Consider the following 55,739-nt stretch of genomic DNA (forward strand, 5'->3'; position numbering starts at 1 on the left):
GACGCTTACAACTTCGGGCGCCGGCTTAAGACACTGACGGGGCTAACCCCCTACGAATACATCTGCAAATGCTGGACAAAGGACCCTGAACGCTTCAGGCTCGATCCAATCCATCAAATGCCGGGACCAAACACCTAGGATCCATTCCGTGACCTCGATCGAAGGATTCAGCGGAGCAGAATCTGCACCGTTGCAACGCCTTGACGTCATGGCATGGATCCTCTGGTCTGCGCTGCGTCGCTTCGCTCCTTGCTCCGCCCGTGGATGACGAAGTACGGACGTTTCGGCTAATCTCCACGCTGATCGCGAGACCGATTCACCCTTGCACCGGCAGCAGATCGGCCACGGGCAACACGGTCTCCTCCTTCACCGTCTTGGTGACGATGTAGGTGAAGTAACGGTCGATGCCGATCTCGCGTTCCAGCAGGCTGTCGACCAGCCGCTGATAGGCGTCGATGTCGCGTGCCATGACTTTCAGCACGTAGTCGACGCCGCCGCCGACCGACCAGCAGGCGACGATCTCGGCTATGTCGCGGATGACCCGCTCGAAGCGATCGAAATCGGCCTGGCGGTGGCTGGCCAGAGTCACCTCCATGAGCACCGTCGCCACCGGCGCTATGCTGCGCATGGCGATCGAAGCGTGATAGCCGGAAACGATGCCGGCCTTCTCCAGCTTGCGCAACCGCATCCAGCAGGGCGTCGGCGACAGGCCGACCTTCTCGGCCAGCGCCAGCTTCGTGATGCGCCCGTCGTGCTGGATGGCGTCCAGGATCTTGAGGTCGATCGGGTCGAGTTTCGCTGCCGCCATGCCGGCTCCGTTTCTTTGCCCGGGACACCATGACGATGCATTATTTCGATTGTCAATTGCACTGATTTCGATCTCTAATAAGTCATGACATTATGGCGACCAGATCCCGCGCTCATCCGCAGGCCGGCCTACCTTTCGCTGGCCGACCAGTTCGCCCGCGCGATCCATGACGGGCGGCTCGCCAATGGCGCGCGGCTGCCGACGCACCGCCACCTCGCGGATGAGCTGAAACTTTCGGTGCAGACCGTCAGCCGCGCCTATGAGGAGCTGATCCGCCGCGGCCTGATTTCCGGCGAGGTCGGACGCGGCAGCTTCGTGCAGACGCAGCGCCGCGAGCCGGAACCGCCCTATCTTCCGGAGCGGCTGGGCGAGGTCATCGACCTCTCCATCCTGAAACCGGTGTGCGAGCCGATGCATCTGGAGAGACTGAAGCAGGCGCTCTCCTGGCTGGCCGAGAACCTGTCGTCGAGCTCGGCGCTGTCGTTCCGGCCGAACATGGTGTTTCCGCGCCACCGCGCAGTGGCGGTCGAGTGGCTGAAGCTCTGCGGCCTCGAAGTCTCGCCGCAGAATGTCTGCCTCACCAACGGCGCGACCGCCGGGATGACGGTGGCGCTGATGAGCGTCGCGCCGCCCGGCTCGACCGTCGCCACCGAAGCGATCGGCCACCACACGCTGGTGCCGCTGGCCCGCTATCTCGGCTTCAATCTCGAAGGGCTGCCGATCGACGGCAACGGGCTGATCCCCGAGGCGCTCGACGAGGCCTGCCGTCTTTCGGACATCCGCGCGGTCTTCGTCCAGCCTTCGGTGATCAACCCGACGGCGACCCTGATGGACGCCGCGCGGCGCGAGCAGATTGCCGCCATCGCGCGCAAGCACGACATCGCCATCATCGAGAACGATGTGCTGGGTCCGCTCGTCGAAGGCCGGCCGCCGCCGGTCGCCGCCTTCGCGCCAGAGCGCACGCTCTATGTCACCTCCTTCACCAAGATCACCGTGCCCGGCCTGCGCATCGGTTATCTCGCGGTGCCGGATCGCTATGTCGCGGCGGTGGCCAACCGCCACCTGGTCTCGAACTGGATGGCGACGCCGATGGTGGCAGAGATCGCCACGCGCTGGGTGAACGACGGCACGGCGATGGAATTGGTCAATTGGCAGCGCGGGGCGTTGCGGCAGCGCCAGGAGATCGCTGCCGAGATGCTGGCAGGGGTCGACTACCGCGTCCATCGCGACGGGCTGCATCTATGGCTCGAACTGCCAGGCGACCGCGCCGAGGAGAGCTTCGTCGCGCAGGCGCGCCTGCGCGGGGTGGCGATCGCGCCTGGTACCTCCTTCCGCATCGCCGATACGCCCTGGCATCCGGCCGTCCGCATTTCACTCGGTTCGACCACCGAAGGGGAACTGCGCGCCGGCTTGAGCGTTGTCGCCAAGCTCCTGCTGGGCGATCCGGAGCATCTCCTGCTCGCCATCTGATGCCATCGATTGCCCTGAAATTGTGCGGCGCTCGAAATATTGTCATGATATTATTTTCCCAATTGACATGATTTGGCGCGTTTCGCATCGTTAAGGGCACCGGCTGCTCCAGAACGGGGAAAAATATTGCCCGCGCCCATCATCAAGGTCGACGCCATTTCGAAGAGCTTCGGCACCTTCAAGGTGCTGGACGGCCTGTCGATGCAGGTCATGCCGGGCGAGAAGCTGGCGCTGATCGGCCCGTCCGGATCGGGCAAGACGACGATCCTGCGCATCCTGATGACGCTGGAGAAGATCGACGGCGGCCATATCCAGATCGAGGGCGAGCAGCTCTATCACATGGAGCGCAACGGCCAGCTGCTGCCGGCCGACGAGCGGCACCTCGCCAAGATGCGCCAGAAGATCGGCATGGTCTTCCAGCTCTTCAATCTGTTCCCGCACAAATGCGTTATGGACAACGTCACGCTGGCGCCGATGCTGACCAAGGGTGTTTCGCGCGCCGCCGCCGAAAAGCGGGCGATGGAACTGCTCGACATGGTGGGGCTGGCCGACAAGGCCAAGAGCATGCCGGCGCAGCTTTCCGGCGGCCAGAAGCAGCGCGTCGCGATCGCCCGGGCGCTGGCGCTGTCGCCCAAGATCATGCTGTTCGATGAGGTCACGTCGGCGCTCGATCCCGAACTGGTCGAGGAGGTGCTCAACGTCATGCGCAAGCTCGCCGCCGAGACCGACATGACGATGCTTCTGGTCACCCACGAGATGGGCTTTGCCCACGACTTCGCCGACCGTGTGCTGTTCTTCGACCGGGGCAGGATCGTCGAGGAAGGCAAGCCCGATGAGATTTTTCGCCATCCCAAGCAGGAGCGCACGCAGGGCTTCCTGAAGAAGATCATCGCGGCCGGACATCGCGTCTGACCGCCATGCACGGGCGACGAAGTGGTCCCGAGGCGACGAAAGTCGTCCGGGGCCTGAATGCCCGGAACTGAGCAAGCAGAAGAGAAACAAGGAGTTGGGAACGATGAAGAAACTTGTCATTCTGGCTGGCGTCGCCGGTCTCGCAGCGAGCACGATGCTGCTTGCCTCCGGTGCGCGTTCGGCGGACGACGCAAAGCTCGAGCAGCTCAAGGGGCAGGGCTTCGCCCGCGTGGCCATTGCCAATGAGCCGCCCTATACGGCGGTGGCCGCCGACGGCAAGGTCTCAGGCGCGGCGCCGGACGTGGCGCGCGAGATCTTCAAGCGCCTCGGCGTCAACGACATCGTCGCCTCGATCTCCGAATATGGCGCCATGATCCCCGGCCTGCAGGCCGGCCGCTTCGACGTCGTCACCGCCGGCCTGTTCATGAAGCCAGAGCGCTGCGCGGCGGTCGCCTATTCCGAGCCGGTGCTGTGCGATGCGGAAGCGATGCTGGTGAAGAAGGGCAATCCGAAAGGCTTCAAGAGCTACGAGGACATCGCCAAGGATACGTCCGCCACCGTCGGCGCGCCGGGCGGCGGCACCGAGGAGAAGCTGGCGCTCAATGCCGGCGTGCCACGCGATCGCGTCATCGTGGTGCCGGACGGCCAGAGCGGCCTGAAGATGGTGCAGGACGGTCGCATCGACGCCTATTCGCTGCCGGTTCTGTCGATCAACGACCTCATCAAGAAGGCCAACGATCCGAACCTCGAAGTGATCGCGCCGGTGCAGGGCGCGCCGGTCTATTGCGATGGCGCCGCCTTCAAGAAAGGCGACGAGGCGCTGCGCGATGCCTATGACGTCGAGCTCGCCAAGATGAAGAAGTCCGGCGAGTTCGCCAAGATCATCGAACCCTATGGCTTCTCCGCCAAGGCGGCGATGTCGACGACGCGCGAGAAGCTCTGCGCGGCGAAGTAAGCGCGAGTTCTGCCTTCTCCCCGTTCACGGGGAGAAGGTGTCACCTGATGCATGTCGCCCAAAAGTGCGCAGCGGTTTTGGGACAACGACATGCACAGATAAGTGACGGATGAGGGGCGGCGTCAGCATTTCAAGGTTAGCGCTGCCCCTCATCTGCCTGCCGGCATCTTCTCCCCGTGAACGGGGAGAAGGAGCTAACAACCAACGTTGGAACCCCATGGCCCAGTGGTCCGGCTATCTCGGCCTGATATTGCAGGGAGCGCTTGTCACCATCGAGCTGACGCTGATGGGGTCTGTGCTCGCACTTGTCATGGCCTTCCTCGCCGGCATGGGCCGCGTGTCGCGCTTCTTCATTTTCCGGGCGCTGGCCACGACCTACATCGAGTTCTTCCGCGGCACCTCGATCTTCGTGCAGCTGTTCTGGGCCTATTTCGTGCTGCCCTTCGCCGGCCTGTCGCTGACACCCTTGCAGGCAGGCGTGCTGGCGCTGGGGCTCAATGTCGGCGCCTATGCCGCCGAAGTGGTGCGCGGCGCCATCCTGTCGATCGGCCGCGAGCAGTACGAGGCCTGCACGGCGCTCAACCTCGGCCGCTGGCAAGGCATGCGCCACGTCATCCTGCCGCAGGCGCTGCTGGTCATGCTGCCGACCTTCGGCAACAACGCGATCGAGCTGCTCAAGGCGACGTCGGTCGTGTCGCTGATCTCGCTCGCCGATCTCACCTTCCAGGCGCAGGTGGTGCGCTCGCAGACCGGCAGCACGCTGATGCCCTTCGTCTCCGTGCTGGTCATCTATTTCGTGCTCGCGCTGATCATCTCCTGGGGCGTCCGCTCACTGGAGCGCCGCATGGCACGCGGCCTCGACGGAGTGCGCGTCTGATGGAATGGACCCACTGATGGAATGGGATTGGAACTTCGTCCGCGAGATCATGCCGACCCTGATCCAGGGCGTGAAGATCACGATCCTGGCGACGGTGCTCGGCTCGGCGCTGGCGGCGATCGTCGGCCTGGCGATAGCGCTGGCGCGGCGTTCGCCGAACCGGACCGTGTCACGCAGCGTCGGCTGGTTCGCCGAATTCATCCGCGGCACGCCGCTTCTGGTGCAGCTCTATTTCATCTTCTACGTGCTGCCCGACATCGGCATTCTTTTGCCGCCCCTGGTGGCGGGCGTCATCGGGCTTGGCCTGCACTACGGCACCTACACGGCCGAGGTTTATCGCGCCGGCATCGACAATGTCCCGCGCGGCCAGTGGGAGGCCGCCAAGGCCTGCAATCTCAACGGCCGCCACACGTGGGCGCACGTCATCCTGCCGCAGGCGATCCCGCCGATGATCCCGGCTCTGGCCAACTATTTCATCGCCATGTTCAAGGAGACGCCGCTGCTTTCGGCGATTACCGTGCTGGAGCTGATGAACCAGGCCAAAAGCGTCGCCAACACCTACTACCGCTATATCGAGCCGATGACGCTGGTCGGCGCCTTCTTCCTCGTCATCAGCCTCTGCTCCGTCGTGCTTTTGCGCTGGCTGGAGCATCGTTACGGCAGGATCGAGAGATGAAAGTCATGAAACCGCTGCCCGAAATCCGGCTGGCGCCGAGCCGGCCCGCCCTTGATGCGCGTCCGCTCGAAAAACGCATCGGCCTGATCACCCTTGCCACCGACCATACCAGCGAAGTCGACTTCCACCGCATGGTGGCGAGCGAGCGGATCGGCGTCTATGTCGCGCGCATTCCCTATGCCAATCCGACGACGCCGGAAAACCTGCGCAAGATGCAGCCGTCGCTTTCGGCGGGCGCTGCGCTCATCCTGCCGGACGAGTCGCTCGACGCCGTCTGCTATTCCTGCACCTCGGCGTCCGTGGTGATCGGCGATGCCGAGATCGAAGCGGCGATCCAGGCGGCCAGACCCGGCGTTCCCGTGGTCACGCCGCCCATGGCCGGTGTGCGCGGGCTGAACGCTTTTGGGATAAAGCGGATCAGCATCCTCACGCCTTACACCGTCGAGACCAGCCGGCCGATGGCAACCTATTTCGCCGCGCACGGTTTCGATATCGAGAGCTTCACTTGCCTAGGCTTCGAGGACGACCGTGAGATGGCGCGGATTGCGCCGGCCTCCCTCGTCGAGCTGGCGCGCAAGGCCATGCATGCCCAGGCTGACGCTCTGTTCGTCTCGTGCACGGCGCTGCGCGCCGCGCTTGCCGTTCTAGGCATGGAAGAAGCGATCGGGCGCCCGGTCGTCACCAGCAACCAGGCCAGCGCGTGGAACTGCCTGCGGCTCTGCGGCGACGAGGCACCGCGGCCGGAGTTCGGCCGGCTGATGACAAAGCCGCTGGCCCAGTGATCGGAATGCCAGTGAACGAAATGCCAGTCACGCTTCAGCATATTCGCGCCGCGCGCGAAAATATTGCCGGCAAGGTCGAGCGGACGCCCGCCGTTCAGTCGCAAAGCCTCTCGGATCGCGCGGGTCATCCCGTCCACCTCAAGCTGGAACATCACCAGACCACCGGCGCGTTCAAGCTGCGCGGCGCCTCCAACGCCATCGCCGCGCTGAGCCCGCAGGAAAGATCGCGCGGCGTGGTCGCGGCGTCGACCGGCAATCACGGCCGCGCGCTCGCGCATGCCGCCAAGCTCGAAGGCATGCGCGCGGTGATCTGCATGTCCAGGCTGGTGCCGGAAAACAAGCTCGGGGCCATCCGCCGCCTTGGCGCGGAGATTCGCATCGTCGGCAACAGCCAGGACGATGCCCAGCAGGAGGTCGACAGGCTGGTCGCGGAGGAAGGGCTGGTCATGCTGCCGCCCTTCGACCATCCCGACATCATCGCCGGGCAGGGCACGCTGGGGCTGGAGATCATGGAGCAGGTTCCGGACGCGGCAAATGTGCTGGTGCCGCTCTCCGGCGGCGGCCTGGCGGCGGGCGTTGCCGCGGCCGTCAAGGGAATGAGTCCGGCTACCAAAGTCATCGGCATCTCGATGGCGCGCGGCGCCGCGATGAAAGCGAGCCTCGATGCCGGCCGGCCCGTGCAGGTCGAGGAACTGCCGACGCTGGCGGACTCGCTCGGCGGCGGCATCGGCCTCGACAACCGGCTGACCTTTGCCATGTGCCGCGGCCTGCTCGACGACGTGATCCTGCTCTCCGAGGACGAGATCGCCGCCGGCATCCGGCATGCCTATGCGGAAGAGCGCGAGATCGTCGAGGGCGCGGGCGCCGTCGGCATCGGCGCGCTGCTCGCCGAGAAGGTCAGGGTCAAAGGGCCGACCGTCCCTATTCTCTCCGGCCGCAACATCGACATGACGCTGCACAAGAAGATCGTTTGCGGCGAGGTGCCATCAGCAGCGGAGCGCGCCGCATGAGCCGCATGACAATCCTCACCGAGGCTGAACTGCGCAAGATCGTGACGCTCGATCTCGACGCGGTCGCCTGCGTCGAGAACGCCTTTCGCGCCTTGGCCACGCTGCCGGTGGCGATGCCGCCTATCCTGCGGCTCGACATTCCCGAGCATCGCGGCGAGGTCGACGTGAAGTCCGCCTACGTGTCCGGCATCGACGGCTTCGCCGTCAAGATAAGCTCCGGCTTCTTCGACAATCCGGCGCTCGGTCTGCCCAGCGGCGGCGGCATGATGGTGCTGCTGTCGGCCAACACCGGTGTGGTCGAGGCGCTGCTGCTCGACAACGGCTATCTGACCGATGTCCGCACGGCCGCCGCCGGCGCAGTCGCGGCCAAGCATTTGTCGCGCGAGGACTCCACCGTGGCCGCGATCTTCGGCGCCGGTTTGCAGGCCGGCCTGCAACTGGAAGCCTTGCGCCTCGTGCGGCCGATCGAGGAGGCGCGCATCTGGGCCCGCGATGCAGCCAGGGCCGAGGCAACCGCAGGTCGTTTGCGAGAGAAGCTGGGCATCATGGTGCGGGCCGAGCCGGATGCGGCGAATGCGGCAGCCGGCGCCGACATCATCGTCACCACCACTCCTTCGACGGAGCCGCTGGTCAAGGCCGGCTTCGTTGTTGCCGGCCAGCACATCACCGCCATGGGCTCGGATGCCGAGCACAAGAACGAGATCGCGCCGGCGATCCTGCGCATGGCCGATCTCTATGTCGCCGACAGCGCGAAGCAGACGCGGCGTCTCGGCGAGCTCCACCACGCCATTGCCGCCGGTGTGATGGCCGCCGAGGCAGATGTCACCGAACTCGGCCAGATCATCGCCGGCGAGAGGCACGGACGACGCTCGCAAAGTGACATCACCATCGCCGACCTGACCGGCACCGGCGTGCAGGACACTGCGATCGCCACCTTAGCCCGTGACCGTGCGCGAGCAGCCAATGCCGGAACGATTTTCGAAAGCTGATGCTGGCCGCGAGGCCCAACAAACGAGGATCAACAAAATGCAGCCAAACCTGAAATTCTCGCGGAGCGAATTTGCCGATCGCCTCGCCAAGACGCGGAAAGCCATGGACGCCAAGGGGGTCGATCTGCTGATCGTCAGCGATCCCTCCAACATGGCCTGGCTGACCGGCTATGACGGCTGGTCCTTCTATGTGCACCAGGCGGTCATCGTGCCGCCTTCGGGCGAGCCGGTCTGGTACGGCCGTGGCCAGGACGCCAATGGCGCCAAGCGCACCGCTTATCTCGCACATGACAACATCGTCGGCTACGCCGACCATTATGTGCAGTCGACCGAACGGCATCCGATGGACTACCTCGCCAGCGTGCTTGCGGAGCGCCGCTGGGACAAGCTCGCCATCGGCGTCGAGATGGACAATTACTGGTTCTCCGCCGCCGCTTTCGCCGCGCTGCAGAAGCAGCTGCCCAACGCCCGGTTCGTCGACGCCACCGCGCTGGTCAACTGGCAGCGCGCTGTGAAAAGCCCGACCGAGATCGACTACATGCGCAACGCCGCCCGCATCGTCGAGGCCATGCACAAGCGCATCGTCGACAGAATCGAGGTCGGCATGCGCAAATGCGATCTGGTCGCCGAGATCTACGATGCCGGCACGCGCGGCGTCGAAGGCATCGGCGGCGACTATCCGGCGATCGTGCCGCTGTTGCCGTCGGGCGCCGATGCCTCGGCGCCGCATCTCACCTGGGACGACCAGCCGATGAAGGCGGGCGAGGGCACGTTCTTCGAGATCGCCGGCTGCTACAACCGCTACCATTGCCCGCTGTCGCGCACGGTCTTCCTCGGCAAGCCGACGCAGGCCTTTCTCGACGCCGAGAAGGCGACGCTGGAGGGCATGGAGGCAGGCCTTGCGGCCGCCAAGCCGGGCAATGCCTGCGAGGACATCGCCAATGCCTTCTTCGCCGTCCTGAAGAAGTATGGCATCGTCAAGGACAACCGCACCGGTTACTCGATCGGTCTTTCCTATCCGCCGGACTGGGGCGAGCGCACGATGAGCCTGCGCCCCGGCGACCGCACCGAGCTCAAGCCCGGCATGACCTTCCATTTCATGACCGGCCTGTGGCTGGAGACGATGGGACTTGAGATCACCGAGTCGATCCTGATCACCGAGACCGGCGTCGAATGCCTGGCCAACGTGCCGCGAAAGCTGTTCGTGAAGGACTGAGCCCGATGTCAGCTCTGCGTCCATCGCCGATCACGCCGACCGTTGACTTCGAGCGCGACGGCGTCCAGCACGGCTTCCTGCGCCTGCCTTACAGCCGCGACGATTCCGCCTGGGGTTCGGTGACGATACCGATCTGCGTGATCCGCAACGGCAAGGGGTCGGCGGCGCTGCTCACCGGCGGCAATCACGGCGACGAATATGAGGGGCCGCTGGCGCTCTACGAACTTGCCCGCACGCTCGATCCGAAAGATGTTTCCGGCACGGTCATCATCGTGCCGGCGATGAACTATCCGGCGTTCCGCGCCGGCACGCGCACCTCGCCGATCGACAAGGGCAACATGAACCGCTCTTTCCCCGGCAGGCCCGACGGCACGGTGACGGAAAAGATCGCCGACTATTTCCAGCGCGAACTGCTGCCGCGGGCTGATATCGTGTTCGACTTTCATTCCGGCGGAAAGACGCTGGACTTCCTGCCATTCTGCGCCGCGCACACGCTGCCGGACAAGGCGCAGGAGCAAAACGCCTTCGCCGCTGTCGAGGCTTTCTCGGCGCCGTTCTCGATGCGCATGACCGAGATCGACGCGGTCGGCATGTATGACACGGCGGCCGAGGAGATGGGGAAGGTCTTCGTCACCACCGAGCTCGGCGGCGGCGGCACGTCGCGGGCCGAGACGGTGCGGATTGCCCGACGCGGCGTCCTCAACGTGCTGCGCCATGCCGGCATCGTTTCCGGCGCGGTCGAGAAAGGCAGAACTCGATGGCTGGATATGCCGTCAGGCGATTGCTTCGCCTTCGCCGAGGATGACGGCATGATCGAGACCATGATCGATCTCGGCGAGAAGGTGAAGGAAGGCCAGGTCGTGGCGCGCATCCATGCGACCGGCCGCACCGGCATCGCGCCACAGGAGATCAAGGCCGGGATGTCGGGCCTGCTGGCCGCGCGCCATTTTCCAGGCCTGGTGAAGGCCGGCGATTGCGTCTCGGTGCTGGCCGTCGAGGTCGGTTGACGCCGATCACGGCGCCAGATCAGGCGTCGTGCTGAGCATTGGAGAGGCAAAGCCGCACGCAGGCCTGTTTGTCTGCGTACGGCCCGAGTTCAGCCACGGAATTGGTAGGCGGCAATGGAGTCCGGCTTCATCTCGGTCGAGAAGCCCGGCGCCGCCGGCGGCATGTAGGCGGCGTTCTCGATGACACAGGGCTCGAGGAAATGCTCGTGCAGGTGATCGACATATTCGATCACCCGTCCCTCCTTGGTGCCCGACACCGCGATATAGTCGATCATCGAGAGATGCTGGACGTATTCGCACAGGCCGACGCCGCCGGCATGCGGCCAGACCGGCAGGCCGAACTTGGCGGCGATCAGCAGGACGGCCAGCACCTCGTTGAGGCCGCCCATGCGGCAGGAGTCGATCTGCACGACATCGATCGCGCCGCCGGCGATGAACTGCTTGAACATGATGCGGTTCTGGCACATCTCGCCGGTCGCGACCTTGATCGGCGCGACAGCCTTGCGGATCTTGGCGTGGCCGGCGACATCGTCCGGGCTGGTCGGCTCCTCGATGAAGAAGGGCTTGGCGAAAGCGAGGTCGCCCAGCCAGTCGATCGCCTGGTCGACCTCCCAGACCTGGTTGGCGTCGATCATCAGATAGCGGTCCGGGCCGATCACCTCGCGGGCGATCCTGAGGCGGCGGATGTCGTCGGCGCGGTCGCGACCGACTTTGAGCTTGATGTGATCGAAACCTTGGTCGACCGCCTCCTGGCAGAGGCGCCTGAGCTTGTCGTCGGGATAGCCGAGCCAGCCGGCCGAGGTGGTGTAGCAGGCATAGCCTTCGCTCTCGAGCGTGGCGATGCGCTCGGCCTTGCCGGCCTCGGCCTTCTTCAGGATCTCCAGCGCCTCGGCCGGCGTGAGGGCATCGGTGAGATAGCGGAAGTCGACGATGCGCACGATCTCCTCCGGGCTCATTTCGGCGACCAGGCGCCAGACCGGCTTGCCTGCTTCCTTCGCCCACAGGTCCCAGACCGCATTGACCACCGCGCCGACGGCGAGATGCATGGCGCCCTTGTCCGGGCCGATCCATCGCAACTGGCTGTCGCCGGTCACATGATGCCAGAAGCGGCCGGGATCCTGCTTCACCCAGTCGAGGTCGAGCCCGACGACGAGATGGCGCAACGCCTCGATCGCCGCGCAGCAGATATCGTTGCCGCGGCCGATGGTGAAGGTGAGGCCGTGGCCCTTCAGCGATGCGACGTCGGTGTCGAGGATGACGTAGGCCGCGGAATAGTCCGGGTCGGGGTTCATCGCGTCCGAGCCATCGAGGCTTTGCGACGTTGGAAAACGCAGATCGAAGACGCGAAGATCGGTGATGCGGGTCATGCTCATTGCCTCGTCAGATCGACCAGCCGCCGTCGATATTATAGGCCTGTCCGGTCGTATAGGTGGCGCCGGCGAGATAGACGGCAAGGTCTGCGATCTCCTCCGCCGTGCCCAGCCTTCCCATCGGCTGGCGGGCGATGAAGGCCGCGCGAGCGGCTTCATAGTCGCCCTGGGCGCGCATGCGGTTTTCGAGCGACGGGCTCTCCACCGTGCCGGGACAGATGGCGTTGCAGCGGATGCCCCTGGCGACATAGTCGGCGGCGATCGATTTGGTCAGGCCGATCACGGCCGCCTTGGTCACGCCATAGGCGAAGCGGTTCGGCACGCCCTTCGGCGCGCCGGCGACCGAGGCCATGTTGATGATCGCGCCGTCGCCGCGCTCCAGCATGCCGGGCAGCACGGCGCGGATGGTGCGGATCATGGCGCGCACGTTGAGATTGAAGGCAAAGTCGAGGTCTTCGTCCTTCATCTCGAGAATGGAGCCGGAATGGACGAAGCCGGCGCAGTTGAACAGCACGTCGACAGGGCCGATCTCGGCGAAGGCGGCCGTCACGGCCTCGTTGTTCAGCACATCGAGCTTGTGGGTCTTGACGCCAGGCGTCTTGCCGAGCTCGGCCAGGGCCGCCTCGTTGATGTCGGTGGCGTGGACGATCGCGCCGGCCCTGGCGAAAGCCAATGCGCTTGCCCGACCAATGCCCTGCGCCGCTGCGGTAACGACAACGACCTTGCCTGTCAGATCAGCCATGTTGTTTCTGTCTCCGTCTTTCAGCCGAGCCGGGGGCGCCGCTCGACGATGTAGATGTGGTCCGCGGCCAGCACGACCTCGTCGCGCTGGTTCAAAACTTCGACGCGTTCGACGACGCGACCGGAGTCCGGCCGTTTCGGGTCATCCTCCTTCACGGCGATGGTCGTGCGCGTGCGGATCGTGTCACCGATGAACACCGGCTTGATGAAGCGCAGCCTGTCATAGCCGTAGGAGAAGGCCACTGGGTTGACGACGCTCGCCGTCAGGCCGACGCCGACCGAGAACACCAGCGTGCCATGCGCGATGCGCTGGCCGAAGGGCGTCGTCTTCATGAACTCGGCATCCATGTGATGCGGGAAGAAGTCGCCGGTGTGGCCGGCATGGACGACGAAGTCGGTCTCGGTGATCGTGCGGCCGCTGGTCAGCCGCGACGAACCGATCTCGTAGTCCTCGAAATAAGTGACCTGTTCCATGCCGTTCCCTACGGTTTTTCGGCCAGCGGCGTCGCCGGCGCGGCGCTCGATCGATAAGCGGCTTCCACGAGCGCCATCGTGTTCCAGGCATCCTCGACGGAGCTGATCAGCTCGGCGTCCTCGCCGCAAGCAAAGCGCTGGACATTGGCCATGCGCCCGACAAAGGCGTCGGGGAACCACTCGCCGGCCAGCGGCACGCTGACCCAGTCCGATCCGCCCTTGGGGTAGATCTCCAGCACATCAGGCTCGCCGCGCGGATAGTCGAGATTGAGGCCGAGCTTGACGTAGGCGGCACCCTTGGTGCCGCAGACGCGGAAGTCGCAAGCCTGATGCCGGCGGCCAAATTTGTGGTCGTGGTTGATCGAGAGCGCGCAGCGCACCGTGTCGCCATAGTCGAGGATGGCGCTGGTGCGCGTCTGCGCGACCTGGTGATTGGGATGGCCGAGGGTTTTCGCGTGAACGCCCTTGGGGTCGCCCAGAAGCTGGCGGATCAGGTCGAGATAGTGGATCGAGTGCATGGCGATCTCGACGCGCGGCGCCTTGAGCAAAAACTCCCAGAGCTGCCAGGGCGTGGCGAGCGCCAGCCAGGCGTCGAAGTCGACGACCTCGCCCAGCCAGCCGTTGGCGATCGCGTCCTTCAGCGCCAGCATCATCGGCGCGAAGCGGAGCTGGAAGTTCACCGCCGCCATGAGATTTTTGGCGCGGCAGATTTCGAGGATCTCGGTCGCCTCGCCGAGGTAGTTTCCCATTGGCTTCTGGATCAAAGCGACCGCGCCGTCGGGCATGGCCTTCAGCACCTCGGCGTGTCGGCCGGGCGGCGTCGCCAGATCGAAGATCGCGTCCTTGACGGCGGCTGCCTCGTCCACCGAGCGGAACGCCGCAACGCCCCACTTCTCGGCGAGTGCCTGCGCCTTGGTCTGGTCAGGATCGTAGAGGCCCGCAATCGGAAAACCGGCCTTGCGGTAGGCCGGGAAATGCGCATCGCCAACGATCGAACCGGCGCCGAAGGTGACGATCGGGCGCGGCTTTGCAGGAACTGGCCAGGACTGCGCCAGCGAGGCGGGATCGAAGGCGTCAGTCATGGTGGAAAACTTCGTCCATCATCGCCCACCATTCGCCTTCCTGCCTGGTCGGCAAAGGCTCCTGGCACGGCATGCAGACCGCCCACCATTCCTGGGTCTTCGGGTCGGCGGCCATCTTGGCCGCGTCGGCTGCGTAATCGGTGCCGTGATACTCGAAATAGGAGAACAGCAGGTTCTCCGGCCGCTTGAGATAGATCGAGTAGTTCTTAATGTTGCAGGCAGAGATCATCTTCAGCACATCTGGCCAGACGGCCGCATGCAGGCGCACATATTCCTCGACCTTCTCCGGCTTCAGGCCGAGCACCATGCCCATTCGCTGCATCTCTCAATCCCTCCGTTCGGTGATGGTGACGTTGAATTCGGCGATGCTGCGCGCCTTGATCGCATCGAAATCCCAATCGATACCGAGGCCCGGCTCGCCCGGCGCCAGCGCATGGCCGTTCTCAATCACCATCTTCCTGCCCGTCAACTCATCCAACTGCGGAATGTACTCGACATATTTGCCGTTCGGCACCGCACAGGCCAGGCTGACATGCAGTTCCATCAGGAAATGCGGGCAGACGGGCATGTCGAAGGCCTCCGCCATATGCGCCACCTTCAGCCACGGCGTGATGCCGCCGATGCGGCCGACGTCGACCTGGACGATGTTGCAGCCGCCCTTCTGCATATATTCGCGGAAATGGCGGATCGAATAAAGCGACTCGCCGATGGCAATCGGCGTCGCGGTCGAATTCGACAGCCGCACATGGCCGTCGATGTCGTCGGCCGGCAGCGGCTCCTCGATCCACGCGAGATCGAGATCGCGCAAGCGCTCGGCGCGCCGGATGGCTTCATCGACGGAAAAACCCTGGTTGCAGTCGGTCATGATCTCGTAGCCGTCGCCGACCGCCTTGCGCACCGCCGACAGCCGCGCAAAATCCTCCGAGCCATGCGGCCTTCCGATCTTCACCTTGGAGCCGGTGAAGCCGTTAGCCTTGGCGGCCATGGCATCCTCGACAAGGGCCGCCGTCTCGATGTGCAGCCAGCCGCCTTCGGTGGTGTAGAGCGGACAGCGGTCCTTGGCGCCGCCGGCGAGCTTCCACAGCGGCAGCTTCTGCTTCTTCGCCCGAAGGTCCCAAAGCGCCGTGTCGATCGCGGCGAGCGCGACTGCGGTGATGGCGCCGATCGTGGTGGCGTGGGTGGCGAATTCGAGATCGTGCCAGATGGCCTCGATCCGGTCGGCATCCTTACCGATCAGGCGCGGCGCGAGGTGGTCGGCCAGGAGCCGCATCACCGAGGAGCCGCCGGTGCCGATCGTATAGCTGTAGCCCATGCCGACCGCGCCGTCGGCATTGGTGATGGTGATGATCGGCGTCTCCTGGCTGACAAAACTCTGGATGGCGTCGGTGCGCTTCACCTTCGGCACCAGATCGACCATTGCAAGCTCGACTTTCTCGATCTTCGCCATCGTCAGGCCCTCAAGGATTTGCCGGTTTCCGCGGAAAAGAGATGCGCCTGCGACAGGTCGAAGTGCATTGCCACCCGGTCGCCCGCCTTCAGAGGCCTGGGGTTCAGCATGCGCGAGACCCAGTCGCGGCGGTCGAATTCGGCGAACACCAGCGTTTCGTTGCCGAGCGGCTCGGTCACCGTCACCGGCAGCTCCATCTCATGGACATCGGCGGCATCGCCCGAATGCAAGCCGTGGCCCACGGGGTAAAGATCGTCGGGACGCAGGCCGAACACCACCTTGTCGCCGGCGCTCACCTTGGCCTTGAAGCGGCCGGGCAGCGGCAGGCTCTGGCCGCCGGCGAAGACGACCTTGCCGTCGTCGACGGTCGCTTCCTGCAGGTTCATCGGCGGCGAGCCGATGAAGCCGGCGACGAAACGCGTCGCGGGGCGCTGGAAAACCTCGTCCGGCGTGCCGACCTGCTCGATATAGCCGTCGCGCATGATGACGATGCGGTCGGCGAGTGTCATCGCCTCGACCTGGTCGTGCGTGACATAGATGACGGTGGACTTCACCTTGGCGTGCAGCTTCTTGATCTCGGTGCGCATCTGGGTGCGCAGCTTGGCGTCGAGATTGCTGAGCGGCTCGTCGAAGAGGAAGACGTCGGGATCGCGCACGATGGCGCGGCCCATGGCAACGCGCTGACGCTGGCCGCCGGAAAGCTGTGAGGGACGGCGCTCGAGCAGCGCGTCGAGACCGAGGATGGCCGACGCTTCGGCGACGCGGCGATCCATCTCTTCCTTCGGCGCGCCGGCGATCTTCAGCGAGAAGCCGAGATTCTCGCGCACCGTCATATGCGGGTAGAGCGCGTAGGACTGGAACACCATCGAGATGTTGCGCGAGCGCGGCGGCAGGTCGTTGACGATGCGGTCGCCGATCTCGATCGTGCCGCCGGAAATGTCCTCGAGCCCCGCGATCATGCGCAGTGTCGTGGACTTGCCGCAGCCGGACGGCCCAACCAGCGCGATGAATTCGCGGTCGGCGACATCGAGGTCGATGCCGTGGACGATCTCCATGTTGCCGTAACGCTTGGTCAGTTTCTTGAGCGAGACAATCGCCATCGGATCAACCTTTCACCGCGCCGGAGGTGAGGCCGCCGACGAGGTGCTTTTGCACGATGAAAGTGAGGATAAGCGCCGGGATGATCATCACCACCGCCAGCGCGCACATGCCGCGCCAGTCGATGGTGAATTCGGCCGTGTAGTCGAGCAGCCCGACGGGCAGCGTCTTCGAATTGATCGAGCGCGTCAGCTGCGAAGCCAGCGCGAATTCGTTCCAGGAGGTGAGGAAGGCGAATATCCCCGCGGATGCGATGCCCGGTCCGGCGAGCGGAAACTCGACCTGCCAGAAGGCCTGCCAGCGCGTGCAGCCGTCGATCTGCGCCGCTTCGGCGAGGTCCTTCGGCACCTGGCGGAAGAAGCCGTCGATGAGCCAGATGGTGAAGGGCACATTGAGCGCGACATAGACCAGGATCAGGCCGAAATGCGTGTCGATTATGTCGAGGCGTGCGTAGACGAAAAACAGCGGCAGCGAGAGCGCGATGCCTGGCACGGTGCGGGTCAGCATCAGGCCGAGGAACATCGCCGACTTGCCGCGGAAGCGATAGCGCGCGAAGGCGTAGCCGCCGGCCATGCCGATGGCGATGGCAATGACGGTCGAGGTGACCGAGATGATCAGCGAATTGCGGAAATAGTCGAGGACGGGAATGCCGCCTTTGCCGACGCCGCTGAACATCGCGACATAGGCATCGAGCGAGACTTCTTGAGGAATCCAGACCGGTGGCTTGGCGAGGATCTCGACTGTTGGGCGCAGCGACGACAGCACGATCCAGATGCCGGGCAGGCAGATGAAAAGCATGGCGAGGAACAGACCGATGCGATGCGCGATCGTGGCCGCGCGGCGCTTCAGGCGGGCGGATGAGTTGGCGTCCATTCTCACCACTCCGCGCCGATCTGGGTGCGCGCCGCGGCGAGCTTCTTGAAGAAATAGACGGTGAAGGCGATCGACAGCAGGATCGAGAAATAGGCCATCGCGTTGGCGACGCCCATGCGCGCGTCGCTGTAGGCGGTGCGCGCCACCAGCGTCCATAACAGCTCGGTGCGGCCGGCCGGGCCGCCATCGGTCATGATCTTGACGATGTCATAGGCGCGCGCGACGTCGAGCGAGCGGATGGTCATGGCGATGTAGGCGAAGGGCATGATGAAGGGCCAGGTCACATAGCGGAAGGTCTGCCAGGGCGTGCAGCCATCGACGCGCGCTGCCTCGACCGGCTCCTTCGGCATGGCGAGCAGGCCGGCAAGGATCAGGATCGCGAAGATCGAGGTCGACGACCAAATCTCGGCGATCGAAATGGCGATGAAGGCGAGATGACCTTCGATCAGCCAGGGGATAGCGTCCTGCGTGATGCCCAGCGATTGCAGCGCGTTGTTCACCAGGCCGATATTGTCGTTGAACATGAACTTGAACTGGAAGCCGACCAGGATCGGCGAGAACATCATCGGGAACATCATGACGGTGCGCAGCAGCCGCTGGCCGCGGCTGGCCTTCTCGACCAGCAGTGCGAGGCCGAGCCCAAGCAGCATCTCGAGATTGAGCGCGACGGTAAGCAGAAGCACGGTGCGGCCGAAGGCCCACCAGAAATTCACGTCTGAGAGGATGTTGCGATAGTTGCGCAGGCCGATGAAGGTGAAGAAGGTCTCCGGCCGCGTCAGCCTGAACGGCGTGAAGCTGGAATAGAAGGACAGGCAGAGCGGCACCACCACCACCGCCGCCAGCACGAGCACGGCCGGCAGCAGAAGAAGGGTTGGCGCGGAAAGCCGCTTGGCCGTCATGCAAATGTTCCAAAGATATCAGCGCGGCCGGCGATCCAATCGCAGGGCGGCCGCATCGGTCAAAGCGGCGCCAGCCACGAGGGCCGGCGCCGCGGGGAGGCTAATCCTTAGAGCTTGCCCGCGTCCTCGAGGATCTGCGTCGCCTTGGCGGCAGCGTCGTCCAGCGCCTGCTTGGAGGTCTTGTCGCCGAGGATAGCGGCCTGCAGTTCCGGATAGACGGCGTTGGAGATCTCGATCCACTCCGGCGTCTGCGGCACCGGGAAGGCGTTTTTGGCGGCCTCCTGGAAGGCCTGCAGCACTTCGGTCTTGTAAGGATCTGATTTTGCCTGCTCGAGGTCCCATTCCCACACCTTGGTGCGCGTGGGCAGCGGGCCGGCGGCGGCTTCCAGCTTCTGGCTGTCCTCGTTGGTCAGCCACCAGACAAGCGAAGCGGCGGCCTCCTTGTTGGCGCAGTTCTCGGTCACCGAGAAGCCGTGCGCGCCGGACCAGCCCGAACGCTTGCCGGACGAGCCCTTGGGCTGAACCTTGACGCCGACATTGCCGGCGACCTTGGACGACTTCGGGTCGTTGAAGAAACCGGCCCAGCCCGGCCAGTCGAGGTTGATCGCCACGGTGCCGGAGGCGAAGCCCTGGCCGAGATCATCCCACAGATAGTTGGTCGTGCCGGCGGGCACCGCCTTGGCCTTGTAGAGCTTGACGAACCAGTCGAGCGCCTTGGCGCCGGCTTCCGAGTTGAAGGCGGGCTTGCCGTCCTTGTCGAGATATTCGCCGCCGTCGGCGACCAGCATCTCGTAGAAGCGGCCGTTGATCGCCTCTTCCTTGCCGGCATATTGCGTGCCGTAGAAGTCAGGCGGGCTGGCGAAGAACTCCGCCTGCTGGGCCATCTCGTCGAACGTGTCCGGCGGGGCGAGATCTTCGCCGTACTTCTCCTTGTAGGCCTTCTTCTTGGCTTCGTCCTGATAGAGGCTCTTCTGGTAGTAGAGCGCCGAGACGTCGAACTGCGCGCGCGGCAGCATGACTAGCTTGCCGTCGAGCGTGCCGGCCGCAATGTTGGCCGGAACGAAGGCGTCGACCTCCTCCTTCGGCAGGAGTTTCGAAAGATCGGTGTAGATGCCCGGATATTGCGGCGCGAACGAGGTGTGGTTGGAGCCGACGCACCAGGTGATCGAGTTGGAGGCGATATCCGACTTGATCTCCTTGTCGAGGTCGAAGTGGTTCTTCTTGGAGATGACGTTGACCTTGGCGCCGGTCGCCTTCTCCCACTCGCCGATCCGCTCGTAGAGCTTTTCGTATTGCTGGCCGCCGATCAGCTTGGCGTCGATGGTGACGCCGGGAAACTTGCCCGGCAGGTCGGCCGCGAATGCGGCGCCCGATGCCATGAGCAATGCGCCGGCGGCGACGCCGGAAAGCAGTCTGTTCATGAATTCCTCCCTGGACGGCCGGTGGCCGTCGTGACCTGAAGCTCAGCCGCTTCATTCATATGCAAACAAAATATTCATAAGTCGTCAAGCCGAAACTTCTTCCCAATGAAGGCGCTCTTGCGTATATGAAGATGGAAATTCACCAGAGGGGCATCCGGTGCAGGACGACGAGGAAGACCGCTACCGCGCGCCGGCGCTGGACAAGGGGCTGGACATCCTGGAGCTGCTCGCCAGCGTCGATGGCGGCCTGACCCAGGCCGAGATCGCCAAGCGGCTCGATCGCAGCCCGAACGAATTCTACCGGATGCTCGACCGTCTGGTGAAACGTGGCTACGTCACACGCCCCGACGGCGACCGCTATTCGCTGACGCTGAAGCTCTTCGGGCTCGGCCAATTGCACGCGCCGGTGCGCAGGCTGGTTTCCTACGCCACTTCGATCATGCGCGAATTGGCCGAGATCTCGTGGCAGGCGAACCAACTCGTGGTGTTCGACCGCGGCAGCGCCGTGGTCATCGCCCAGCAGGAAGCGCCGCGATATTGGGGCATTTCGATCCGCGTCGGCTCGCATATCAGCCTGTTCGACACCGGGTCGGGACATGTGCTGCTGGCCTTCCGCTCACCGGAAGAACGCGAGATGATGATCGCCGAGCATCTGCGCAGCAACGAGGAGATGAAGGTGTCGCCCGACTTCTTCGCCCGCCTCGACCAGGTGCGCGACCGCGGCTACGAGATGATGGCTTCGCTGCAGACGGCCGGCGTCTACAACCTGTCGGCACCGGTGCTCGGTCCCGACGGACGCGGCATCGCCGCGCTCACCATACCCTATATCACCCTGGTCAATTCGCCGGCCGCGCCCGATATCACCAGGACCATCACGTTGCTCCAAGCCGCCGCGGCCCGTCTGTCGCAACTTGCCGGATCGGATGTGAGGCCAAAGGAGTAATTCTTATTTGAATGATCAATTCTCCCGTGAGATGATCGTCCATGTTTGATGCGTGACAGTTTTGGGCGGCATGCATAAGCGACTAGGGAGGAAGCCATGATTGTCGACACCCACCTGCATATCATCGACAAGGCGGCGCTGCGCTACCCGTGGCTGTCCGGAGTGCCCGCGCTCGACCGCGGTTTTTCCCACGATGAATATGCCACCGAGGCACGCCGGGCCGGCATAGAGCTGGCGCTGCATATGGAAGTCGACGTCGACCCGGCCGATATCGCGGCCGAAACGGCCCATGTCGAAGGATTGTCGAAGAAACCGGGCAGCCTGGTGCGGGGCGCGATCGTCTCCTGCCGGCCGGAAGAGCCGGGCTTCGCCGCCTGGCTGGACAAGGCGAAGGCCGATCCTTTCGTGAAAGGTTTCCGCCGCGTGCTGCATGTCGTGCCCGACGACGTTTCCGAGGGCGCGCTGTTTCGCGAGAACATCCGGCGCATCGCCGGCAGCGGGCTGACCTTCGATCTCTGCGTCCTGCCGCGGCAGATGAGCCAGGCGATCGCGCTCGTCGATCTGGCGCCGGACGTCCAGTTCGTGCTCGATCATTGCGGCGTGCCCGACATCAAGGGCAGGGCCGAGCACCCATGGCGCGAGCAGATCGCCGCGATCGCGCGGCGCCCCAATGTCGTCGGCAAGATTTCCGGCGTCGTCGCCTATGCCGATCCAGCAACCTGGACCGCCGAGACCCTGCGGCCCTATGTCGAGCACACGATCGGCAGCTTCGACTGGGACCGCGTCGTGTGGGGCAGCGACTGGCCGGTCTGCACCTTGGGCGGCGGGCTGCTCGGATGGGTGGCGGCGACGCACGCGCTCATTGCCGGCGCGAGCGAGAGCGAGCGCGCGAAGCTCTTGTCCGGCAATGCGAAGAAGCTCTGGCGGCTCTAATGTCAACTAAAGCGAGTCGCGATCTTTCAGATTCGCTCCATGCGCTTTAGGGTTTTGACTATTCGCATGTCTTTGTCCCGAAACCGGTTCCCTCTTTCGACATGCGTTAGCCGGCGGCGGCCGGCGCGAAGCTCTGTCGGAAAAGGCGGTTGATGTCGGCGACGACGCGGCGGGCGTGCTGCCTGCCGGCCAGCCCCTCGTTGAGGCGGTCGGACGCGGCTTGCTGAAACGGCATGTAGCCGTCGTGACGCGGGCGCACCCACGCCCCCTCCAGTGTTGCCCGCGTGGCGCGATAGAAGTCGCCGGTCGCGGCGTTGACGGCTTCGTCTTCCCAGGCAGCTGCATGGCCGGGCTGGCCGCCAGCGGCTGCGTAGGGGCCGCGCTGCACATCGCCGCTGGCGATCCAATAGGCGAAGTCGGTCGCTTCCTTGCCGGCGGCGGAGAAGGCCGAGACGGCGATGCCGGTGCCGCCGAGGGCGGAGCCGACCGGACGGTTGCCGCCTACGGACGGCATGTCGCAAAAGAAAAGCCGGTTCGGACGGAATCCGGCTGTCGCATAGGGCACGTAGCCATAGATCAGCGGCGCGCAGGCGATGCACGATCCGGCCTCGGCCATCTTTTCGAACACTGCGATCGGGTCCATCGTCAGGCATTCTGGGTCGACGATCGCCGCGATCTCACGCAGCATTTCGACGACGGTCTCGCCGGTCTCGGCATCGATCAGATCGCCCGGTCCTTCGACGGCGCATGGCCGGCCGAGATCGGCGGCCAAAGTGTAGAAGCACATCAGCGAATGCGGCGGCCTGAGCGGCAGGAGCACGCGGCCCTGCTCAGCAAGCTCAAGCACTTCGGTCCAGATCGTCGGCGCGGCCGCGATCAGGTTCGGCTGCCAGGTCTGCACCTGGGTCGCGGCATCGATCGGGAAGGCCCATTGCCGCCCCCGCCAGGTGTAGCTTGGGTAGGATCGGCCGACGCTTGCCTTCGCAAGCGCTTCGCGCTCCCTCTCGCGGCCCGGCACGTCGAGCGGCGCCAGACATTTTTCGGCGGTGATCTGGCCGACATGCGGATGATCGATGACGATCAGGTCATAGGCGCGGGCGAGTTCTTCCACCGGGAAGGATTCGAAATCCTGCAGCGAGCGCTTCTCCCATTCGATCGAAACGCCGGTCTTTTCCCGCCAGATCCTGGAGCAGGCGACCATCGGGTCGTAGCCGCGCGGATGGCTCCAGGTCAGGCCCTTGAGCGCGGTCACAGACCGAACTCCGCACGGATTTTCGCACTGTGCTCGCCGACGCGCGGCGCTGCCCGGTCGACCTTGGCGCGCAGGCCGTCGACCCTCAGCGGCGAGCAGGTGGTGTCGATCGCAACGCCGTCCTCGCGGGTCACGGTCTGCAGCAGGTCGAGCGCCTTGAAGCCGTCGCTCTCCAGCATTTCCTTCCAGTTCAGCACCTTCGCGCACCAGATGTCGGCGGGCTCGAGGATCGCCAGCCATTCGTCCACGGACTTCTGAGCGACGCGTTGCGCGATGATCGCCTTGATCTCGTCGCGCGCCGTGAACCAGGTCGCCGGCTGGTCGCGGTAGGGCGCCAGCGCCTCGACCTCGAGCAGGTCGGCCAGTTTCGGGATCGGCGTCATGGCGATCGCCAGGAAACCGTCCTTCGCCGGGTAGACGCCGTAGGGCGCCGCCAGATAGGCATGGGCGCTGCGGAAGGACGAGCGGCGCGGCAGGCGCCTTCCATCGTTGAGGTGGGTTGTCAGGACCTCGAACTGGAAGTCGATCAGCGCCTCGAACAAGCTGGTCTCGACGTGACCGCCTTGGCCGGTGATGCCGCGCCGGACCAGTGCTGCGAGGATGCCCTGCGCACAGGCCGCACCCGCCAGCATATCGGCGATCGCCAGCCCGAACGGCACCGGACCCTGATCCTCGTCGCCGTTCAGCCACATGACGCCGGAGCGCGCCTGGGCGAGCAGATCCTGGCCGGGACGCTTCACCCACGGGCCTGCCTCGCCATAGCCGCTGATCGAGGCATAGACCAGGCGCGGGTTGATCGCGCGGACATGCTCGTAGTCGAGGCCAAGCCGCTCGATGACGCCGGGCCGGAAATTCTGGATCAGCACGTCGGCTTTCGCGAGCAGCCCGCGCAGCGCTTTCAGATCGTCCTCGTTCTTCAAATCGACCGCGAAGCTCTCCTTGGCCCGGTTGATGGCATGGAAGATGGTGGAATCGCCGCCAATCTCGGTGTCGCTGAGATAGAGCCGGCGCGACAGGTCGCCGCCGTCGGGCCGCTCGATCTTGATGACGCGGGCGCCGAGGTCGAGGAGCCTAAGCGAGCAGTAGGGTCCTGACAGGAACTGGCTCATGTCGACAACGACAAGGCCGGACAGCGGCAGGTCGGCGGCCATGATCACTTCTCCGTCTTGCCGGCGAAGTCGGCCGGGTTCTTGTATTTCACGGTCTGCAGGTGCTCGCAGTAGAGCACCAGCTCGCCCTCGCCCTTGAACACTTGGTAGCTGGCGCGGACCAGCCCCATGTCATGATAACGGGGCTTTTTGTCCATGTTGGTGCGGATCGAATAGATGGTGTCGCCGATGAAGACCGGCTTGATGAAGCGGAGCTTGTCGTAGCCGTAGGAAAAGGCGTTGATGCAATTGGTGGCGACGAGGCCGAGCCCGGCGGAGAAGACGAAAGCGCCCGCCACCAGACGCTTGCCGAAAATGCCTTCGCGTTCGGCGAACATCTGATCCTGCACGTAGGGATGGATGTCGAGCACCAGCGTGTTGAAGAGGTGGCTGTCGCCTTCGGCCATGGTGCGCCGGAGCGAGCGGATCTTTTGGGCGACCGGCCAATCTTCATAGAACCAGTTTTCGGCGTTCCACACCGGCAGCTCGGCATGATCGGCCGGCATGTCGGAAGGGCGTGTCGAAGCGACGCCGACGGTGGGCGGGAAGCTGGCCATTGTCCTCTTCGTTCGCTGCTGGAGAACGGGCCGTGTCGCCGGGGCAACACCAGACGCGGTCGATCCTCCCTAATCTTCTCTTGTGAAGATTATATTCACATATGAGATTTTGGTACAAGCGGGGTCGGGGAGAAATTTGCTCGTCGGGTCGAACCGGCTTGCTCCGGCGCGCGAAGCGCAGCCAAGGCCCGATTCCTCCTCGCGGTCTTGCGGCCGAGCTCCAGCGCCAGGGTGCGGGCGTCGCGTCGGCTCATCAAGGTTGGCCGCGGATCTGCCTGGGCAGTCCAGGAAATCGCGTGACGGTTCTGTCCAGAAATCACTCAGGAAGAAACATTAGTTAATTCTACAACTCTTAACTGCCGGAAAGGTTGTAAAGCTATCTTGCTGGTTGCGCGCAAGGAGCACGACATGGCATCGCCGAATACGGCCAGTAAAATTCGTATCGATGGCGGTGTAATTCGTTAGTAATCGATCGTCAGGATAATACGGAGCCGGACCATTTCCGGTGCCTTTTTTCTTGAGTCGACTATGGCGGTTCTCGGTGCATTTCCTCCCGGCGTCGGGTGCCGGCCTTTCGACGAGGGAGATTGGGCTGGCGTGGCGGACTGCCTGCACAGGGGCTTTCCGGAACGCAGCCACGGCTATTGGATAGAGGCGCTGACCCGCCTGTCGCGGCGGCCCGCGGTCGCCGATTTTCCGCGCTATGGATTCGTCCTCGAGAAGTCGGGCCGGATCGTCGGCGCCGTGCTGACGCTCTATGCCAGGCACAGGAGCGTGGACGGCGACGAAATCCGCTGCAATCTATCGAGCTGGTCCGTGGATGCGGAGTTCCGGCCTTATGCCAGCAGGATGATCGCCACGGTCATCATGCGCAAGGACGTGGTCTACACCAATATCTCGCCATCGCCGGGGACGGTGAAGCTCAACAAGGCATTCGGGTTTCGCCTGTTTTCCGGTGGACAGGTCGCCTTCTTTCCCGTCCTGAACGCGATGCAGCGGGCCGACCGCGTGCTGGTTGCGCGCGCGGAGCTCGCTGAAATGGCTGAGTTCACCGACAATGAAAGATACATACTACTCGAACATGCCGCGTTGGGCTGCCTGTCGCTGATCTGCGTGTGCGACGGCCTGGCGTTGCCCTTGGTGCTGAAGCCGCGCCGGATATTGCATGGTCTCATTCCGTGCTGCCAGGTAGTCTACTGCCGTTCCCACGCGGATCTGGCCCGGTGCGCCGGGGCCTTGGGGCGCTTTCTCCTGCGGCGCGGGCAGCTGCTTTGCCTCGTCGATGCGATGGCCCCGGTTCCCGGTCTGTCCGGCAGGTATTTTCCGAAAAAGGGGATCAAGTATTTCAAGGGCCCGAAATCGCCTTCGCCGGGAGACCTGACGTTCACCGAGATGGTGCTGTTCGGGTCCTGAACGAAGGCGCGAAGCCGGCCTTCAATCCAGCGATCCGAAGGTCAGCGCGCTGCTTCGGCTCTTGCCGCCGCGGCCGTGCGCCAGCGCGTTCCCAGCGAGACGCCCACCAGCAAAAGGCAGAAGGCGAGGGCGAGAGGGGAGTAAAACGCCTCCTCCTGCAGTACCGCGTTGGCCGAAATGGTGACGACGCCGACAAAGCCGAAGAGGAAATCCGGGTCGCCGGTCTGGATGAGCTGGCGCCGCAATGCCACGGCCAGCGCCGCCAGGAAGCCGAAGAAGACGAGGCTGCCGACGCCCATCTGGTAAAGCATGACGCCGACCGCGCTTTCGACCGGCACGGAGGCCGCACCCTCGGCCTGGGCACTTTGCCAATTGAGATTGATGCTCGTGCTCGACAGGTTGCCGCCGAGACCCAGTCCTTGGCCTAGCGGGTTAGCCAGGAAGTCGCGCATGCCGGCAATCAGGCCGAGGACGTGATAGTCGCCGTGCGTGGCGCCGTAGGCGATCGCCGCGGTCGTCCAGACCACGGCCAGGGCCATCACGGCCAGGAGCGTCAGGCCGGCGCGGGAAGGGCGGTAGATGAGCCGCGCGGCAATCGCGACGAAGAGCATGAAGGTCGCGCCCTTGGAGCCGATGACGAGCAGCAGCGGCAAGGCGGCGAGAGGCAGCAGCCATCGTCCCTTGAAGAGGAGCCAGGCCGAAATGATGCTCAAGGCGTAAGCATAGCTGATCGGATGGAAGTTCGGTCCGCCGATGCGGAAGACGCTGGGCAGGATGTCGTTGAACAGCGGCGTGTTGAAGAAGGTCGTGGTCATCACGTCCTCGATCCCACGGTAGACGAAACCCGTTTCCTGGAGCGCCTTCTCCCACACGCCGGTCTCGACCTGCCGCGATATGCTGCGCTCGACATACTGGTCACCATGGAAGAGGCCGAGGAAATCCATGGTGAAGGTCAGTTCCGCGTAGCCATAGACGATCGCGCCGGCGCCGAGCCAGAGCATGCTCTTGCGCAGGTCGACGGGATAGAGGCTGGCGGCAAGGACCGCGACGTGGAAGCAGGCGAGCGGCGTGATCGTGTTGCGGAAATAGACGACGGCATCCTTCGGGCCGCCGTGCACGACGCCGAGGGCGAAATAGAAACAGACCGTGCCGCAAAGCACCATGCTCAGCAGCAGCCATGGGCGCAACTCGGTCAGCGCGCGGACGCGGTACTGAAACGAGGCGACCAGGAAAATGCCAAAGGCCGTCATCAGGATGATGAAGTTGGTGCCGCGCAGCGCGTCGAAGGTGTCGTTGTCGGGGATGTAAGGGGTGAACCAGGCGACCACGAGGTTCTGGAAGAGAAAGGCGCAGATGATCAGCACCGGAACGCCCGAAGGCAACGCGTTGGCAACGATCAGCGTCAGCACGAAGGTCGCGGCGATCCCGAACGGCGTCCAAACGGCAAACGAGGAGACGGCCAGCGCAACGACAAGCAAGGCCATGCCGACATGCAGCAAGGTTTCGGGCGTATCGCTGCTCGTCATGCCCAGCCCGACAGGCGGATGTGCCTGTGTCGTGCTCATCCCTGGACTGCTCCTCCGATCATCGCTTGCCGCGGCAAGCCTTGCTGGCGCCCATCGTCCACGTCCTCAATCTCCAAGGAGCGCGGCGATCATCGAGCCGTCGAACCCTTCGACGCTCTGCCTGCTCCTGATAAAGCCGAAACCCTGGTCGAGCTCCCAATAGGTCCATGCCACATGGTTCGCCTCAGCCGCCTTGCGCACGGCGCGCACCCAGGACGCGCGGCTTTCGGCGTCAACGCAGAAATTGAGCACGCCGAATTCGTTCAGCATGACCGGGCAGCCGTGGGTCGTGGACCAGCGCGCCAGACCGGCGAAGTCCTGGGCGATCCGCGCCTCCGTCCAGGGCGCGGACAACTCGTCCTCGACCAGGTTCGCGGCCTCTTCGTCGCCCGCCGCGCGCAATCTGGAAAGCAACTGGTTCACCGATGCCGTTTCCCTGGCCGCGGGAAAGGGCAGGTTCGCGATGCGGGCGAGCGGCGAGGCATCCCAGTTCTCGCACTGATGGGTGAAAGCCATGGGCGCGTAGTAGTGAACGGCGGCAATCTGGTTGTCGTCGGCGAGCGGAGGCGTATCGGCGATTTCCCAGATGCCCTGAAACCGTGCCGGTCCCCAGACCAGCGTGTGGAGCGGACAGCTTGCTCGCAGCGTCGCGGCGATCCGTTCCCGCAACGCCAGCCATGCGCTCCGTTCCATGGGTGGCTCGTTCAATAGCTCCGGATAGACCGATTGCGCCGGCAGGTCGGCGACGACCACACGCAGGGCCGTCCAGGCCTGAAGCACCTTTTCGCCCGCGGCCTCGGGGTCGTTTCGGAAAGCCGCCACGAGCTCGCCCGAGGGATGCATGTCGAGGAGGACCGAAAAGCCGAAGCCGACAAGGTCCCCGATCCCGTTCTGGATCCGACGAAGCGTTGCCGGGTCGCCGCCGGAGAAGAGATCGGCGGTTACCGGCAGCCGGATCGTTTCGAACCCCGATTGGCGCAGCTTTTCAAGCGTGGCGGTGGCGGGAGCGGCTCCCCCCTCACGGTCGAGCCATCCCGGAAGATTGAAGCCGCGCGATGGCACACGGGCATCGGCCGTTGCCAGCGCGGCGGACCGCGGCAGAGGGAAGGTGGCGACAACGGCTCCGGCGGCAAGAACCAGCGCATGCCGACGCGACAGCTTGGGTGGCGATGTCATCGGTCCACCCCGTCCACTGGTTATCCCCGGGCGGCGGCGCTGCGGCGCTGTTCGCCGGCCGCTCGCGGCCCGTCGGTCGCCCCGGCCGGCTTCGCGCTGTCCGGAGCGACGACGAGAGTGGCGCTGCGGCCGATCTGGCCGGCGCCGAATTTCTGCGCGATGAGCCTGGCGGCTTCCGAAGGCTGCTCGGACGGGGCGAGCGCCACAAGCGCAAGGTCGGCTTTGGCGAAAAGGTCCGAATTCCAGCCGTTCTCATTGAACGAAGGCGCGATCACGAGCACGAAATCGAACGCGCTGCCGGCCTCAGCCAGGATGCCGCGGAAGGTGTCGCGATCCGCAACGCCGGGGCCTTTTTCCGCTACTGAGCTGCACACGACCGTCTGCAGGCCGGTCGCGCCGTCGATGAACAATCCTGCTCCCTCCGTCGTCGAGCTGGACAGGTGATCGCCGATCTCCACCATCAGCACATTCTGATCGGCCCGTTGCATGCCGATGCCCAGCATCGCGCCTGCGATCCGTGCCTCGAAACTGCTGCGGATCGAAGACACGAGGATGACAAAGGGTTTGCCATGGTCGTTGAGGTGCAGGATCATCTGCCGCATGATCTTCAGCACGTCGAGCGACAGCGTTTCGTTTCCGGTCTGGAACAACTGCTTCCTGATCGCCTTGATGTTGGAATAGGCGGTCCCGCCGGCGACGCCGGGGAGGCGGTATTCGCCGAGATTGGCCGGCATCGGCAACACCCGGGGGCTGGCAGGCGCGTCGCCCTTGCGGTCCGCGGCCGGTTCGGGCGCGACATCCTTCCGCGCCCGCGGACCCTCTTGCGGCTGCGGGATCGGACCAAGCGCCAGAGCGAGGCCGCATCCGGCGAGGAGCCCCAGAACCGCGCTCACCAGGAGAAGCAGAACCGGCTTCGGCCATGTCGGCTGCACAGGCGGCGAGGCGACGCCGATCTTGCGCGCCTCGGAGGTCTGCACGCCCTGCATCTGCGAGGTTTCCTGCGCGCGCTTGAGGTAATCGTCGAGCACCGCGCGGGCCGCCTGGGCCTTCGATTCCAGCTGCCTGAGCTGCACCTGCGCGACGTTCGAGTTCGTCGACTGCTGGCGCAGGGCTTCGAGCTTGTCCTGCAGCTTCCCGACATTCTGCACAGAGAGGTCGTAGCTGGCCTTCAACTGCTGCCTTATGCGATCCGCCTCGGCGGCCATCAGCCGCTTCATCCGCTCCAGTTCGGACTGGAGCCGCCCAATCGCCGGGTGACGCGGCCCGTACATGGTCTGCAGGCTGGCAAGCTCGGCGGCGCGCTGATTGTAGTCGTCGCGCAATTTGATGGCGGAGGTGGAGGTCAGGATGTCCGCAAGCTTGGCGAGCCCGGCCGGCGAATTTCCCGCAGCCAGCGCCTGGTTGTAGCGGTCCTTGGCCTGATCGGCGTCGCCCTGGGCGGCGATCAACTGCGTCGTGAGCTGATCGAGCTGCGACTGCAGCGTGCCGCCATCCGTCGAATTCACGATGTTGTGCTTGGTCTTGAAATCCTCGACCGCCCGCTCGGCGTCGCTGACGGCCTTCTGCAAGCCGGAGATCCTGTCCGTGAGCAGCGAGTTCACGTCGCTGTTGGCGGTCTCGCGTTCCCCCACGAGGCCTGCCCGGTACTGGTCGACGATGGCATTGGCGATGCGCGCGGCCTTTTCCGGCGACGGCGAGGTGAAGCTGACATTGATGACGTAGGTCAGCCCTTCGCGTTCCACGGATACCCTGCTCTGGAAGCGCTTGAAGGCGGCGTCCTGCGGCGAGCCTGCGCCGGCTCCAAATAGCGACAGCAGACGCGACGCCAGGCCGGCGCCGGCGAATTCCGGATCGCTGTCGAGCTTCTGGCTCTTGAAGACGGCGCCGAGCAGGTCAGGCGACTGGATGACGAAGACCTGGCTGGCGATGGCGGCGCTGTCGGAGCCGATCCCCGGAAGCACGTTGTTGAAATTGGTCGCGCGCGTGTCGCGGGGGTCGATCAGTATCGAGGCCGTTGCCGTATAGCTCGGCTTGGTCACCGCAAGATAGGATAGCGCCAGCAGCAATGCCGCGCCGGCAACGGCAAGCACCATCAGGCGACGCGCCCAAAGAATGCCCCATACGGCACCTATGTCGAACAGCGGCGGAAGAGGGCGCTCGTCGATCCTGGCTGGCTTCATCAATTTTCCTCGTTGAGAGCCGCAACCTCACGCCCTCACTCGTCTCCACATTATTAAGGATTATCGTTAGCCATCCGTTAAGGGTGGCGGCGTGACGATGCGTTCGGCGCGGGCGCTGCCGGTAACCATGCGAAGCGTTCGCGCTGGCGCGATTGCGGCATTTTGCTTATGCAGGATAGGGTTTTGAGCGTCGTCGTAGGTGCGGGGTAGGCCCATCGCCGATCGTCTCAGGAGGCGACGTTGAAGGACAATTCAGGGGACCGCGAGGCCGCCCAGGGGGCAGCGGCCAGCCCGGCGACCGACATGCGCATGTCGATCACAGCCCTCGCCAAAAGCGGCGCCCTGGCCGGCATCATCAAGCTTGCCAGCGCGGGCCTGTCCTTCCTCATGTTCGTGGCCGTGGCCATGGTGACCAACGAACGCGAGTTCGGCCTTTACAGCGCCACCTATGCCGGCGCGAGCCTGGTTTCTTTCTTCGCTTCGGTAGGCCAGCAGAGCACCGTGCTCAGGTTCTGGCCTCAATACGCCGGCTTGGGCGACCTCGGCTCGGCTCACGGGCTGATGGCGCGCGCCATTCTCGTGGCGCTGGCCGGGCTTTTCGGCACCAGCCTGCTCATCATCATGGTGGGCTTCCTGCCCTTCATCGGCAGGGGGACGCCGGAATGGCTGCCGCTGTGCGTCGCGGCCGCCGTGCTGTCGTTCTCGCTCGGCTGGTCGGAGTTCACCTCCGGCGCCTTCAGGGCCAAGAACGCGCTGATATCCGGCCTGTTGCCGCGGGACATTATCTGGCGCGCGACGACAATTGCCGCCGTTGCGGCACTGCGCTTCATGCATGTGAAGATCGACGCGGTCGCCGCGACATATCTGACGGCACTGCTGCTCATCCTCTCGGTCGTCCCGCAGACAATTGTCCTGGTGCGCGACACGGCGCGGGCAGATCGCGGTGGTCTCACGGAAGGGCAAAAGCAGGAATTCAAGACCGTGACGCTCGGCCTGTGGGGCGTCACCTCGCTGCCGCCCGCACTCGGCCAGGTCAGCACGCTGCTGGTGGCGATGATTCTCGGGCCCGAGGCGGCTGGCGCGATCTTCGTGGCGGACCGGACAACGCGCTTCGTGACCCTTGCCCTCAACGGCATGAACCAGGCGCTGGCGCCGCAGATATCGGCCGCCTTCTACAGCGGCGACAGGGCCCACGTTCAGCGCATCACCAGTCTCGCCGCGCTCGGCGGCTCCGCCATTGCGCTGTGCGTGCTGGCGACGTTCTGGATATTCGGCAACTTCATCCTGTCGATATTCAATCCGGCCTATGCGACGCCGACCATGAGAGCGACGCTCGTCATCTTCGGCATAGGGGCGACGTTCGGCACCGCCTGCGGCCCGATCGAAATCCTGTTGCAGTTGACCGGTCTGCAGCATGCGCTGTTCAAGGTGCTGGTCGTCGTCAATGTCGTCGGGCTTTGCGTGACGGCGGTGGCGACCTACTGGCTCGGGCCCATCGGCGCGGCGCTCAGCATTGCCGCAACCGTCATCGCATGGACGGCCTTCGGGGTATTGATCGCCCGGCGCAGAATCGGCATCAACCCGTCGATCCTCGGCTTGTCCCTGGACAGCATCGGGCTCGTGCCGCATGCCCTGCTGAAGGGGCGCACGTGAAGATCGTCCAGGTGCAGACCCAGGCGGAGGCGGCGGGGGCGCAGCGCATCTCCGACATGGTGGGCGAGGGGTTGCGGGCGCGCGGGCACGGGGTGCGCACCGTTTTCATGTATCGCAAGACCGAAGCCTATGACCGCGATCCCCATGCGGATTTCATCCTGACGGAATGTCCGCGCGGATTGCCCGGGCAGATCCGGGCGACCATCGGTCTCGCGCGGTACCTGCGTGCGGCACGCCCCGACGCCGTCATCACCTACCAGCACTATGGCAATATCTTCGGCACGATCGGCGCCCGGCTGGCCGGCGTCAGGCACATCGTCGCAAACCAGAGCGGCGCCCCGCACAGCAAGGGCGTCATGGGTCTGCTCTCCCAGATCGACAAGCTGATGGGCACCGTCGGCCTTTACCAGGCGAACGTCGTCAATTCCGGCTGGACGGAAGCGCAGTTCGATCGATATCCGCAATCCTATCGGCGGCGTATGCGCCGCATCGATCACGGCGTCCCCGTACCGGGCGAGGAATTCGACAAGGCGGCGGCGCGTGCCGCCTTCGGCCTGCCGCAGAGCGTGTGGCTTGCCGTGTCGTCCGGCCGGCTGACGCGCATGAAGAACCAGATCGCGCTTGTCGGAGCGCTCGAGCGACTGCCCGCCGTCCATGTCGCGCTCGCCGGCGCGGGGCCGGAGCGCGAGGCGCTCGTCGCCTTTGCCGAAAGCCGCGGCGTCGCCGACCGCCTGCATCTCGTCGGCGAGGTTCCGCCGGCGCGCATCTTCGAATTCCTCGCGGCCGGCGACGCCTATGCGTTTCCGTCGATGACGGAAACCTTCGGCCTCGCCTGCGTCGAAGCGGCCATCTCGGGCCTGCCGGTCGTTGCCAGCAACCTAGATGTCATGCGCGAGGTGCTGACCGCGGAGGACGGCTCACCTGCCGCGCTGTTCGTCGACGCCGACGCCACCGGCATGGCCAGCGGGCTTGGCGATCTGGTCGCGCGGCCGGAATTCAAGGCCGGGCTTTCGGCGGCGGGACGGCGGCTGCGGGAGAAATATTCGCCGGCCAGGATGTGCGCAGGCTACGAGGCGCTACTTCTTGCCTGATCGCTTCCGCACCGCGGCGATCCCGTCGATCACCTCGAGGCGGCCCGCCCGGTTGAGCGTATGGATCTTCGGATAGGGCCAGTCGCCGGCGGCATCGATCGGCCGCGGCGCCGACAGCCGCACCGCGTGCCGGTTGAGTTCCAGCAGCTCGGATAGGCCCAGCCCGCCGCCGTAACCCAGCGTTCCGTCCTGGACGGGAAGAAGGACGCGACCCTCGCGGTTGCGGACGAAGGCGCCGCCGGGGCGAGCCATGCGATGGTCGATCAGGATCGGGTTCGCCGGATGCGGCCGCCACGGACCGGTGAGCGCGGGAGCCGAGAAAACCACCAGCGTGTCGGAAGTGCTTCCATGGCCGTCCCGATCCGTGGCGAACAGCCAGAGCATGCCTTCATGATCGAACAAGGTGGCATCGGAAATCTCGCCTTCGACCAGCACGGTCTCAGGCACCCAACGGTCCGGGAAGCCGGAGGCGCGGTAGAGCTTCAGCCTGCCGCCGGTGCTCGCCTCCGGCAGCATCCAGATCACGCCGTCGCGCTCGAACACTTGCGGGTAGGAGAGGTGGTGGGCCTCCTCTAGCACGACCCGGGGGTTTTCAGGAACGCCGCTTGAATCGAACGCGACAACGGAGATGACGGCCTTGCCGATCGCGTGCGGATAGTCCTCGACGAACACGAAAGGCCGGTCCTGCCACCAGAAGGGGAACGGGTCGGCGTAGAAATGATCGCCGAGGTCCGGCAGCACCGACCAGCCGGTGCCGAGCCTGCCCGTGTCGGCGACGCCTGGTGCATCGGTGAAGCGATAGCCGACACGCCAATGCGCGTGGCGGAAGCGTGCGCGCCTGAGCGCTTCCCGGCCAAGCCGCGGCAGTGCCGCGCCGAGATAGGCGGATGTGAACCGGCTTCGCCCGCCACCACCATGAATTTCAGCAACGGCCTCCCGTGGCAGCTGGTCCGCGGCGAACGCGCGAGCGAGCGACTGCACCAGCGTGATGGCGCGGGCGAATACATCCTCGGTGCCGAGCGCCGCGGATTCGCGCTTGTCGACCATCGGCCGCGCCTGGCCCACCACCGTCTTCCTGTCGAGCACGGCCTCGATCAACGGCAGCCTGCCAGCCGCGACGGCAATGGCCGCCTGGAGATCGGCGCTGGATCCGTCGAAGCGAAGGCCGATGGTCGGAACAGTCGACAGGGCAGCATCGCCGGCAAGGTCGAGCCTCAGCGCGGCAGGGCGGTGGCCGGGCCGCGCCTGGATCGCTTGCACAGCGGAGCCGAGAAGGGGCCCGCGCCGACGGAAAAGACGTTGTTCGAACCGGAAGGCGGCGTTTGCCACGGCCGGCCAGCTTGCAGGCCCGGGCTGATGCAGAATGGCGACATCGTGGCCGTCCGCCTCCAGCCGCTCGATGGCGACCTGCTGCCAATGGCGGGGCGCCGATTGCGGAACGATGACCTCGATCGCCAGCATGTCTTCCCGCGACTACGTGCTGTTGGGATTTCGACAATGGGGAACGAGAGACTGGCTGAAAATGCTTACATCGAGGTTACGTGCGAGGTCCGACTTCGCCGGCCACGGGATTTCTTGCCTTGCGATACCGAACCGGTCTTTTGGCGGACGCGCCTGATCCCTGTGCAACGCAAGATTAGCACTTTGCGCATATACCAAGATTCCAACAATCCCGGCGATCGATCTTGACCTGAGACGCAAGACGTCGTCGATAAGCCGCAGTCCCGCCGGTTCGGATCACATGTTTGAAGTCACTGCCGAGGATGCGTTCGATTTCCGTTCGACGGAATACGCCGAGCTCTTCGCCAGTTCGGCGGCGACCGCTTTTCAGCATCCGATTTGGCTGGCGCAGCTCTATGAGAGGCTCGTGCGCCAAGGCGGCGCCACGCCGCTGATCGTCGTCGTGCGCGCCCGTGCAAGCGGAAAGCTCGCGATGGTCCTGCCTCTGGTGAGGCGCCGGTACACGCTGCTGAAGGTCGTGGAATTCGCGGATATGCGGGTTTCGGACTATGTCTCGCCCGTCGCCGACGAGGAGACGTTCTCCCGCATCCTTGCCGACCACAGCACGGTCGCCGCCATCCGCAGGCATCTGCGGCCATACGATCTGCTGCGCATCGGCAAGCTGGCGGACCGCTCGCTGGCGATGGAGCGCCTGCTTGGCGTCGACAAGCGCGACAGCATGGGCATGAGCGCCTATACCAGCAAGCTGGAGCCGACATTCGCCGGCTGGCGCGAGCATCGGCTGGACCAGTCCTATCGCAAGGAGCTCGATAAGAAATCCCGGCAGCTCAACCGGATGGGCGAGGCACGCTTCGAATGCGTCGACGGTCCGGCCGCCATCCGCACGACATTCGATGCACTCAAGCTCTATCGCGGCAAACGCTTCGACGGCAGCAACGGCCCCGCCGATCTTTTGCAGCTGCCTTCCTATTTCGATTTCTACCTGGCCGTTGCCGATGAAGGGCGCGGCGGCTTCGCCCGCACCTACGCATTCTGGATGAACGGCCGGGCGATCGCCGGCGCGCTCGGGCTCGAGCACCGCGGCTCGCTGCTGGTCATTCTCGGCGGCTTCGACGAGGCCGGCTACAGGAAGCAGTCGATCGGCAGCCTGATGTTCGAGCAGATCGCCCGCGACTGCATCGAGCGCGGCGACCACTATCTCGATTTCACCATCGGCGACGAGCCCTACAAGCGCGTTTTCGGCGGCCGGCCTTCACCGATGTGGCAAGTCTACCGGGCGGGGAGTCCGTTCGGCTATGCGGCACATCTGACGGTGGAGAAAATGCCGGCGGCCAAGGCGCTGGCTCGGCGCATCCTGGAGGCGGCGCATGTCAGGAAGGCCAAGCCGTCTGCCGTTATGGTGCAGCCGGCCCCCGATGAGGCCGCAGAGTCGTCCTGACATCTGGAAGATCGAAGCGCGCCGGGTCCCTGACACGCATTCAAAATGCTCCCCGCGGTCCCAAAACCGGACCGGGCAGGTTGATGCAAGGACGGTTTTCGACGTGCCGGCCGATTGGCCGCGATCAGGTGACGGCTTCGACTCGCGGCCGCTTGAGACCGCGCAGCCTGGCGGCGAAGCTCGGGCTGAACTTGTCGATCTCATGCAGGATGCGGCGGCGGCTGAAGTGAGCCTGCCGGCGCGCCCGCCAGCGCAGGTCGGTGTCGATGGTCAGGCTGCGGCGGAAATTCGCCAGCTCTAGCCCCCGCTCGTCCATCGCCAGCTTCATGGGATCGTCATAGAAGGTGGCGATCTTTGCCGCCGCCATGCCGGGCGAGGCCATCCACTGCGGCACGTGCACCATGCACAGGCGCTCCACATCGGTAAGCAGCCGGCTGACTCCTGTTCCAGCGGCCGGACAGGAGGTCTGGTAGGCGTCTCCGATCAGGACGACGCCGTCGCGCTTGCAATTTTCGGCGACGGTGATGTCGGTGAGCCAGCTCGAGACACGGTCGATGACCTCGAAGTCGCCGAATGTCTTGAGAAGTCCGGGAAGCGTTTCGATGAGCGTTTCGCGGGGACGGTCGCGCAGCGCCTTGACCCAGGGGTCGGTGTGCTCACGGAAGACAAAGAGATTGGCGCGGGTGACCCCGCCGGCCGGGAAAAAGTTCAGGTAGTCGATCCCGTCGGAGACGCGTTCGCCGTAATAGGTCAGCGCCGGATGCTTGAAGGCGCTTGCGCCCGCCGGCCGGACATTGAAGCCGAAAGTCAGCGATTGCCGCTGGTGGACGAATCGGCGCTCGATGCCAACGTCACGCCGCAGGATGTCCCCCATACCGGTGGCGAGCACGAGCAGGCGAGCCGTCACATCCGGCTGCCCGATGATCGACACACGCTGCCGCTCCGGCCCGGCTTCCACCGCGTTCACCCTGCCAGCGACGAAGCGCACAGTGTTGGGTAGTTCGGCCCGCATCGCCGCGACGAGGTCATCGTAGAAGATGCCGTAGTGGCGGGCGCGCGTGCGATCGAGCACCCGCCCCTTGCGCACGTTGACGATCTCGTCGAATGCCGCGGCCGCCGCGGAAAGACTGTCGAGAAGGCCGATCCGGCGCAGCTTGTCGATCTGGTCGCCGGCGATCTTCTCAACGCGGAACTCGCGCGGAAAAACCGGGTGGCGGTCGATCAGCGTGACATGGTAGCCCGACCGCCCGAGCAAGGTCGCGGCGAGCGTTCCCGAGAGCCCGCCGCCGACGATGGCGATCTCCGTATCGGTTCCCGCCGGCAGCGGACGAAGCGATTGTTCGGCGGTCATTGCGAATACCTCAAGAGGACATAGAGGGCACGGGGATTGGTGGTGAAGTAGCGCCAGAAGAGCCGGCGCGGTTCCATCAGCATGCGCCACAGCCACTCGAAGCCGGCCTTCTGCACCCAGAGCGGGGCGCGGCGGACCTTGCCGGCGATATGGTCGAAGAGTCCGCCGGAGGTCTTGATCACGCCGACATTCGAGAGCCGCGACGCAAAATCGCGGACAAAAATCTGCTCGCGCGGCACGCCGAGACCCAGCCACAATATGTCCGGCGCAAGGGCGTTGATCTCATCGAGCTTCGTTTCGAGCGCTTCGCCGGTGAGATAGCCGTGGCTGTGGCCGACGATGCGCAGGCGCGGATAACGGGCCCTGATGGCGGCCACGGCCTTGGCGTTCCCGGCCTCGGTCGATCCCAGCAGATAGAAGGTCGCCGCCTCGTTCTCGGCGAGCTTTGCCACGTCGTGGAACAGATCGGTGGTGGCCACGCGCTCCGGCAGCGGCCTGCGGCACAAAAGGCGCGAGGCAAGGACTAGCGGCTGGCCATCGGCGAAGATCTGGTCGGCCTCGCGGAAGAGGGCGGCTATCTCGGACTTGGCGCGCGCCTGGGCGATGACCTCGCCGTTGGCGGAGGTGAAGTAATACGGGCGGCTGCCATGGCGGTGTTGCCGCGCTGCGGCGATCATCAGCCGGGCGGCGCCTTGCCGGTCGATCACAGTGACGGGCAGCCCGCCAAGCTGAACCGTCGGCAGTGCAGGCAGGTCCTGCCGGGAAGGTGCTGCTTCCAGCTTCGCCACGGCACTCACGCTGGTATGCCCAGTCCAAGTCTGATGCTGCAACCGGGGGAAATGAGAGGTCTCATGCTTCGCGGGCGTCAAAGGTTGGCTGGGATAGAGCGGATCCGGTCCGCCGGTCGTAGCGCCGTCTTGTTCAAAATCCTTTTTTGAATTCCCTAAAACTTTTCGCATAGGAGAAGTCGCCCCACTCTCCGATATTCAAGCTACCCCCTTCATGGGCACCATACGTAAAAAAATCAAAAAGTTAAGCGATACGTTAATAGTTAGTTAATAAATAAAATTTGAATCAAAATATAAACTATTGCAATTCTTTTTACCCAACTTCGGCTTGTTCTTTTATCGAACTGAAGTTGTATTTTCTTGGCGAGTCATGAGGTTCGCCTGTCGCTGATCGCAGCTACGTTGCCATGTCCATGGGCGGCTGATCCCCTCGGATGATCGCTGGCGGTCGACAATTGTCAGGATGCAGACGCGGGCGGCGGCGCAACGCCGAACTTCATGAGCCTACTTCACGCCTATGCCGGCGGTCAGGCCGCCGTCTATCTTGTAATCCGCGCCGGTGCAGAAGCTCGCCTTGGCGGAGCACAAAAAGGCGATGAGCTCCGCCACTTCCTCCGGCTCGCCGATGCGGCCAAGCGGATGCGCCGCGCCGAAGCGCCTGTAGGCTTCCTCGACATCGGCGTCGCTGCCGTTTTCGCCGCGCGCTGCCTTCTCCAGGATCGGCGTGCGGATCGAGCCCGGGCTGACCGAATTGACGCGAATGGCGACCGCCGCGTAGTCGAGCGCCAGCGAACGCGTCAGCGTGTGGATGGCCCCCTTGGTCGTGGCATAGGCGGCGACGTTCTGCTGACAGGCGAAGCCTTGCACCGAGGCGACATTGACGATGGCGCCGCCACCGCGGCGGATCATTTCGGGGATACCGAAATGCGCCGTCAGATAGATCGAGCCGACATTGACCGTCATCGCCCGGTTCCAGGTTTCCCAGTCGGTCGTCGTCGCGGTCCCGTACGGATGGACGGCCGCGGAATTGACAATCACGTCGAGGCCGCCGAAGCGCTCGACGCCGGCCGCGACGGCGTCGCGGACCTGGTTGGAAACGGAGACGTCGGTGTCGATGACCAGCGCGCCGGCTTCGGAGTTTTCGAATTCGGCCCTCATCGCCGCGTTGGCCGAGCGGTCGATGCCGCAGGCGATGATCGCCGCGCCTCCCGCCGCGAGACGCCTGGCGGTTGCAAGACCGATTCCGGTCGTCCCGGTCACCAAGGCCACCTTGCCATCGAAATCCTTCATTGCGGGAGCTCCTTCAGTCACGTGTCCGAAGCCGGCTCTTCCGGCAGGAATCGCAGGGCGAAATCGAGGTGACGGCTCACCAGGTAGGCGTAGGCCAGCCTGTCGCGTGCGCGAAGCGCGGCAATGATCTCGCCATGCGCGGCGCGCGTGTCGTCCAACACCGGGCGCATTTCCTTGCCGATGGCCATGATCCGCAGGATCACCGGGGAAAGGAAGGAATACATGTCCGTCAGCATGCGATTGTCCGCCAGCCCGATCAGCGCCATGTGAAAATTGAAATCGTTCTTGGCGGCCTCCTCGATCGAGCGGCTCTCGACGATCCGGGCATTGATTTCGTCGAGCGCATCGATCTCGGCGTTCGTGGCACTGAAAACGATGTGGTCGCCGATGCCGACTTCGATGATGCGCCTGAAGCCCTGGATGTCGGCGAAGGACGAGCGCGAGACATCCATGTGCGCGGCGAAGAAGTTCTGGATGGCGATGCTCTGCCCGTCGGCGAGCACGGCGCCGACGCGGGGCTTGGGCTCGATCAGCCCGTAGGTGCGGATGGTGCGCAACGCCTCGCGCACCGTGTTGCGGCTGGCGCCGGTGATCTCGCTGAGCTCGCGCTCCGTCGGCAGCACGTCGCCGACATTCAGCTGCCGCGCGCGGATGAGGTCGAGGATCCGCTCGGCGGCGGCGTCGACCGCCGAGCTGCCGCCGGCGCGGCTGTCGGCGCCATTGTCGCGCACGGCATGGACGTTTTCCGGCATCGATCCTCCTAATTTGTTGGACCACAATATCGCAAGGTTTGGAGAAAACAACTGACTTTAGGACACTTCAGGGTCGAAACTGCGCGCATTCCCGTTAGGCGAAACCAGCTCCGCGAGCGCGGAAATTTAATTGACTCACATTGTGGTCCAACAATACGTTGCGGCTTTCTCGAAAAGGAAAGCGGCGATGGAACAGTGCTGGCGTTGGTATGGTCCGGACGATCCGGTGACACTCGATCACGTCAAGCAGGCGGGGGCGACCGGCGTCGTCTCGGCCCTGCACGACATCTATGACGGACGCGCCTGGCCGCTGGAAAACATCCTGGAACGCAAGCGCATCATCGAGGCGGCGGGGCTGATCTGGTCGGTCGTCGAGAGCATTCCCGTCCACAATTCGATCAAGATCGGCGCGCCGGAACGGCTCCGTTATGTCGGCTTCTACAAGGACACGATCCGCACGCTGGCCAAGGCCGGCATCGCGACGATCTGCTACAATTTCATGCCCGTGGTCGACTGGACCCGCACCGATCTGGCCTACCGCCTTCCGACGACGGGCTATGCGTTGCGCTTCGACGCGATCGATTTCGCGGCTTACGACCTGTTCGTGCTGAAGCGCGGGAATGCCGAGGCCAGCTACAGTGCCGCGCGCATCGCGGAGGCGGAAGCGCGATTGAAGGAGTTCGGCGACGACAAGATCGACAGGATCGAGCGCAACCTCATCGCCGGCCTGCCCGCCACCGAACGCAGCTACAACCGTGACAGTTTCCGCGAGGCCCTGGCCGAATACGATGCAATCGGGCCAAAGGAATTGCGCGGCAACCTCGCCTGGTTCCTGCGCGAGATCATTCCGGTGGCCGAGCAGGAAGGGGTGCGCATGTGCATCCATCCCGACGACCCGCCCTTCTCGCTCTACGGGCTGCCGCGCATCGTTTCGACGGCCGAGGACGCGCGCTTCATCCTTGGCGCCGTCGACAGCCCGGCCAACGGGCTGACCTTCTGCACCGGCTCCTACGGCGCGCGCGCCGACAACGACATCGTCGCCATGGTCAAGGAATTCGCCAGCCGCATTCATTTCGTCCACCTGCGCAACGTCACCATCGAGGATGACGGCTCCTTCCATGAAGCGGAGCATCTCGAGGGCGGCACCGACATGGCGCATGTCATCCTTGCCCTGATGCGGGAGGAGACACGGCGCCGCGCGGAAGGCCGCGCCGACTGGCGCATTCCGATGCGACCCGATCACGGACATCTGCTCGCCGACGACATCGGCAAGACCAGGATCAATCCCGGCTACTCGCTGATCGGCCGGCTGAAGGGCCTCGCCGAGCTGCGCGGCATCATGCGGGCCGTGGAGCGGTTCGATCTGGCTTGAGGCTACGGCTGGGAGGAGCGGCCGTTCCCGCTTTTTGCTTTCGCAGACCTTCGGTTCGGAATCATGCTCTAACGTTGGGCGCGTGCCAGGATTACCGCTCCAGGCAGATCGCCACGCCCTGGCCGCCGCCGATGCAAACCAGTCGAAACCGGAACAGAGGAGAGGCGGGAATGAGCACCGAAACGAAGGACGGTTGGGTTGGCGTGGTGAAGGGCCGTCCGCAGGTCGGCGCCTTTGCCGAGCGCACGCGCCGCACGAGGATGAGCGACATCGAAGCCTTCACCGAGATCACCGGCGACCGCAATCCGCTGCACTATGACCGGGCGCTGGCCGAGAAATCGGTGTTCGGCAAGCTGATCGTCCAGGGCGGCGTCACTTCTGGTATTCTCAACGCGCTGGTCGCGGAGGATCTGCCGGGACCGGGAACCGTGTTTCTCGAAGTCGCCTGGAAGTTCCTCAAGGCGGTCGGCGTTGACGAGGAGATCACCGGACGCGTGGAGGTCAAGGAAGTGCGCCCCGACAAGCCGATCTGCAAGATCGAGACGAGCGTGCGCAACGGCCAGGGCGAGCTTTGTCTCACCGGCACCGCGACGGTCTTCACCGTGCCGCTGCAAGGCGCATGACAGCGGTGAGCAAGCCGATTGGCATGGCCGCCGACGGCGGCCGCTGGCGCGTGCTGTCGCTGCTTTGCCTGGCGGTCGTGCTGTCGCTGACCACCTGGTTTTCGGCGACCGCCATCCTGCCTGAACTCAAGCAGGAGCTGGCGCTCGGCGCCGGCGAGGAAGCCTGGCTGACCAACGGCGTTCAGGTCGGCTTCGTGATCGGCGCGCTGGCGGCGAGCTTGGTCAATCTTCCCGACCTGGTGCGGCTCAGCCGCCTCATGGCGGCCGCGGCGCTCGTCGCCGCGCTCGCCAACGCAAGCCTGCTGCTTCATCCCGGACCGGGTGGCGTGATTGCCGCACGTGTCGTCACCGGCATGGCGCTGGCCGGTGTCTATCCGCCGGCGCTGAAGCTCGTCGCTACCTGGTTCACGCGCGACAGGGGGCTGGCGCTCGGCGCGATCATAGGCGCGCTGACCGTCGGTTCGGCGCTGCCGTATCTCTTCCGTGCCGTTTCGACGTCGTTCGACTGGCGGCCGGTGGTTGCCGCCGCCAGCCTGGCGACGGCCATCGGTGCGCTGCTGCTTCTTTTGTTCGCAAGGGAAGGGCCCTATCCCTTCGGCAAGGCGGTGTTCGAACCGTCGCGCATCGGTCAGGTGTTTCGCGAGCGGCCGCTGCTTCTCGCCAATCTCGGCTATCTCGGCCACATGTGGGAGCTTTACGCCATGTGGGCCTGGCTGCTTGCCTATACGCGCGCGGCCTTCGAGGCGCAGGCGATCGGGTCGGTCGCCGCCGCCTCGCTTTCGACCTTCTTCGTCGTGGCGTCCGGCATCCTTGGCTGCCTGTTGGGCGGCTATCTGTCGGACCGCATAGGCCGCACCGCGACCACCTCCGGCATGATGATCGTCTCGGGAACCTGCGCGCTGCTGATGGGCTTCCTGTTTGCCGGTCCGCTCTGGCTCTTCATGTTGGTCGCCGTCGTCTGGGGCATTTCGGTGATCGGCGATTCGGCGCAATTCTCCGCCGCCGTCACGGAACTCGGCGACCGCCGCTTCGTCGGCACCGCGCTGTCGGTGCAGCTTGGGCTGGGTTTCGCGCTGACCGTGCTCGCGATCTGGCTGACGCCGCGCTTTGCCGACTTCATTGGCGGCTGGCGCTGGGCCTTTCTGCTGCTGGTTCCAGGTCCGCTTCTGGGGGCCGCCGCCATGCTGTGGTTGCGAAACTTGCCGGAGAGCGTGAAAATGGCGGGCGGACTCCGTTAGGGAGGCGCTGCCGCTTTTTTCAGGCGCGGCAGATGATTTTGCGGCGGGTTGAAGATCGAATGGAGCAGATGACCAGAATGCGCGGGCGTCCTCGTTACGACCGGGAAGATGCCGCCGCCGCGGAGGCGTTCCGTTCGATCGGCTCCAAGGTCCAGCTCAACCGCGACGAGGCGGCGCCGCTTTGGGTGCAGTTGCGCAACCAGGTGGAGGAGGCGATCAACACCGGTCTGCTGGCGGCCAATTCGCGCATCCCGTCGGAGCAGGCGCTGTGCGACTTCTTCGGCGTTTCGCGCCCGGTCGTGCGCGCCGCGATCGGCTCGCTGTCCAACGAAGGCCGCATCATCAAGATGCCGCGCAAGGGCATGTTCGTCGCGGCACCGCGTGAGCACGTGGACTTCATGACGGCCAATCTCGGCGTGTTCGACGACCTGACCGCCAAGGGCCACAAGGTCTCGACGCGCACGCTCGAGATCTACCGCTGCCCGCCGAGCGCGAAGGAATCCAGCGTCTTCGGCATTCCCGCCAACGGCAGCGCGGTGAGGATCAGCCGCGTCTACATGACCCACGGCTCGCCGATCACCATGACGCGCATCAGCCTGCCCGGGCACCGCGTGCCCGGCCTCGAAAACATCCTGTCGGAAAACCAGTCGATCTTCGGCACCATCCGCGCGGTTTTCGGCCTGACGGTGAAGCGCGCCGACCGCTGGCTGCGCGCGGCGCTGCTGACCAAGGAGGAGGCCGAGCAGATGGGCGTCGCCGCCAACACCCCGCTGATCGAGATCGAGTCGATCGCCTACGACGCGGACGGCGCCGCTCTCGAATATTACGAGGCCTTCTACAACTCCTCCGTCGCCCGCATCCATATGGCGGTCGAGCAGCCGTCGGCGACGGTGAACGGCGTCGATCGCACCTGATCCAAGCGTCCGCCAAAAAATCTTTTCTGGTTATGACCAGATTGACGAGCCAGGAAGCTTCTGTAACCTCCTCGTTCATGGGATCGGGAGGAGCCTGACCCGGAGGCATTTATCAGGACCAGTCGGGACTGCGACGCCGCTTCGGCGGCGAGGGCGGAGTTTTGCCCGCGCTCCAGCTCGGTCCTGATGGACGACGTGCATGGACTACGGGTCGCAATTCGATCTGGCAGGCGAGGTTGCCGTCGTCACCGGCGGCGCCAGCGGGATCGGCTTCGCGGCGGCCAGAGCGCTCGGCAATTGCGGCGCGCGCATCGTCCTGCTCGACACGAACGCGGATGGGCTGAAGACAGCCGCCGAAGCGCTGAAGGCGGCCGGCGTCGCAAGCGTCGACGGCCGTGTCCTCGACGTGACCGATCCGCGCGCGCTGAACCGCCACAAGGCGAGGCCGATCGGATCGTGCCAGCCTGACATTGACCGGCACGCCGCGAAGATCGCTCTTGGCGCGATCCAACTTACTGATTTTGTTGAGTGGTAGCGGAGGAGGGACTTGAACCCCCGACCCCAGGATTATGATTCCCGTGCTCTAACCAACTGAGCTACTCCGCCAGGAGCGGCGAAGAGGCTCGAAGAGGCACACGGAGCGTGGGCAATTCGAGGCGTTCGCCAAGGTCGCGCGGATATAAGGTTGGCAGGGCAAAGCTGTCAAGCCGGACGCATCGGCATAATCTCATCCCAGAAAAGCTTTGCCGGGCAGACGCTGAAGGGCATGCATCGGGGTTGAGTTCGACGGGGCACGTCGCTATGTCTCGGCGATGAAATTCTAGAGTTTGAACGAATGAAGCCGCGCATCGCCGTCCTCGGTTGCGGATACTGGGGCAGCAACCACATCCGCACCCTCAAGGCGCTTGGCGCGCTCCACGCCGTTTCCGACGTCAACCGCGCTCGGGCCGAAGGGTTCGCCAGCGAGCAGGATTGCCTGGCGATAGAGCCGGACAAACTCTTCGAGCGCGCCGATATCGACGCCATCGTCATGGCGCTGCCGCCGCAATACCATGCCGACACGGCTGTTCGCGCCGTCGAGGGCGGCAAGGACGTGCTGGTGGAGAAGCCGATCGCGCTGACGGTCGCGGACGCCGAGCGCTCGGTGCAGGCGGCAAGGAAGAACGGCCGCGTCTTCATGGTCGGCCACGTGCTGCGCTTCCATCCCGCCTTCGAGACGCTGAAGGCGCTGATCGACAATGGCGAGCTCGGCGAGGTGCGCTACATCCACTCGCACCGGCTCGGCCTCGGCAAGTTCCACACCGAGAACGACGCGCTCTGGGACCTGGCGCCGCATGATCTCTCGATGATCCTCGCCATCACCGGCACGGAGCCGATCGAAGTCAGGGGCGAGGGCGCGGCGCTGCTCGACAACCTCAGCGACTTCGCGCATCTGCACATGCGCTTTCCCAACGGCGTGCGCAGCCATCTCTTCGCCTCGCGGCTCAACCCCTATCGCGAGCGCCGGCTCACCGTGGTCGGCACCAAGGCGATGGCGGTGTTCGACGACGTCGAGCCCTGGGAGCGCAAGCTTGCCGTCTACCGGCACGCGGTTTGGCAGGACAGCGGCCAGTGGGCCTTCACCGCCAACGAGCCTTCTTACGTGGCGGTCGGCGAAGGCATGCCGCTGACGCGCGAGCTCGCGCATTTCATGCAGTGTATCGAAACGCGCGCCGAACCGCGCACCGGCGGCGAGGAAGCGATCCGGGTGCTGCGCATCCTCACCGCCGGCACCGTGACGCATAGCGGCTCATCGGCCTGAGCCGATCACGAAGATGGCTGATCTGAAGCGGCCGGTCGAAGCGGCGCTTACTCGGCAGGGATGTGCGCGGGCCGCTGGGCAAGCCTGGACAGCATCGCCTCGGCTTCGGCGCCGCGCTCGGAGCGCTCGATGAAGCCGCCGCCGAACACACGCGCCTCATTGCCGTCGTCGGAATAGAGCACGCAGGCCTGTCCGGGCGCGATGCCGGATTCGCCGTCGGCCAGCTCGACCGACGTCACGCCGTCGCGGTGATGCAGCACGGCCGGGCGCGGCGGCCTGGTCGAACGGACTTTTGCGAAAAGCTCGATCCCGCCCTCAGGGACGTCAGCGAGGGGGCCGTCGCCGAGCCAGTTCACGGCGCGCAGGTAGATCCTGTGCGTCTCCAGCGCCTCGCGCGGGCCGACAATGACGCGGGCGCGGTCGGCGTCGAGATGGACGACATAGAGCGGCTCGCCGGAGGCGATGCCGATGCCGCGGCGCTGGCCGATTGTGTAGCGCAGGATGCCCTCATGGCGGCCGAGCACGCGGCCGTCGATGTGGACGATATCGCCCGGGTTGGCGGCCTCCGGCTTCAGCTTGGCGATGATGTCGGAATATTTACCCTGCGGCACGAAGCAGATGTCCTGGCTGTCCTGCTTGGCGGCGACCGTCAGCCCCATCTCCTCCGCGATCGCCCGCACCTGCGGCTTGGAGAGACCGCCGAGCGGGAAGCGCAGATAATCGATCTGCGCTTGCGTGGTGGCGAACAGGAAGTAGCTCTGGTCGCGGTCGGCATCGACCGGACGGTAGAGCGCGCGATGGGCACCATTGGCGCGCGAGCGGATGTAGTGGCCGGTGGCCAAAGCGTCGGCGCCGAGATCCTGCGCGGTGGTCAAAAGGTCGGCGAACTTGACCGTCTGATTGCAGGACACGCAGGGGATCGGCGTCTCGCCCGCGACATAGCTCTCGGCGAAGGGATCGATGACAGCCTTGCGGAAGCGCTCTTCATAATCGAGCACGTAATGCGGGATGCCGAGCGTCTCGGAGACGCGGCGGGCGTCGTCGATGTCCTGGCCGGCGCAGCAGGACCCTGCCCGGTGCGTCGCCGCGCCATGGTCATAGAGCTGCAGGGTGACGCCGACGACATCATAGCCTTCGCGCTTCAGAATACCGGCAACGACCGACGAATCGACTCCGCCCGACATGGCGACGACGACGCGGGTGTTTTCTGGGCGTCCGGGAAGGTCGAGGCTGTTCATGGTTCTTTCAATCTGCGTGGCGCTGGCTGCCAATCGCCGGAATATAGGTCATGCGCCCCGGCTGCGCCAGCTTGCCTCCTTTAGGCGATTTTTTCGGCGATTTTTCCCGGCAAAATCAGGGCCGGCACCGCGTTTGTCTCAAATGCCGAACAAAAACCTAACGTGACGTTCACGATCCTTACCTAGTCATTAGGGTTCGCTTAGGCAATTTTTAAAGCTGTGGCGGTACTGTGGCGGGGATTGGGTCTTTGAGTTTTTAGTAGAGAGTACGATGACCGATCTGGTTAGACCTAGAGTCAAATATGTTATCGGGCCTGACGGCAGCCCTCTTACGATAGCCGATCTGCCGCCGACGAATACACGGCGCTGGGTTATCCGGCGCAAGGCGGAAGTGGTCGCTGCGGTGCGCGGCGGACTGCTCAGCCTTGAAGAAGCGTGCCAGCGCTACAAGCTCACCACCGAGGAATTTCTCTCCTGGCAGGCATCGATTGACGAATATGGCCTTGCCGGGCTGCGTACCACGCGGATCCAGCAATACCGGCACTAGCCACTGGCTGGGAAACGGACGAGGGCGCGGAATCCGCGCCCTTCTCGTTTTTCTGATGCAGCCTTTCGCTTAGGCCGTCAGCACGACCTTGCCGATCGGCCGGGTCGCAAGGAAGGCATGGGCGGCGCCCGCCTGATCGAGCGGAAAAGCCTTCGCTACGTGCGCCGACAACTTCCCGGCATCGACCAGCTTGGCGAGTTCGACGAGGCCCTCGCGGTCGGGCACTACCGAGATCCGCTCGACGCGAATGCCGCGCGCGCTGGCCTTCGCCCTGGTGGCGTCATGGACGTTGAGCAGCGAGACCAGCACGCCGCCGTCGCGCAGCGACTTAAGCGATTCGTCGGCGTGGTCCCCGCCAAACGCATCCAGGACCAGATCGACATTGCCGACCGTCCCGGTGAAATCGTCCGTGGTGTAGTCGATCACCTCGTCTGCACCGAGCGAGCGAACGAAATCGATCTTGTCGGGGCTGGCGGTCGAGACCACATAGGCGCCGCCTGCTTTGGCGATCTGCACCGCCAGATGGCCGACGCCGCCGGCGCCGGCATGGATCAGCACGCGCTGGCGCGACTGTATGTGGCCGTGGCGGACAAGGCCTTGCCAGGCGGTGAGGCCGGCAAGCGGCAGCGCCGCTGCGTGGGCATGATCGATGCCGACGGGCTTGACGGCGATCTCGTCCGCCGGCACGGCGGCGAGCTCGGCATAGGCTCCGGCCTGTTTTGGAAAGCGCGGCATGCCGAATACCTCGTCGCCGGCCTTGAAGGCGGTCACGCCGTCACCCAGCGCTTCGACGGTTCCCGAAATATCCCAGCCGAGAATGAAGGGCGGCTCGCCAAGCAGCGGGTAAAAGCCGCCGCGCACGGCGCCGTCGACTGGATTGATGCCCGCCGCCTTGACGCGAACCAGCGCCTCGCCAGCCTTTGGCGAGGGATCAGGCTGTTCGGCGACGAAAAGGACGTCCGGTCCACCGACGGAATTCTGGATAACGGCACGCATGAAGGCCTCCCGTGTGATCGTGTGCCGCTATCATTTGGATAGTAATATCCTATTGTCTAGTATGTACCTTTTCTATATATAGGCACCTCATGGATAGTGACGACAAATCCCCTTTCGGCTACGACGCTTTCCGCCGCACCTGCCCATCGCATACAGTGCTCGAGATGCTGGCCAGCAAATGGGTCTACTTGACCGTTTGCGCGCTGCGGCGCGGACGGATGCGCAATGGCGAGCTGGCGCGCAAGCTGGAGGGCATCACGCCGAAGATGCTGACCCAGACGCTGCGTGTGCTGGAGCGCGACGGCCTGGTCAGGCGCGAAGTGTTCCCGGTCATCCCGCCGCGGGTCGAGTATGAGCTGACCGAGCTTGGCCGGAATCTTGCGGAACTGCTCAGCCAGATCCGCTCCTGGGCGGAAGAGCATGCGCCCGATATCAAGGATGCCCGTGCCAGGGCATCGGCGGACCATCAGGACGATATGGCAATGCTGCCTTGACGCGGAAGCGCGGGCGGGAACAGGCCCGGCGCGGTCTCAAGGGCGATGCCGGAGGACCCCGGCGATGGCGGCAAAGCGCGCTCGGCTCAGCCGATCATGGCGCTGCGGCCGCCCACTTCGGCGTCGCGGATCTTGCTGTCGCGCGATTCCAGCATCTCGGCCTTGGAAAGCTCCGCTTCAGCTTCGCCGAGTAATGATTCGGCCATGGTTCGCTGCTGGGCAAGGTCGCCCTGGGAGTTCCTGAGGTTGTCGCGGCGCAGGCGTGCCGCCTTGGCGAAGGTCGGATAGGCAAAATGATTGATGTCGGTGATGCCGGCTTTTTTCTCTTCGGCGACGATCTGCGCCTCCAATTCGACGGCCATGCGTTCGAACTCGGCGATCATCATGTCCAGCTGCAACAGCTGGCGCCGCTTCTCATTCACCTGAAACTGCTTCAGCCGAACGAGGTTTTCACGTGACTTCATGACTCGGTACTCCGCAAACGCACATCTGCTTGTCGTCCTATCGGCCTCGAAAGGCCCAAGCGTCGCCCGTTTCCCCCGGCTTTCCCCACTCTATGGGAAACAAAGCCCTAAAGATTTTTGCCGGCGGTAACCATTCGTTTACGGGCATTGTTAATCATACGGGCGAGGACTTAAGGCCGGGTAAAAATTCCGGCAGCGGCGGGAAGCGCGGCCTGCGAGTCTCTGGAATCACTTAGGCTGGCTTATTAATGTGGTACATGAGCAATTTGGGTCTACGATTCGTTATTAGATTCAAGTAGGTGTAGAAAGGGGTTAAAAATTCTGATATCGTGACCGACACGAAATTAGGATTTGTTAACCAGTCGGTGGCACCTTCTGTTCAGGCAATCACTGCTCCGGGTCCCGGACGGGCCGTGACAGGGTCCGGCAGCAGAAAAGGGGAATGAAATGCGTGTTCTGCTGATTGAAGACGACAGTGCAACCGCACAGAGCATCGAGTTGATGCTGAAATCGGAAAGCTTCAACGTCTATACGACCGACCTCGGCGAAGAAGGGGTCGATCTCGGCAAGCTCTACGACTACGACATCATCCTTCTCGATCTCAATCTTCCCGACATGTCGGGCTACGAGGTGCTGCGCACGCTTCGCCTCTCCAAGGTCAAGACGCCGATCCTGATCCTCTCCGGCATGGCCGGCATCGAGGACAAGGTGCGCGGCCTCGGTTTCGGCGCCGACGACTACATGACCAAGCCTTTCCACAAGGACGAGCTGGTGGCGCGCATCCACGCCATCGTGCGCCGCTCCAAGGGGCATGCCCAGTCGGTCATCACCACTGGCGACCTGGTGGTCAATCTCGATGCCAAGACGGTCGAGGTCGGCGGCCAGCGCGTGCACCTGACCGGCAAGGAATACCAGATGCTGGAGCTGCTCTCGCTGCGCAAGGGCACGACGCTGACCAAGGAGATGTTCCTCAACCACCTTTATGGCGGCATGGACGAGCCGGAACTGAAGATCATCGACGTCTTCATCTGCAAGCTGCGCAAGAAGCTCGACGCGGCGTCCGGCGGCCAGAACTATATCGAGACGGTGTGGGGCCGCGGCTATGTGCTGCGCGAGCCGGAAGACATCCGCGTCAGTGCCTGAGCTAAGATCAGGAAAATCAAACGAAAAACCCGGCTCCGGCCGGGTTTTTCGTTTGCGCGAAAACTGCCCTTCGCGAGATCAGGCGGCGATCTTCAGGACGCGGAAGCTCTCGAGCAATTGCGCCCGATTGAACGGCTTCAGCAGATAGCCCTGGGCGCCGGCCCGCTTCGCCCGCATGATCGCGCCGACATCGACTTCGATCAGCGACACCAGGATCTGTGGCTTGACCGCAGCGTCCACGCCGCGGATGCGACGAATGAGATCCGCGGCCTGCATATCCGCCAACCCGCCGTCGACGACGACGACATCGGGCATATCGCTGGAGCAGATCTCAATGGCATCAAGCCCGGTGGCCGCTTCTATGACCACAATGTCCGAGCCGCCAAGGATCCGCTTTGCGACCTTCCTGATGACGCTCGAATCGTCCACGAACAGGCAGCGCTTCATTTCCGGGTCCTCTTTGCCATCTGCCGAACCGGCAACCTCCGGTAACCTCAGGGCACCATAGGGCAATCTGGTAAAGAAGCCGAAAAGCCGTTAGGTAAAGTTTTTGCAAAGAGGCGTATGGCGCGGTTTTTCAGCGCCAAGCCGACACTCCGGCAAGGGCGGACGTTGCTTCGTTTGCGCAGCACGCGACAACATCGGCGAAAATAATACTTGGCCTGTTCTTGGCCGTTGGCTAAAGCGCGTCGCGCTGAAATGGATTCAGGCGACGCGCTTCAGGCCTTTGTTTTTATGCATTTCGTTCTCGCAAGAACCGCCGCGCACTTTTGCGCGACATGCATTAGACCGCCGACAAAACGATCTCGTCCGCGGTCGCATGGATCGAGATCGTCATATTGGCCTCACGCGCCAGAAGCAGCGTGTAGTAGGGCTGGACCGAATGGGCGTCGATCGGCTCCTCGGGTTTGTGGCCGGAGTGCAGTTCGAGGAACTTCGGCGGCACGCGCAGCATCGGACCGCTGGCCGACAGCGAAAAACGCGGCTCCGTCTCCAGGTTCTCCAGCGTGACCACCAGCTTGCCGCCGCGCGGTATGGCCGCGTTGGCGACGAGAAGGAGATTGAGCAGCAGCTTGACCTTGTTCTTGGGAAGCAGCGCGCGGGCGCCGTTCCAGACCAGTTCCGGCTTCTCGTTCTTCAAGAAGGCGATGGCCACGGCCTCGGCGTCGCCGGTGTCGATCATCATGCCGGCCGAGCCGGCGGCGCCGAAGGCGATGCGGGCAAACTGCAGCCGCGCCGAAGCGTTCCTGGCGCTCTGACGAATCAGTTTCATGGCGTCTTCGTCGGCGCCGCCTTCATCGAGCAGTTCGAGACCGTTGTTTATGGCGCCGACCGGCGAAATGATGTCATGGCAGACGCGGCTGCACAGAAGCGCCGCCAGATCGGGCGCGGAGAGGGTGAAGAGCTCGGCCATCGGAGAAATCCCTGCTGGTTCACATATTCATGGCCGAGCGTTTTCGCACCCGCCACGCGAATCACGCTCTCTTCCAAGGCCTCTGAATACACAGCGCCCGCCCGTGCATCAACAAATCCGCGGCCACCGACGGCGAAAATGGCGCGTTCAGGCCGGGAAAGCGAGGCTTGTGGACACCGTGTCGGGCCGCCAGCCTTCGAACCGCCATCTTCCTGCGCCAGCTTAATGGTTGAAAAAGGATTACGGCATAGTTTGCCCGTGATAGTCATCTCGAAACGGCCGCCAAGAGCCGAAGGGGTACGAGGCGTCGGCGAAAGTGCTCCCTGACGGAGATTGGAAGCATGTTTTCCCGATTCTATGACCGGACATTCGTCCGCGTCCTCGCCATGACGATCGCCCTCATGGGCGCGCTCATTGTCTCAACCTCCGCGTCGCGGGCGCAGGAATACACCGCGCAGGAGATCATCGATTCCGGCCACAAGTTCTTCGGCGCAACGTCCGGCGGTCTCGCCACCGTGGTCGAAAAGATCTTCGCGTCCTACGGCCTGCCCAACGGCTACCTGCTCGGCGAGGAAGGATCCGGCGCGCTGATCGGCGGCCTGACCTATGGCGAGGGCACGCTCTACACCAAGAACGCCGGCGACCATAAGGTGTTCTGGCAAGGCCCATCGCTCGGCTGGGATTTCGGCGGCGAAGGCTCGCGCGTGATGATGCTGGTCTACAATCTCGACGACATCAGCAGCCTCTACAACCGCTTCGGCGGCGTCGCCGGTTCCGCCTATGTCGTGGCGGGCGTAGGCTTCAACGTGCTGCAGAGCGACAGGGTTCTCATCGTCCCGATCCGCACCGGCGTCGGCGCCCGGCTCGGCGTCAATCTCGGCTATCTGAAGCTTACGGAACGGGCGACCTGGAATCCGTTCTGAGCGGACAGGATTGTCACAACCGCCCGGATAAGACCGTTCGCGCCGCGGCATGCTCTTGCCGCGACGCTGGATTTCCGCCATGCCAAGGTGGCACAGTCGGGCATTGGCGGGTCGCCGCCTCGCATACGGAATAGTCCACCTTGGTCCAGTCGATCCTGTTCTTCGCACTCGGCTTCCTCTGCGCCGTCTTTCTGGTGTCGCTGATAGCGCCGGCCGTCTGGCGGCGCGCCGTCGTCCTGACGCGCAGGCGCCTCGAAGCCTCGATGCCGCTGACGCCTGCCGAGATCCTGGCCGAGAAGGACCGGGTCCGCGCCGAATTCGCCATGAACACGCGCCGGCTCGAGATGAACATCAAGAGCCTCAAGGAGAAGGTGGCCGAGCAACTGGTCGAGATCGGCCGCGGCAGCGAGGCCCTGAAGGGACTGGCGGTCGAGAAGCAGGACAAAAACCAGGCGCTATCCGATCTGCAGACCAAGAACGCGGAGCTCAGGCAGCGCGAGGAGGAATTGCACAGGCTGTCGGAAAAGCTGGCGCAGACGGAGCGCGCCCTGGAGAAGCGGGCGCTGGAGCTGCAAAAGCTGGAGCAGATGTACGACGACGCCAGCTTCTCTTCCTCGAACCGCCAGATCGAGCTCGTGGCCCGCGAATCGGAGCTGGACAAGCTCGCCAACGACATTGCGGTGCTGCGCAGCCAGCGCAAGGAAGCGGACCGGCGCAATCAGGAACTCGTCGCGGAAAGCAAAGCCGCCAGAGACACGCTCAAGGCGGAGAAGAAGCGGGCAACCGAGCTGGACAAGAAGCTCGAGCGGCTGCTTGCGACCCTTGCCGATCGCGAGGAGAAGCTCGACCGGCGCGAGAAAGAGCTGGCTAGGATGCGTGAACGCCCGACCCAGGATCGCGCGGCAAACGGCGGAGCTCACCAGGCCGATCAAGGCGGCGGTGGCATCGACAAGGCCATCGCCAGGCTCGAAGGCGATCGCGAGCGGCTGGAGGCGAGGCTGACGGCGCTTGCGCGGGAAAACAAACGGCTCAAGACCGATCTTGCCGTACTCGAAACGGCAAAGCCCGAACAGGCAGGCGATGCACGACGCGCCGGCGCGGCGCTTCGCGAACAGATGAACGAACTGGCGGCCGAGGTCGTCAATCTGACGATGAGGCTGGACGGGCCGGATTCGCCGATCGCCAAGGCCCTGGCGACCCCTCGCGAGGGGCGGCAGGACGTGGGTGAGCGCGGCATTAGCCTCGCCGACCGCGTAAGGGCCCTGCAGAAGACCGACCCGACCAACTAGTGCGTTTGACCGTTTTACGGAAACGGCGAAACGCCCTATCTCCTTGTTTTTACGCAATTGCGGACGGAAAACCGCTCACACTTTTCCTGGAATTGCTCTAAGCCAGCCGAGCGGCGGGCGGCGGTTGCGGCGCGGCTATCGTTTCGAGAAGTGATGCAGGGCGATGGCCGAGGCGGCTGCAACGT

General features: G+C 64.4%; 55 protein-coding genes, 1 tRNA gene and 1 pseudogene (1 of these 57 running past the window's edge). 28 read left to right on the top strand and 29 right to left on the bottom strand.

Annotated features, from left to right (window positions below; translation table 11 throughout):
- A pseudogene (locus EN874_RS29290) lies at positions 1-138 on the top strand (IS481 family transposase); the annotation flags it as partial.
- Between the two features lie 178 nt (positions 139-316).
- Here the strand turns inward: EN874_RS29290 and EN874_RS29295 are convergent.
- The gene (locus tag EN874_RS29295; RefSeq protein ID WP_127428448.1) at positions 317-808 is read right to left on the bottom strand and encodes an Lrp/AsnC family transcriptional regulator; all 492 of its coding nucleotides are present in this window, start codon (positions 806-808) and stop codon (positions 317-319) included.
- 84 nt (positions 809-892) lie between these two features.
- On the opposite strand from EN874_RS29295, the gene EN874_RS29300 reads away from it, so the two are divergent.
- The 10 genes from EN874_RS29300 to doeB all read left to right on the top strand — a co-directional run bounded on the left by EN874_RS29300 (position 893) and on the right by doeB (position 10,702).
- Positions 893-2,278, top strand: a complete 1,386-nt coding sequence (locus tag EN874_RS29300) for a PLP-dependent aminotransferase family protein (protein WP_127428449.1) — start codon at positions 893-895, stop codon at positions 2,276-2,278.
- A gap of 126 nt (positions 2,279-2,404) precedes the next feature.
- A complete protein-coding gene (gene ehuA / locus EN874_RS29305; protein ID WP_126087899.1) occupies positions 2,405-3,190 on the top strand; it encodes an ectoine/hydroxyectoine ABC transporter ATP-binding protein EhuA in 786 nt (261 codons plus the stop codon).
- Between the two features lie 103 nt (positions 3,191-3,293).
- Entirely contained in the window at positions 3,294-4,145 is an 852-nt protein-coding gene (ehuB, locus tag EN874_RS29310) for an ectoine/hydroxyectoine ABC transporter substrate-binding protein EhuB (protein ID WP_127428450.1), read from the top strand.
- 217 nt (positions 4,146-4,362) lie between these two features.
- Positions 4,363-5,022 (top strand): ectoine/hydroxyectoine ABC transporter permease subunit EhuC, encoded by a 660-nt coding sequence (ehuC, locus tag EN874_RS29315; RefSeq protein ID WP_127428451.1) that lies wholly within the window; start codon positions 4,363-4,365, stop codon positions 5,020-5,022.
- Between the two features lie 16 nt (positions 5,023-5,038).
- Positions 5,039-5,698, top strand: a complete 660-nt coding sequence (gene ehuD, locus EN874_RS29320) for an ectoine/hydroxyectoine ABC transporter permease subunit EhuD (protein WP_127428521.1) — start codon at positions 5,039-5,041, stop codon at positions 5,696-5,698.
- A gap of 5 nt (positions 5,699-5,703) precedes the next feature.
- Positions 5,704-6,480, top strand: coding sequence for an ectoine utilization protein EutA (eutA, locus tag EN874_RS29325; RefSeq protein WP_127428522.1), 777 nt, complete (start codon positions 5,704-5,706; stop codon positions 6,478-6,480).
- 20 nt (positions 6,481-6,500) lie between these two features.
- A complete protein-coding gene (gene eutB / locus EN874_RS29330) occupies positions 6,501-7,490 on the top strand; it encodes a hydroxyectoine utilization dehydratase EutB (RefSeq protein ID WP_127428523.1) in 990 nt (329 codons plus the stop codon).
- On the top strand, positions 7,487-8,479 hold the full coding sequence (locus EN874_RS29335) for a cyclodeaminase (protein ID WP_127428452.1): 993 nt from the start codon (positions 7,487-7,489) through the stop codon (positions 8,477-8,479). Before eutB ends, EN874_RS29335 begins: the two co-directional genes overlap by 4 nt.
- 37 nt (positions 8,480-8,516) lie before the next feature.
- Positions 8,517-9,695, top strand: coding sequence for an ectoine hydrolase DoeA (doeA, locus tag EN874_RS29340; RefSeq protein ID WP_127428453.1), 1,179 nt, complete (start codon positions 8,517-8,519; stop codon positions 9,693-9,695).
- A gap of 5 nt (positions 9,696-9,700) precedes the next feature.
- Entirely contained in the window at positions 9,701-10,702 is a 1,002-nt protein-coding gene (gene doeB, locus EN874_RS29345; RefSeq protein ID WP_127428454.1) for a N(2)-acetyl-L-2,4-diaminobutanoate deacetylase DoeB, read from the top strand.
- Positions 10,703-10,791: 89 nt separating this feature from the next.
- Here doeB and EN874_RS29350 read toward each other — a convergent pair whose 3' ends face one another.
- From EN874_RS29350 to EN874_RS29395, 10 genes are all read right to left on the bottom strand, one after another.
- Complete coding sequence (locus EN874_RS29350) at positions 10,792-12,069, bottom strand: L-fuconate dehydratase (protein WP_127428455.1); 1,278 nt, start codon at positions 12,067-12,069, stop codon at positions 10,792-10,794.
- Positions 12,070-12,082: 13 nt separating this feature from the next.
- On the bottom strand, positions 12,083-12,814 hold the full coding sequence (locus EN874_RS29355; protein WP_127428456.1) for an SDR family oxidoreductase: 732 nt from the start codon (positions 12,812-12,814) through the stop codon (positions 12,083-12,085).
- Positions 12,815-12,834: 20 nt separating this feature from the next.
- Positions 12,835-13,287, bottom strand: coding sequence for a MaoC/PaaZ C-terminal domain-containing protein (locus tag EN874_RS29360; RefSeq protein WP_127428457.1), 453 nt, complete (start codon positions 13,285-13,287; stop codon positions 12,835-12,837).
- 8 nt (positions 13,288-13,295) lie between these two features.
- Positions 13,296-14,369, bottom strand: a complete 1,074-nt coding sequence (locus tag EN874_RS29365) for a Gfo/Idh/MocA family oxidoreductase (protein WP_127428458.1) — start codon at positions 14,367-14,369, stop codon at positions 13,296-13,298.
- The gene (locus EN874_RS29370) at positions 14,362-14,691 is read right to left on the bottom strand and encodes an L-rhamnose mutarotase (protein ID WP_126087910.1); all 330 of its coding nucleotides are present in this window, start codon (positions 14,689-14,691) and stop codon (positions 14,362-14,364) included. Before EN874_RS29370 ends, EN874_RS29365 begins: the two co-directional genes overlap by 8 nt.
- Before the next feature lie 3 nt (positions 14,692-14,694).
- Complete coding sequence (locus EN874_RS29375; RefSeq protein WP_127428459.1) at positions 14,695-15,816, bottom strand: mandelate racemase/muconate lactonizing enzyme family protein; 1,122 nt, start codon at positions 15,814-15,816, stop codon at positions 14,695-14,697.
- Between the two features lie 2 nt (positions 15,817-15,818).
- Positions 15,819-16,916, bottom strand: a complete 1,098-nt coding sequence (gene ugpC / locus EN874_RS29380; RefSeq protein ID WP_127428460.1) for a sn-glycerol-3-phosphate ABC transporter ATP-binding protein UgpC — start codon at positions 16,914-16,916, stop codon at positions 15,819-15,821.
- A 4-nt stretch (positions 16,917-16,920) separates the two neighbouring features.
- Entirely contained in the window at positions 16,921-17,787 is an 867-nt protein-coding gene (locus EN874_RS29385) for a carbohydrate ABC transporter permease (RefSeq protein ID WP_127428461.1), read from the bottom strand.
- Between the two features lie 2 nt (positions 17,788-17,789).
- On the bottom strand, positions 17,790-18,686 hold the full coding sequence (locus EN874_RS29390) for a sugar ABC transporter permease (protein WP_127428462.1): 897 nt from the start codon (positions 18,684-18,686) through the stop codon (positions 17,790-17,792).
- A gap of 107 nt (positions 18,687-18,793) precedes the next feature.
- The gene (locus EN874_RS29395) at positions 18,794-20,107 is read right to left on the bottom strand and encodes a sugar ABC transporter substrate-binding protein (RefSeq protein WP_127428463.1); all 1,314 of its coding nucleotides are present in this window, start codon (positions 20,105-20,107) and stop codon (positions 18,794-18,796) included.
- A 157-nt stretch (positions 20,108-20,264) separates the two neighbouring features.
- On the opposite strand from EN874_RS29395, the gene EN874_RS29400 reads away from it, so the two are divergent.
- Complete coding sequence (locus EN874_RS29400) at positions 20,265-21,050, top strand: IclR family transcriptional regulator (RefSeq protein WP_127428464.1); 786 nt, start codon at positions 20,265-20,267, stop codon at positions 21,048-21,050.
- 96 nt (positions 21,051-21,146) lie between these two features.
- Positions 21,147-21,983: an amidohydrolase gene (locus tag EN874_RS29405; RefSeq protein WP_127428465.1), complete on the top strand. Its 837-nt coding sequence runs from the start codon at positions 21,147-21,149 to the stop codon at positions 21,981-21,983.
- Between the two features lie 106 nt (positions 21,984-22,089).
- Here EN874_RS29405 and EN874_RS29410 read toward each other — a convergent pair whose 3' ends face one another.
- The 3 genes from EN874_RS29410 to EN874_RS29420 are packed head-to-tail and all read right to left on the bottom strand — an operon-like array spanning position 22,090 to position 24,940.
- Entirely contained in the window at positions 22,090-23,184 is a 1,095-nt protein-coding gene (locus EN874_RS29410) for an extracellular solute-binding protein (protein ID WP_127428524.1), read from the bottom strand.
- Between the two features lie 47 nt (positions 23,185-23,231).
- Positions 23,232-24,392 (bottom strand): CaiB/BaiF CoA-transferase family protein, encoded by a 1,161-nt coding sequence (locus tag EN874_RS29415; protein WP_127428466.1) that lies wholly within the window; start codon positions 24,390-24,392, stop codon positions 23,232-23,234.
- A complete protein-coding gene (locus EN874_RS29420; protein ID WP_127428467.1) occupies positions 24,389-24,940 on the bottom strand; it encodes a MaoC family dehydratase in 552 nt (183 codons plus the stop codon). The genes EN874_RS29415 and EN874_RS29420 overlap by 4 nt, the downstream gene beginning before the upstream one ends.
- Before the next feature lie 528 nt (positions 24,941-25,468).
- Between EN874_RS29420 and EN874_RS29425 the strand changes: the two genes are divergently transcribed.
- Complete coding sequence (locus tag EN874_RS29425; RefSeq protein WP_245513742.1) at positions 25,469-26,353, top strand: hypothetical protein; 885 nt, start codon at positions 25,469-25,471, stop codon at positions 26,351-26,353.
- Between the two features lie 41 nt (positions 26,354-26,394).
- On the opposite strand, the gene EN874_RS29430 is transcribed toward EN874_RS29425, so the two are convergent.
- From EN874_RS29430 to EN874_RS29440, 3 genes are all read right to left on the bottom strand, one after another.
- The gene (locus tag EN874_RS29430) at positions 26,395-27,918 is read right to left on the bottom strand and encodes a hypothetical protein (protein WP_127428469.1); all 1,524 of its coding nucleotides are present in this window, start codon (positions 27,916-27,918) and stop codon (positions 26,395-26,397) included.
- Between the two features lie 66 nt (positions 27,919-27,984).
- Positions 27,985-28,980, bottom strand: a complete 996-nt coding sequence (locus EN874_RS29435; RefSeq protein WP_245513744.1) for a cellulase family glycosylhydrolase — start codon at positions 28,978-28,980, stop codon at positions 27,985-27,987.
- Between the two features lie 134 nt (positions 28,981-29,114).
- Positions 29,115-31,274: a GumC family protein gene (locus EN874_RS29440; RefSeq protein ID WP_127428471.1), complete on the bottom strand. Its 2,160-nt coding sequence runs from the start codon at positions 31,272-31,274 to the stop codon at positions 29,115-29,117.
- A 240-nt stretch (positions 31,275-31,514) separates the two neighbouring features.
- Here EN874_RS29440 and EN874_RS29445 point away from each other — a divergent pair, with 240 nt between their 5' ends.
- Both EN874_RS29445 and EN874_RS29450 read left to right on the top strand, forming a co-directional pair.
- Positions 31,515-32,927 carry a lipopolysaccharide biosynthesis protein gene (locus EN874_RS29445; protein ID WP_127428472.1) on the top strand — a complete coding sequence of 471 codons (1,413 nt, stop codon included), beginning with the start codon at positions 31,515-31,517 and terminating at the stop codon, positions 32,925-32,927.
- Positions 32,924-34,018, top strand: a complete 1,095-nt coding sequence (locus EN874_RS29450; RefSeq protein ID WP_127428473.1) for a glycosyltransferase family 4 protein — start codon at positions 32,924-32,926, stop codon at positions 34,016-34,018. The genes EN874_RS29445 and EN874_RS29450 overlap by 4 nt, the downstream gene beginning before the upstream one ends.
- Here the strand turns inward: EN874_RS29450 and EN874_RS29455 are convergent.
- Positions 34,004-35,479 (bottom strand): hypothetical protein, encoded by a 1,476-nt coding sequence (locus EN874_RS29455; RefSeq protein WP_127428474.1) that lies wholly within the window; start codon positions 35,477-35,479, stop codon positions 34,004-34,006. The genes EN874_RS29450 and EN874_RS29455 overlap by 15 nt on opposite strands.
- 280 nt (positions 35,480-35,759) lie before the next feature.
- On the opposite strand from EN874_RS29455, the gene EN874_RS29460 reads away from it, so the two are divergent.
- A complete protein-coding gene (locus EN874_RS29460; protein WP_127428475.1) occupies positions 35,760-36,917 on the top strand; it encodes a GNAT family N-acetyltransferase in 1,158 nt (385 codons plus the stop codon).
- A 124-nt stretch (positions 36,918-37,041) separates the two neighbouring features.
- On the opposite strand, the gene EN874_RS29465 is transcribed toward EN874_RS29460, so the two are convergent.
- From EN874_RS29465 to EN874_RS29480, 4 genes are all read right to left on the bottom strand, one after another.
- Complete coding sequence (locus EN874_RS29465; RefSeq protein ID WP_127428476.1) at positions 37,042-38,268, bottom strand: NAD(P)/FAD-dependent oxidoreductase; 1,227 nt, start codon at positions 38,266-38,268, stop codon at positions 37,042-37,044.
- A complete protein-coding gene (locus EN874_RS29470; protein WP_127428525.1) occupies positions 38,265-38,945 on the bottom strand; it encodes a WecB/TagA/CpsF family glycosyltransferase in 681 nt (226 codons plus the stop codon). Before EN874_RS29470 ends, EN874_RS29465 begins: the two co-directional genes overlap by 4 nt.
- Positions 38,946-39,560: 615 nt before the next feature.
- Positions 39,561-40,346, bottom strand: a complete 786-nt coding sequence (locus tag EN874_RS29475; protein ID WP_127428477.1) for an SDR family oxidoreductase — start codon at positions 40,344-40,346, stop codon at positions 39,561-39,563.
- Positions 40,347-40,363: 17 nt separating this feature from the next.
- A complete protein-coding gene (locus tag EN874_RS29480) occupies positions 40,364-41,098 on the bottom strand; it encodes an FCD domain-containing protein (RefSeq protein WP_127428478.1) in 735 nt (244 codons plus the stop codon).
- A 187-nt stretch (positions 41,099-41,285) separates the two neighbouring features.
- On the opposite strand from EN874_RS29480, the gene uxuA reads away from it, so the two are divergent.
- From uxuA to EN874_RS29505, 5 genes are all read left to right on the top strand, one after another.
- Complete coding sequence (uxuA, locus tag EN874_RS29485; RefSeq protein ID WP_127428479.1) at positions 41,286-42,470, top strand: mannonate dehydratase; 1,185 nt, start codon at positions 41,286-41,288, stop codon at positions 42,468-42,470.
- A gap of 170 nt (positions 42,471-42,640) precedes the next feature.
- Positions 42,641-43,093 carry a MaoC family dehydratase gene (locus EN874_RS29490; RefSeq protein WP_126087930.1) on the top strand — a complete coding sequence of 151 codons (453 nt, stop codon included), beginning with the start codon at positions 42,641-42,643 and terminating at the stop codon, positions 43,091-43,093.
- Positions 43,090-44,331: an MFS transporter gene (locus EN874_RS29495; RefSeq protein WP_127428480.1), complete on the top strand. Its 1,242-nt coding sequence runs from the start codon at positions 43,090-43,092 to the stop codon at positions 44,329-44,331. The genes EN874_RS29490 and EN874_RS29495 overlap by 4 nt, the downstream gene beginning before the upstream one ends.
- 77 nt (positions 44,332-44,408) lie before the next feature.
- Positions 44,409-45,245: a GntR family transcriptional regulator gene (locus EN874_RS29500; RefSeq protein ID WP_127428481.1), complete on the top strand. Its 837-nt coding sequence runs from the start codon at positions 44,409-44,411 to the stop codon at positions 45,243-45,245.
- A gap of 199 nt (positions 45,246-45,444) precedes the next feature.
- Complete coding sequence (locus EN874_RS29505; RefSeq protein WP_127428482.1) at positions 45,445-45,780, top strand: SDR family NAD(P)-dependent oxidoreductase; 336 nt, start codon at positions 45,445-45,447, stop codon at positions 45,778-45,780.
- On the opposite strand, the gene EN874_RS29510 is transcribed toward EN874_RS29505, so the two are convergent.
- A tRNA-Met gene (locus EN874_RS29510) sits at positions 45,775-45,851 on the bottom strand. The genes EN874_RS29505 and EN874_RS29510 overlap by 6 nt on opposite strands.
- Positions 45,852-46,080: 229 nt before the next feature.
- On the opposite strand from EN874_RS29510, the gene EN874_RS29515 reads away from it, so the two are divergent.
- Positions 46,081-47,046 carry a Gfo/Idh/MocA family oxidoreductase gene (locus EN874_RS29515; protein ID WP_127428483.1) on the top strand — a complete coding sequence of 322 codons (966 nt, stop codon included), beginning with the start codon at positions 46,081-46,083 and terminating at the stop codon, positions 47,044-47,046.
- Positions 47,047-47,093: 47 nt separating this feature from the next.
- On the opposite strand, the gene mnmA is transcribed toward EN874_RS29515, so the two are convergent.
- Positions 47,094-48,284: a tRNA 2-thiouridine(34) synthase MnmA gene (gene mnmA / locus EN874_RS29520; protein ID WP_127428484.1), complete on the bottom strand. Its 1,191-nt coding sequence runs from the start codon at positions 48,282-48,284 to the stop codon at positions 47,094-47,096.
- Between the two features lie 271 nt (positions 48,285-48,555).
- On the opposite strand from mnmA, the gene EN874_RS29525 reads away from it, so the two are divergent.
- Positions 48,556-48,831: a DUF1153 domain-containing protein gene (locus tag EN874_RS29525; protein ID WP_006203587.1), complete on the top strand. Its 276-nt coding sequence runs from the start codon at positions 48,556-48,558 to the stop codon at positions 48,829-48,831.
- Between the two features lie 69 nt (positions 48,832-48,900).
- Here the strand turns inward: EN874_RS29525 and EN874_RS29530 are convergent, their stop codons facing one another.
- Positions 48,901-49,827 (bottom strand): NADP-dependent oxidoreductase, encoded by a 927-nt coding sequence (locus tag EN874_RS29530; protein WP_127428485.1) that lies wholly within the window; start codon positions 49,825-49,827, stop codon positions 48,901-48,903.
- An 89-nt stretch (positions 49,828-49,916) separates the two neighbouring features.
- On the opposite strand from EN874_RS29530, the gene EN874_RS29535 reads away from it, so the two are divergent.
- Positions 49,917-50,321 (top strand): helix-turn-helix domain-containing protein, encoded by a 405-nt coding sequence (locus EN874_RS29535; protein ID WP_127428486.1) that lies wholly within the window; start codon positions 49,917-49,919, stop codon positions 50,319-50,321.
- 86 nt (positions 50,322-50,407) lie between these two features.
- Here the strand turns inward: EN874_RS29535 and EN874_RS29540 are convergent, their stop codons facing one another.
- Positions 50,408-50,785, bottom strand: a complete 378-nt coding sequence (locus EN874_RS29540) for a flagellar export protein FliJ (protein ID WP_126087944.1) — start codon at positions 50,783-50,785, stop codon at positions 50,408-50,410.
- A 447-nt stretch (positions 50,786-51,232) separates the two neighbouring features.
- On the opposite strand from EN874_RS29540, the gene ctrA reads away from it, so the two are divergent.
- Positions 51,233-51,928 carry a cell cycle two-component system response regulator CtrA gene (ctrA, locus tag EN874_RS29545; protein WP_006203583.1) on the top strand — a complete coding sequence of 232 codons (696 nt, stop codon included), beginning with the start codon at positions 51,233-51,235 and terminating at the stop codon, positions 51,926-51,928.
- Between the two features lie 78 nt (positions 51,929-52,006).
- Here the strand turns inward: ctrA and EN874_RS29550 are convergent, their stop codons facing one another.
- Together EN874_RS29550 and EN874_RS29555 are read right to left on the bottom strand one after the other, a co-directional pair.
- Entirely contained in the window at positions 52,007-52,375 is a 369-nt protein-coding gene (locus EN874_RS29550; RefSeq protein WP_127428526.1) for a response regulator, read from the bottom strand.
- A 337-nt stretch (positions 52,376-52,712) separates the two neighbouring features.
- The gene (locus tag EN874_RS29555; RefSeq protein WP_126087946.1) at positions 52,713-53,342 is read right to left on the bottom strand and encodes a histidine phosphotransferase family protein; all 630 of its coding nucleotides are present in this window, start codon (positions 53,340-53,342) and stop codon (positions 52,713-52,715) included.
- Between the two features lie 386 nt (positions 53,343-53,728).
- On the opposite strand from EN874_RS29555, the gene EN874_RS29560 reads away from it, so the two are divergent.
- Positions 53,729-54,265 (top strand): EipA family protein, encoded by a 537-nt coding sequence (locus EN874_RS29560; RefSeq protein WP_245513747.1) that lies wholly within the window; start codon positions 53,729-53,731, stop codon positions 54,263-54,265.
- Between the two features lie 140 nt (positions 54,266-54,405).
- Entirely contained in the window at positions 54,406-55,554 is a 1,149-nt protein-coding gene (locus tag EN874_RS29565) for a hypothetical protein (RefSeq protein WP_127428488.1), read from the top strand.
- 135 nt (positions 55,555-55,689) lie between these two features.
- Here EN874_RS29565 and EN874_RS29570 read toward each other — a convergent pair whose 3' ends face one another.
- Positions 55,690-55,739 carry the end of an RNA methyltransferase gene (locus EN874_RS29570; RefSeq protein ID WP_127428489.1) on the bottom strand. The gene runs 748 nt beyond the window's last position, so 50 of the gene's 798 nt are visible here — the last part of the coding sequence; its start codon lies beyond the right edge, outside the window; it ends in the stop codon at positions 55,690-55,692.

Origin of the sequence: Mesorhizobium sp. M1D.F.Ca.ET.231.01.1.1 (genome assembly GCF_003999155.2) — a bacterium.
GTDB lineage: Bacteria > Pseudomonadota > Alphaproteobacteria > Rhizobiales > Rhizobiaceae > Mesorhizobium.

What these genes read in the sequence shown, in the direction of transcription:
- EN874_RS29295 (WP_127428448.1), bottom strand. Translation starts at nt 808, where the DNA reads ATGGCGGCAGCGAAACTCGACCCGATCGACCTCAAGATCCTGGACGCC.
- EN874_RS29300 (WP_127428449.1), top strand. Translation starts at nt 893, where the DNA reads ATGACATTATGGCGACCAGATCCCGCGCTCATCCGCAGGCCGGCCTAC.
- ehuB (WP_127428450.1), top strand. Translation starts at nt 3,294, where the DNA reads ATGAAGAAACTTGTCATTCTGGCTGGCGTCGCCGGTCTCGCAGCGAGC.
- ehuC (WP_127428451.1), top strand. Translation starts at nt 4,363, where the DNA reads ATGGCCCAGTGGTCCGGCTATCTCGGCCTGATATTGCAGGGAGCGCTT.
- ehuD (WP_127428521.1), top strand. Translation starts at nt 5,039, where the DNA reads ATGGAATGGGATTGGAACTTCGTCCGCGAGATCATGCCGACCCTGATC.
- eutA (WP_127428522.1), top strand. Translation starts at nt 5,704, where the DNA reads ATGAAACCGCTGCCCGAAATCCGGCTGGCGCCGAGCCGGCCCGCCCTT.
- eutB (WP_127428523.1), top strand. Translation starts at nt 6,501, where the DNA reads ATGCCAGTCACGCTTCAGCATATTCGCGCCGCGCGCGAAAATATTGCC.
- EN874_RS29335 (WP_127428452.1), top strand. Translation starts at nt 7,487, where the DNA reads ATGAGCCGCATGACAATCCTCACCGAGGCTGAACTGCGCAAGATCGTG.
- doeA (WP_127428453.1), top strand. Translation starts at nt 8,517, where the DNA reads ATGCAGCCAAACCTGAAATTCTCGCGGAGCGAATTTGCCGATCGCCTC.
- doeB (WP_127428454.1), top strand. Translation starts at nt 9,701, where the DNA reads ATGTCAGCTCTGCGTCCATCGCCGATCACGCCGACCGTTGACTTCGAG.
- EN874_RS29350 (WP_127428455.1), bottom strand. Translation starts at nt 12,069, where the DNA reads ATGACCCGCATCACCGATCTTCGCGTCTTCGATCTGCGTTTTCCAACG.
- EN874_RS29355 (WP_127428456.1), bottom strand. Translation starts at nt 12,814, where the DNA reads ATGGCTGATCTGACAGGCAAGGTCGTTGTCGTTACCGCAGCGGCGCAG.
- EN874_RS29360 (WP_127428457.1), bottom strand. Translation starts at nt 13,287, where the DNA reads ATGGAACAGGTCACTTATTTCGAGGACTACGAGATCGGTTCGTCGCGG.
- EN874_RS29365 (WP_127428458.1), bottom strand. Translation starts at nt 14,369, where the DNA reads ATGACTGACGCCTTCGATCCCGCCTCGCTGGCGCAGTCCTGGCCAGTT.
- EN874_RS29370 (WP_126087910.1), bottom strand. Translation starts at nt 14,691, where the DNA reads ATGCAGCGAATGGGCATGGTGCTCGGCCTGAAGCCGGAGAAGGTCGAG.
- EN874_RS29375 (WP_127428459.1), bottom strand. Translation starts at nt 15,816, where the DNA reads ATGGCGAAGATCGAGAAAGTCGAGCTTGCAATGGTCGATCTGGTGCCG.
- ugpC (WP_127428460.1), bottom strand. Translation starts at nt 16,916, where the DNA reads ATGGCGATTGTCTCGCTCAAGAAACTGACCAAGCGTTACGGCAACATG.
- EN874_RS29385 (WP_127428461.1), bottom strand. Translation starts at nt 17,787, where the DNA reads ATGGACGCCAACTCATCCGCCCGCCTGAAGCGCCGCGCGGCCACGATC.
- EN874_RS29390 (WP_127428462.1), bottom strand. Translation starts at nt 18,686, where the DNA reads ATGACGGCCAAGCGGCTTTCCGCGCCAACCCTTCTTCTGCTGCCGGCC.
- EN874_RS29395 (WP_127428463.1), bottom strand. Translation starts at nt 20,107, where the DNA reads ATGAACAGACTGCTTTCCGGCGTCGCCGCCGGCGCATTGCTCATGGCA.
- EN874_RS29405 (WP_127428465.1), top strand. Translation starts at nt 21,147, where the DNA reads ATGATTGTCGACACCCACCTGCATATCATCGACAAGGCGGCGCTGCGC.
- EN874_RS29410 (WP_127428524.1), bottom strand. Translation starts at nt 23,184, where the DNA reads ATGGTCGCCTGCTCCAGGATCTGGCGGGAAAAGACCGGCGTTTCGATC.
- EN874_RS29420 (WP_127428467.1), bottom strand. Translation starts at nt 24,940, where the DNA reads ATGGCCAGCTTCCCGCCCACCGTCGGCGTCGCTTCGACACGCCCTTCC.
- EN874_RS29425 (WP_245513742.1), top strand. Translation starts at nt 25,469, where the DNA reads ATGGCGGTTCTCGGTGCATTTCCTCCCGGCGTCGGGTGCCGGCCTTTC.
- EN874_RS29430 (WP_127428469.1), bottom strand. Translation starts at nt 27,918, where the DNA reads ATGAGCACGACACAGGCACATCCGCCTGTCGGGCTGGGCATGACGAGC.
- EN874_RS29440 (WP_127428471.1), bottom strand. Translation starts at nt 31,274, where the DNA reads ATGAAGCCAGCCAGGATCGACGAGCGCCCTCTTCCGCCGCTGTTCGAC.
- EN874_RS29455 (WP_127428474.1), bottom strand. Translation starts at nt 35,479, where the DNA reads ATGCTGGCGATCGAGGTCATCGTTCCGCAATCGGCGCCCCGCCATTGG.
- EN874_RS29460 (WP_127428475.1), top strand. Translation starts at nt 35,760, where the DNA reads ATGTTTGAAGTCACTGCCGAGGATGCGTTCGATTTCCGTTCGACGGAA.
- EN874_RS29465 (WP_127428476.1), bottom strand. Translation starts at nt 38,268, where the DNA reads ATGACCGCCGAACAATCGCTTCGTCCGCTGCCGGCGGGAACCGATACG.
- EN874_RS29470 (WP_127428525.1), bottom strand. Translation starts at nt 38,945, where the DNA reads ATGATCGCCGCAGCGCGGCAACACCGCCATGGCAGCCGCCCGTATTAC.
- EN874_RS29475 (WP_127428477.1), bottom strand. Translation starts at nt 40,346, where the DNA reads ATGAAGGATTTCGATGGCAAGGTGGCCTTGGTGACCGGGACGACCGGA.
- EN874_RS29480 (WP_127428478.1), bottom strand. Translation starts at nt 41,098, where the DNA reads ATGCCGGAAAACGTCCATGCCGTGCGCGACAATGGCGCCGACAGCCGC.
- uxuA (WP_127428479.1), top strand. Translation starts at nt 41,286, where the DNA reads ATGGAACAGTGCTGGCGTTGGTATGGTCCGGACGATCCGGTGACACTC.
- EN874_RS29490 (WP_126087930.1), top strand. Translation starts at nt 42,641, where the DNA reads ATGAGCACCGAAACGAAGGACGGTTGGGTTGGCGTGGTGAAGGGCCGT.
- EN874_RS29495 (WP_127428480.1), top strand. Translation starts at nt 43,090, where the DNA reads ATGACAGCGGTGAGCAAGCCGATTGGCATGGCCGCCGACGGCGGCCGC.
- EN874_RS29500 (WP_127428481.1), top strand. Translation starts at nt 44,409, where the DNA reads ATGCGCGGGCGTCCTCGTTACGACCGGGAAGATGCCGCCGCCGCGGAG.
- EN874_RS29505 (WP_127428482.1), top strand. Translation starts at nt 45,445, where the DNA reads ATGGACTACGGGTCGCAATTCGATCTGGCAGGCGAGGTTGCCGTCGTC.
- EN874_RS29515 (WP_127428483.1), top strand. Translation starts at nt 46,081, where the DNA reads ATGAAGCCGCGCATCGCCGTCCTCGGTTGCGGATACTGGGGCAGCAAC.
- mnmA (WP_127428484.1), bottom strand. Translation starts at nt 48,284, where the DNA reads ATGAACAGCCTCGACCTTCCCGGACGCCCAGAAAACACCCGCGTCGTC.
- EN874_RS29525 (WP_006203587.1), top strand. Translation starts at nt 48,556, where the DNA reads ATGACCGATCTGGTTAGACCTAGAGTCAAATATGTTATCGGGCCTGAC.
- EN874_RS29530 (WP_127428485.1), bottom strand. Translation starts at nt 49,827, where the DNA reads ATGCGTGCCGTTATCCAGAATTCCGTCGGTGGACCGGACGTCCTTTTC.
- EN874_RS29535 (WP_127428486.1), top strand. Translation starts at nt 49,917, where the DNA reads ATGGATAGTGACGACAAATCCCCTTTCGGCTACGACGCTTTCCGCCGC.
- EN874_RS29540 (WP_126087944.1), bottom strand. Translation starts at nt 50,785, where the DNA reads ATGAAGTCACGTGAAAACCTCGTTCGGCTGAAGCAGTTTCAGGTGAAT.
- ctrA (WP_006203583.1), top strand. Translation starts at nt 51,233, where the DNA reads ATGCGTGTTCTGCTGATTGAAGACGACAGTGCAACCGCACAGAGCATC.
- EN874_RS29550 (WP_127428526.1), bottom strand. Translation starts at nt 52,375, where the DNA reads ATGAAGCGCTGCCTGTTCGTGGACGATTCGAGCGTCATCAGGAAGGTC.
- EN874_RS29555 (WP_126087946.1), bottom strand. Translation starts at nt 53,342, where the DNA reads ATGGCCGAGCTCTTCACCCTCTCCGCGCCCGATCTGGCGGCGCTTCTG.
- EN874_RS29560 (WP_245513747.1), top strand. Translation starts at nt 53,729, where the DNA reads ATGACGATCGCCCTCATGGGCGCGCTCATTGTCTCAACCTCCGCGTCG.